General features: G+C 63.7%; 54 protein-coding genes and 1 pseudogene (2 of these 55 running past the window's edge). 23 read left to right on the top strand and 32 right to left on the bottom strand.

The genetic code is table 11. The annotated features are described in order from the left end of the window. Both B5V02_RS06875 and B5V02_RS06870 read left to right on the top strand, forming a co-directional pair. Positions 1 to 184, top strand: partial view of a hypothetical protein gene (locus B5V02_RS06875; protein WP_095091288.1) — the 3' portion only. It extends 122 nt beyond the left edge of the window; the window shows 184 of its 306 coding nt (coding positions 123–306); the start codon falls outside the window, past its left edge; the stop codon is at positions 182 to 184. A gap of 123 nt (positions 185 to 307) precedes the next feature. After that, positions 308 to 671: pseudogene (locus tag B5V02_RS06870) on the top strand (endonuclease domain-containing protein). 132 nt (positions 672 to 803) lie between these two features. Here B5V02_RS06870 and B5V02_RS06865 read toward each other — a convergent pair. Continuing rightward, on the bottom strand, positions 804 to 1,556 hold the full coding sequence (locus tag B5V02_RS06865) for a GntR family transcriptional regulator (protein ID WP_111543392.1): 753 nt from the start codon (positions 1,554 to 1,556) through the stop codon (positions 804 to 806). A 102-nt stretch (positions 1,557 to 1,658) separates the two neighbouring features. On the opposite strand from B5V02_RS06865, the gene B5V02_RS06860 reads away from it, so the two are divergent. Next, positions 1,659 to 2,204, top strand: coding sequence for an autotransporter (locus tag B5V02_RS06860; protein WP_111543391.1), 546 nt, complete (start codon positions 1,659 to 1,661; stop codon positions 2,202 to 2,204). A gap of 22 nt (positions 2,205 to 2,226) precedes the next feature. Here B5V02_RS06860 and B5V02_RS06855 read toward each other — a convergent pair whose 3' ends face one another. The 3 genes from B5V02_RS06855 to B5V02_RS06845 form a co-directional block, all read right to left on the bottom strand. Next, on the bottom strand, positions 2,227 to 3,057 hold the full coding sequence (locus B5V02_RS06855; protein WP_111543390.1) for an aldo/keto reductase: 831 nt from the start codon (positions 3,055 to 3,057) through the stop codon (positions 2,227 to 2,229). Positions 3,058 to 3,167: 110 nt separating this feature from the next. Beyond that, entirely contained in the window at positions 3,168 to 3,800 is a 633-nt protein-coding gene (locus B5V02_RS06850; protein ID WP_111543389.1) for a Vgb family protein, read from the bottom strand. Between the two features lie 46 nt (positions 3,801 to 3,846). Further along, positions 3,847 to 5,067: a helix-turn-helix domain-containing protein gene (locus B5V02_RS06845; protein WP_111543388.1), complete on the bottom strand. Its 1,221-nt coding sequence runs from the start codon at positions 5,065 to 5,067 to the stop codon at positions 3,847 to 3,849. Between the two features lie 454 nt (positions 5,068 to 5,521). Here B5V02_RS06845 and B5V02_RS06835 point away from each other — a divergent pair, with 454 nt between their 5' ends. The 4 genes from B5V02_RS06835 (at position 5,522) to B5V02_RS06820 (ending at position 8,136) form a co-directional block, all read left to right on the top strand. Beyond that, entirely contained in the window at positions 5,522 to 6,268 is a 747-nt protein-coding gene (locus B5V02_RS06835; protein ID WP_111543386.1) for a DUF899 domain-containing protein, read from the top strand. A gap of 113 nt (positions 6,269 to 6,381) precedes the next feature. Further along, complete coding sequence (locus tag B5V02_RS06830; protein WP_111543385.1) at positions 6,382 to 6,657, top strand: hypothetical protein; 276 nt, start codon at positions 6,382 to 6,384, stop codon at positions 6,655 to 6,657. Further along, positions 6,654 to 7,658, top strand: a complete 1,005-nt coding sequence (locus B5V02_RS06825) for a zinc-dependent alcohol dehydrogenase family protein (RefSeq protein WP_111543384.1) — start codon at positions 6,654 to 6,656, stop codon at positions 7,656 to 7,658. The genes B5V02_RS06830 and B5V02_RS06825 overlap by 4 nt, the downstream gene beginning before the upstream one ends. Positions 7,659 to 7,863: 205 nt before the next feature. Then, positions 7,864 to 8,136 carry a hypothetical protein gene (locus B5V02_RS06820; protein ID WP_111543792.1) on the top strand — a complete coding sequence of 91 codons (273 nt, stop codon included), beginning with the start codon at positions 7,864 to 7,866 and terminating at the stop codon, positions 8,134 to 8,136. 74 nt (positions 8,137 to 8,210) lie between these two features. On the opposite strand, the gene B5V02_RS06815 is transcribed toward B5V02_RS06820, so the two are convergent. The 8 genes from B5V02_RS06815 to B5V02_RS06780 all read right to left on the bottom strand — a co-directional run bounded on the left by B5V02_RS06815 (position 8,211) and on the right by B5V02_RS06780 (position 16,394). Then, the gene (locus B5V02_RS06815) at positions 8,211 to 9,068 is read right to left on the bottom strand and encodes a sigma-70 family RNA polymerase sigma factor (RefSeq protein WP_111543383.1); all 858 of its coding nucleotides are present in this window, start codon (positions 9,066 to 9,068) and stop codon (positions 8,211 to 8,213) included. Beyond that, entirely contained in the window at positions 9,068 to 9,541 is a 474-nt protein-coding gene (locus B5V02_RS06810; protein ID WP_111543791.1) for a carboxymuconolactone decarboxylase family protein, read from the bottom strand. The genes B5V02_RS06815 and B5V02_RS06810 overlap by 1 nt, the downstream gene beginning before the upstream one ends. A 141-nt stretch (positions 9,542 to 9,682) precedes the next feature. After that, a complete protein-coding gene (locus tag B5V02_RS06805; RefSeq protein ID WP_245445739.1) occupies positions 9,683 to 10,615 on the bottom strand; it encodes a bestrophin family protein in 933 nt (310 codons plus the stop codon). 327 nt (positions 10,616 to 10,942) lie between these two features. After that, a complete protein-coding gene (locus B5V02_RS06800; RefSeq protein WP_111543381.1) occupies positions 10,943 to 12,100 on the bottom strand; it encodes a substrate-binding domain-containing protein in 1,158 nt (385 codons plus the stop codon). 80 nt (positions 12,101 to 12,180) lie between these two features. Then, a complete protein-coding gene (locus tag B5V02_RS06795; protein WP_111543380.1) occupies positions 12,181 to 13,185 on the bottom strand; it encodes an ABC transporter permease in 1,005 nt (334 codons plus the stop codon). After that, a complete protein-coding gene (locus B5V02_RS06790; protein WP_111543379.1) occupies positions 13,182 to 14,759 on the bottom strand; it encodes a sugar ABC transporter ATP-binding protein in 1,578 nt (525 codons plus the stop codon). Before B5V02_RS06790 ends, B5V02_RS06795 begins: the two co-directional genes overlap by 4 nt. Positions 14,760 to 14,879: 120 nt before the next feature. Next, a complete protein-coding gene (locus B5V02_RS06785) occupies positions 14,880 to 15,623 on the bottom strand; it encodes a DeoR/GlpR family DNA-binding transcription regulator (RefSeq protein WP_111543378.1) in 744 nt (247 codons plus the stop codon). Positions 15,624 to 15,773: 150 nt separating this feature from the next. After that, the gene (locus tag B5V02_RS06780) at positions 15,774 to 16,394 is read right to left on the bottom strand and encodes a TetR/AcrR family transcriptional regulator (protein WP_111543377.1); all 621 of its coding nucleotides are present in this window, start codon (positions 16,392 to 16,394) and stop codon (positions 15,774 to 15,776) included. A 263-nt stretch (positions 16,395 to 16,657) separates the two neighbouring features. Here B5V02_RS06780 and B5V02_RS06775 point away from each other — a divergent pair, with 263 nt between their 5' ends. From B5V02_RS06775 to B5V02_RS06765, 3 genes are read left to right on the top strand one after another with little or no spacing between them, the layout of a single operon-like run. Continuing rightward, entirely contained in the window at positions 16,658 to 17,146 is a 489-nt protein-coding gene (locus B5V02_RS06775; protein ID WP_111543376.1) for a (2Fe-2S)-binding protein, read from the top strand. Then, complete coding sequence (locus B5V02_RS06770; protein WP_111543375.1) at positions 17,143 to 18,126, top strand: FAD binding domain-containing protein; 984 nt, start codon at positions 17,143 to 17,145, stop codon at positions 18,124 to 18,126. The genes B5V02_RS06775 and B5V02_RS06770 overlap by 4 nt, the downstream gene beginning before the upstream one ends. Beyond that, positions 18,123 to 20,432, top strand: a complete 2,310-nt coding sequence (locus tag B5V02_RS06765) for a xanthine dehydrogenase family protein molybdopterin-binding subunit (protein WP_111543374.1) — start codon at positions 18,123 to 18,125, stop codon at positions 20,430 to 20,432. The genes B5V02_RS06770 and B5V02_RS06765 overlap by 4 nt, the downstream gene beginning before the upstream one ends. Positions 20,433 to 20,497: 65 nt before the next feature. Here the strand turns inward: B5V02_RS06765 and B5V02_RS06760 are convergent, their stop codons facing one another. Further along, entirely contained in the window at positions 20,498 to 21,508 is a 1,011-nt protein-coding gene (locus B5V02_RS06760; protein ID WP_111543373.1) for a zinc-dependent alcohol dehydrogenase family protein, read from the bottom strand. Positions 21,509 to 21,605: 97 nt separating this feature from the next. Here B5V02_RS06760 and B5V02_RS06755 point away from each other — a divergent pair, with 97 nt between their 5' ends. Continuing rightward, the gene (locus B5V02_RS06755) at positions 21,606 to 22,535 is read left to right on the top strand and encodes a LysR family transcriptional regulator (RefSeq protein ID WP_111543372.1); all 930 of its coding nucleotides are present in this window, start codon (positions 21,606 to 21,608) and stop codon (positions 22,533 to 22,535) included. A gap of 13 nt (positions 22,536 to 22,548) precedes the next feature. Here B5V02_RS06755 and B5V02_RS06750 read toward each other — a convergent pair whose 3' ends face one another. From B5V02_RS06750 to B5V02_RS06710, 9 genes are all read right to left on the bottom strand, one after another. Further along, positions 22,549 to 23,307 carry a slipin family protein gene (locus tag B5V02_RS06750; protein ID WP_111543371.1) on the bottom strand — a complete coding sequence of 253 codons (759 nt, stop codon included), beginning with the start codon at positions 23,305 to 23,307 and terminating at the stop codon, positions 22,549 to 22,551. After that, positions 23,304 to 24,677, bottom strand: coding sequence for an NfeD family protein (locus tag B5V02_RS06745; RefSeq protein ID WP_111543790.1), 1,374 nt, complete (start codon positions 24,675 to 24,677; stop codon positions 23,304 to 23,306). The genes B5V02_RS06750 and B5V02_RS06745 overlap by 4 nt, the downstream gene beginning before the upstream one ends. A 158-nt stretch (positions 24,678 to 24,835) precedes the next feature. Further along, positions 24,836 to 25,204 (bottom strand): EamA family transporter, encoded by a 369-nt coding sequence (locus B5V02_RS42200; RefSeq protein ID WP_281004907.1) that lies wholly within the window; start codon positions 25,202 to 25,204, stop codon positions 24,836 to 24,838. Beyond that, entirely contained in the window at positions 25,117 to 26,610 is a 1,494-nt protein-coding gene (locus B5V02_RS06735) for an efflux transporter outer membrane subunit (protein ID WP_111543370.1), read from the bottom strand. Before B5V02_RS06735 ends, B5V02_RS42200 begins: the two co-directional genes overlap by 88 nt. 11 nt (positions 26,611 to 26,621) lie before the next feature. Continuing rightward, a complete protein-coding gene (locus tag B5V02_RS06730; RefSeq protein WP_111543369.1) occupies positions 26,622 to 29,777 on the bottom strand; it encodes an efflux RND transporter permease subunit in 3,156 nt (1,051 codons plus the stop codon). A 4-nt stretch (positions 29,778 to 29,781) separates the two neighbouring features. Continuing rightward, positions 29,782 to 31,044 carry an efflux RND transporter periplasmic adaptor subunit gene (locus B5V02_RS06725; RefSeq protein ID WP_111543368.1) on the bottom strand — a complete coding sequence of 421 codons (1,263 nt, stop codon included), beginning with the start codon at positions 31,042 to 31,044 and terminating at the stop codon, positions 29,782 to 29,784. Then, entirely contained in the window at positions 31,028 to 31,303 is a 276-nt protein-coding gene (locus B5V02_RS06720) for an efflux RND transporter permease subunit (protein ID WP_111543367.1), read from the bottom strand. Before B5V02_RS06720 ends, B5V02_RS06725 begins: the two co-directional genes overlap by 17 nt. Positions 31,304 to 31,316: 13 nt before the next feature. Further along, complete coding sequence (locus tag B5V02_RS06715) at positions 31,317 to 31,517, bottom strand: hypothetical protein (protein ID WP_245445735.1); 201 nt, start codon at positions 31,515 to 31,517, stop codon at positions 31,317 to 31,319. Between the two features lie 123 nt (positions 31,518 to 31,640). After that, complete coding sequence (locus B5V02_RS06710) at positions 31,641 to 32,375, bottom strand: hypothetical protein (protein WP_111543788.1); 735 nt, start codon at positions 32,373 to 32,375, stop codon at positions 31,641 to 31,643. Between the two features lie 209 nt (positions 32,376 to 32,584). Between B5V02_RS06710 and B5V02_RS06705 the strand changes: the two genes are divergently transcribed. The 11 genes from B5V02_RS06705 to B5V02_RS06655 all read left to right on the top strand — a co-directional run bounded on the left by B5V02_RS06705 (position 32,585) and on the right by B5V02_RS06655 (position 44,038). After that, a complete protein-coding gene (locus tag B5V02_RS06705) occupies positions 32,585 to 33,313 on the top strand; it encodes a response regulator (RefSeq protein WP_111543366.1) in 729 nt (242 codons plus the stop codon). Beyond that, the gene (locus B5V02_RS06700; RefSeq protein ID WP_111543365.1) at positions 33,310 to 34,551 is read left to right on the top strand and encodes an ATP-binding protein; all 1,242 of its coding nucleotides are present in this window, start codon (positions 33,310 to 33,312) and stop codon (positions 34,549 to 34,551) included. The genes B5V02_RS06705 and B5V02_RS06700 overlap by 4 nt, the downstream gene beginning before the upstream one ends. Before the next feature lie 291 nt (positions 34,552 to 34,842). Beyond that, a complete protein-coding gene (locus tag B5V02_RS06695; protein WP_111543364.1) occupies positions 34,843 to 35,724 on the top strand; it encodes a helix-turn-helix domain-containing protein in 882 nt (293 codons plus the stop codon). 181 nt (positions 35,725 to 35,905) lie between these two features. Further along, positions 35,906 to 36,283, top strand: coding sequence for a nuclear transport factor 2-like protein (locus B5V02_RS06690; RefSeq protein WP_111543363.1), 378 nt, complete (start codon positions 35,906 to 35,908; stop codon positions 36,281 to 36,283). A 95-nt stretch (positions 36,284 to 36,378) separates the two neighbouring features. Next, complete coding sequence (locus tag B5V02_RS06685) at positions 36,379 to 37,026, top strand: hydrolase (protein WP_111543362.1); 648 nt, start codon at positions 36,379 to 36,381, stop codon at positions 37,024 to 37,026. A 45-nt stretch (positions 37,027 to 37,071) separates the two neighbouring features. Further along, positions 37,072 to 37,800, top strand: a complete 729-nt coding sequence (locus B5V02_RS41060; RefSeq protein ID WP_208647044.1) for an ABC transporter substrate-binding protein — start codon at positions 37,072 to 37,074, stop codon at positions 37,798 to 37,800. Beyond that, entirely contained in the window at positions 37,797 to 38,258 is a 462-nt protein-coding gene (locus tag B5V02_RS41055) for a type 1 periplasmic-binding domain-containing protein (RefSeq protein ID WP_208647043.1), read from the top strand. Before B5V02_RS41060 ends, B5V02_RS41055 begins: the two co-directional genes overlap by 4 nt. A gap of 626 nt (positions 38,259 to 38,884) precedes the next feature. Continuing rightward, positions 38,885 to 40,054 (top strand): acyltransferase family protein, encoded by a 1,170-nt coding sequence (locus B5V02_RS06670; RefSeq protein ID WP_111543360.1) that lies wholly within the window; start codon positions 38,885 to 38,887, stop codon positions 40,052 to 40,054. Then, positions 40,051 to 41,157: a glycosyltransferase family 2 protein gene (locus B5V02_RS06665; RefSeq protein WP_111543359.1), complete on the top strand. Its 1,107-nt coding sequence runs from the start codon at positions 40,051 to 40,053 to the stop codon at positions 41,155 to 41,157. The genes B5V02_RS06670 and B5V02_RS06665 overlap by 4 nt, the downstream gene beginning before the upstream one ends. A gap of 4 nt (positions 41,158 to 41,161) precedes the next feature. Next, positions 41,162 to 42,196 carry a glycosyltransferase family 2 protein gene (locus B5V02_RS06660; RefSeq protein WP_111543358.1) on the top strand — a complete coding sequence of 345 codons (1,035 nt, stop codon included), beginning with the start codon at positions 41,162 to 41,164 and terminating at the stop codon, positions 42,194 to 42,196. A 9-nt stretch (positions 42,197 to 42,205) separates the two neighbouring features. After that, positions 42,206 to 44,038: an ABC transporter ATP-binding protein gene (locus B5V02_RS06655; RefSeq protein WP_111543357.1), complete on the top strand. Its 1,833-nt coding sequence runs from the start codon at positions 42,206 to 42,208 to the stop codon at positions 44,036 to 44,038. A 1-nt stretch (position 44,039) separates the two neighbouring features. Here B5V02_RS06655 and B5V02_RS06650 read toward each other — a convergent pair whose 3' ends face one another. The 10 genes from B5V02_RS06650 to B5V02_RS40455 form a co-directional block, all read right to left on the bottom strand. Next, positions 44,040 to 45,506 carry a coiled-coil domain-containing protein gene (locus B5V02_RS06650; RefSeq protein ID WP_111543356.1) on the bottom strand — a complete coding sequence of 489 codons (1,467 nt, stop codon included), beginning with the start codon at positions 45,504 to 45,506 and terminating at the stop codon, positions 44,040 to 44,042. A gap of 334 nt (positions 45,507 to 45,840) precedes the next feature. After that, positions 45,841 to 48,045 (bottom strand): sensor domain-containing diguanylate cyclase, encoded by a 2,205-nt coding sequence (locus B5V02_RS06645; protein ID WP_111543355.1) that lies wholly within the window; start codon positions 48,043 to 48,045, stop codon positions 45,841 to 45,843. A gap of 172 nt (positions 48,046 to 48,217) precedes the next feature. Continuing rightward, the gene (gene minE / locus B5V02_RS06640) at positions 48,218 to 48,490 is read right to left on the bottom strand and encodes a cell division topological specificity factor MinE (RefSeq protein WP_024501686.1); all 273 of its coding nucleotides are present in this window, start codon (positions 48,488 to 48,490) and stop codon (positions 48,218 to 48,220) included. Beyond that, entirely contained in the window at positions 48,487 to 49,302 is an 816-nt protein-coding gene (gene minD / locus B5V02_RS06635; protein ID WP_111543354.1) for a septum site-determining protein MinD, read from the bottom strand. Before minD ends, minE begins: the two co-directional genes overlap by 4 nt. 60 nt (positions 49,303 to 49,362) lie before the next feature. After that, the gene (gene minC, locus B5V02_RS06630) at positions 49,363 to 50,187 is read right to left on the bottom strand and encodes a septum site-determining protein MinC (protein ID WP_111543353.1); all 825 of its coding nucleotides are present in this window, start codon (positions 50,185 to 50,187) and stop codon (positions 49,363 to 49,365) included. A 471-nt stretch (positions 50,188 to 50,658) separates the two neighbouring features. Further along, the gene (locus B5V02_RS06625; protein WP_111543352.1) at positions 50,659 to 51,729 is read right to left on the bottom strand and encodes an adenylate/guanylate cyclase domain-containing protein; all 1,071 of its coding nucleotides are present in this window, start codon (positions 51,727 to 51,729) and stop codon (positions 50,659 to 50,661) included. A gap of 3 nt (positions 51,730 to 51,732) precedes the next feature. Continuing rightward, entirely contained in the window at positions 51,733 to 52,227 is a 495-nt protein-coding gene (locus tag B5V02_RS06620; protein WP_111543351.1) for a Rab family GTPase, read from the bottom strand. 13 nt (positions 52,228 to 52,240) lie between these two features. Beyond that, positions 52,241 to 54,898 (bottom strand): OmpA family protein, encoded by a 2,658-nt coding sequence (locus tag B5V02_RS06615; RefSeq protein ID WP_111543350.1) that lies wholly within the window; start codon positions 54,896 to 54,898, stop codon positions 52,241 to 52,243. 7 nt (positions 54,899 to 54,905) lie between these two features. Beyond that, positions 54,906 to 55,571 carry a DUF3450 domain-containing protein gene (locus B5V02_RS06610; protein WP_111543349.1) on the bottom strand — a complete coding sequence of 222 codons (666 nt, stop codon included), beginning with the start codon at positions 55,569 to 55,571 and terminating at the stop codon, positions 54,906 to 54,908. 343 nt (positions 55,572 to 55,914) lie between these two features. After that, positions 55,915 to 56,082, bottom strand: a complete 168-nt coding sequence (locus B5V02_RS40455; RefSeq protein ID WP_167458383.1) for a hypothetical protein — start codon at positions 56,080 to 56,082, stop codon at positions 55,915 to 55,917. Between the two features lie 666 nt (positions 56,083 to 56,748). On the opposite strand from B5V02_RS40455, the gene B5V02_RS06600 reads away from it, so the two are divergent. Next, a protein-coding gene (locus tag B5V02_RS06600) for a FecR domain-containing protein (RefSeq protein ID WP_111543348.1) crosses the window boundary here: on the top strand, positions 56,749 to 57,072 show its 5' portion. 210 nt of this gene lie beyond the right edge of the window; only the first 324 of its 534 coding nucleotides appear in the window; its start codon is at positions 56,749 to 56,751; its stop codon lies beyond the right edge, outside the window.

The raw sequence follows: 57,072 nt of genomic DNA, 5'->3' as shown, positions 1-57,072 counted from the left end.
CGCCGACCAGTTCGCCAGCGAAGGCTGGCGCGCATCGGATTCCTCGCCAGGGCGCGTCGTCGAATATGCCGAGCCGGAACTGAAATGCTGGATGCCGCTGCCCACAGCCAATCTCAGCCGCGCCTCCATGCCGGCACCCTGGGAAGGCGACGACGCCCAGCAGCTCGACGGCTCGGGGATTTAAGGGCGCTGCCGAAGGTTGGCGAAAGCGTTGAAGCTGCCAATCTCCCCCCACGTGGGGGAGATGTCCGGCAGGACAGAGGGGGGCGCCGTAGAACGCCAGCCTCAATCACAATCGAAAATGGCCATGCCACACACACCGTTGCCTCCGCAAAACCGCGCAAACGCTCGATCAATGCGCAAGGTCATGACCGACGCAGCTCTGGAACGAGCTTCGCGCGCATAGGCTGATGGGCCTAGGCTTTCGCAGGCAATTTCCGATCGCTGGCTACATTATCGATTTTGCGTGCCCGGAAAAGAAGCTCGTCGTGGAAGTCGACGGGTCGCAACACGGCCAAGCAGATTCCGCAGTGGCCGACACAGTCAGGACGAAGCGTCTGGAACAGGATGGTTGGGCCGTGCTGCGGTTCTGGAATGATGATGTCATCCGCGACATCGACAATGTCTGCCAACATATTGTGATCGCGGCAGGTTTGGCCGGCACGCCCTGATATGCCGGCGGGACAGCGCCCCCCTCTGTCCTGCCGGACATCTCCCCCACTTGGGGGGAGATCGACAGCTTCGCCGGTCGGCCCCCTGTCAATCCCCGTGCTGCTGGCGCCTGCGCGATCGGCCTGCGGCCATCAAGCGAAGTCTTGCAGGTTGGCTTCCCTGAGCTTGGCGCCTGCCAGCAGGGCTTCGAGCACCTGCTTCTTGAGATTGAGGCACTGCGAGCGGGCAAGTTTGACGATGCCGGAAACTTCGCTCACCTCGCAGGCATGAACCAGGTCCTTCTGCTGACCGATGATCAGCTGTGTGAAGTCGCGCGATCTGAATCCGAGGTGGAGGACCCTCTCCGACTGGTCGAGTATCTGGCCCAGCAGCTGCGCCAGGCGTGAATTTCCGGACAGTTCCGCCAAGGCAAGACGAAAGGCGCGATCCGCCGCCAGGAATGCAACATGGCTGCGCAATGTCTCCGGCTTCAGCACCTTCCTGGCCGCCTGCCTGACCTCTTCGAGCCCCCGCTCGGTAAGACCCGACGCGGCCACCCTGAACACTTCCGGCTCGATCAGACTGCGGACATCGAAGATCTCGGTGACATCGCGCAACGTCAGTGGCGTGATGACATAGCCGCGGCGCGGCTCGCTCCTGACCAGCCCTTCCTGCATCAGCCGGGTCAGCGCCGCGCGGATCGTCGCCTTTCTGATCAGGTATCGATCGCCTATCTGCTTTTCCGTCAGCGTTTCACCGGGGCGCAGCACGCAGGCGACGATGTCGCTCTTCACCTGCTCGTACGCCTGCTCGCTGCGCAGCAGGTCGGCGGTCGACGGCGCCGCGGCCGTGCCGGTGGACAGCGCCGGTTTCGGCGATGCGGCTGTGAAATCACGAGGAGTCATGCTTGTTCCATTCTGGCGATCCGGTTGACGCCGCCATCGACTTTGAGTAGCATTGAGCATCTCAGGTCGATCATCTGGTCATCTCAAAAGGGATAACTGGCAATGGCTATTCCCGTTGGCTCGCCTCTCTACGCGGTTGTCAATGATATCGTCAACGCCGCAGGAAGTCCCGATCCCCTCGCACGAATAAGGGCGGTTTTGGGCGACCATACGAGCCGTCTTCACGCATTGGGGGTGCTCGTGCATGAAGAAGAAGACGACGAGGTGCTTCTCCATGCAAGCCGGAATTTGACGATCTATCACATCACGCTGTCGCCCGGCCTGCAGTACCCAGCCCACAACCACCTGATGGACGCGTTGATCGGCATCTACAAAGGTGGCGAGACAAACTTCATCTACCCCGATGCCGCCAGCAAGCTCGATGCCCCGCAACGGCAGGACGCCACCGCGCCTACCGTGCTGCACCTGCCCCCGCATACCGTGCATTCGGTAGCCAACACCGGCAGCGCACGGTCGGGCGCGCTGCATGTCTATCTGGGCGATCTGCCGGCGACCCATCGACAACTCTGGGATCTGCAAAGCAATCAAGCCGAGCCTTTTGACAACGATCGCTATCTGGCCGGCGCCCAGCCCATCGAGCAGTCTTGAGGGGCGAGCGCCCCTTCTCCCTTCAGAACAGGAACGACGCCGTGGCGGGGTTTGGGCCGGTGCGGCCGTCGGGCGAATCCATGCCCCGGATCGTCTGCAGGTCCTGCGCATCCAGCTCGAAATCGAAGACATCGAAATTGGCGGCGATGCGATCCTGGCGGATCGACTTTGGAATAACGATCAGCCCTTCCTGAAGGTGCCAGCGGATGATCGTCTGCGCCGCGGACTTGTCATACTTCCTGGCGATGCCCGCGATGGTCGGGTCGCCCAGCAGCCGGCCGCTGCCCAGCGGGCTCCAGCTTTCGATGCGGATGTCGTGGCTGGCATGAAAGTCCCTGATGCCGCGCTGCTGGAGCTGGGGATGCAGCTCGATCTGGTTGACGACGGGCGTCACGCCGGTCTCTGCGATGATCCGCTCCAGATGGTCCTGGTTGAAATTCGAAACGCCGATTGACTTGATGCGGCCGGCCTGCCTGAGCTCGACCAGCGTCTTCCACGCCTCGACATATTTATCCCGGCCGGGCACCGGCCAGTGGATCAGGAACAGGTCGAGCTGATCGATGCCGAGCTTCTCCATCGTCTCGTCGAAGGCGCGCAGCGCCGCATCGCGCTGGTGCGCGCCGTTGCGCAGCTTGGAGGTGATGAACAGCTCGCCTCTCGGCACGCCAGCGCTGCGGATCGCCTCTCCGACCCCTTCCTCGTTCTGGTAGCCTTCAGCGGTGTCGATCAGACGATAGCCGGCCTCGATCCCCCAACCCACCACCTGGGCGGTGATATCCTGGTCGACTTGCCACACGCCAAGGCCGAGTTGGGGAATGGCGGAGCCGTCGTTCAACGCAATCTGTTCAGGCATGGCAGGTCCTTTGCAAAAGATGATCCGGGCGGTCCGCCCGGCGCATGCCCTATCTAGGTTCGACAGGGAGCAACGGCCAGTCGTCAGCGGTCAAATTTGCGGGTGCGAGCTCACCTCGGCCGGCGCACCGCCCGCACCACCCCGGCGGACACGCTGCCGCAGAAGAGGCGGTCGCCGCCATCGGATTCCAGCCCCGAGACGCCCATGCCGGCCGGCATGTCGAGCTTCTCCAGAACCTTGCCGGTTTGCGGGTCGACGCGGCGCAGGTCGCTCTGCTCGCCCTCCCAGGTGGCGTGCCACAGTTCGCCGTCAACCCAGGTCACCCCGGTGACAAAGCGGTTGGATTCGATGGTGCGCAGGATCGTCCCGGTCTCGGGGTCGATCTGGTGAATCCTGCGCTCCCGGTACTGGCCCACCCAGAGCGTCCCTTCGGCCCAGGTGAGCCCGGAGTCGCGCCCGCCGCCGGGCGCCGGAATGGTGGCCAGCACCTTGCCGGTGTCGGGGTCGATCTTCTGGATACGGTCATTGGCGAGCTGGAAGAAATGCCGGCCGTCATAGGCGGTGCCGGCGTGCGCAGCGACATCGATCGAGCGCAGCGCCTGCCCGCTTTCCGGATCGAAGGCGTTCAGTTTCTCACCGGAGGCAAACCAGACATTCTGTCCGTCAAAGCTCACCCCGTGCACGGTGTCGACGCCCGGAAAGGGTCCGTATTCGCGCAGGATTTCGGCCGCTGAATGTTTCATGTCTTTATCCTCACTGAGATGATCGGCACTTTTCGGGGATCATGCTCTAACCGTTCGGCAGCGGTGCCGGGAGTAACAAGGTCGTCGTGAATCCGGCCACCGGCGGTGTCATCCAGCGGCGCGCCCGGCCGTGCCCGAACGACTGCACCTTGCCGGCCTCGCCGAGCTGCTCCAGCGCCCGCTGCACGCTGCGCTGGCCGGTGCCAAGCGCCAGCGCCAGCGCCGAGCTCGCCCAGGATTCACCATCGGCAAGCAAGGCCAGCACCGCCGCGTGCCGCTCCTCGATCGGCCGCGCCAGCACCACCACCTCGCGCGCCTGGCGCGGCGCCAGCGCGAAGCCTTGGCTCGTGGCACTGATGTCGGCAAGCGTGCGCAGTTCGGCGCGCAGCCGGCCGATCTCGACCCGCAATCGCGCGCGATGTGATTCATCGGCGTGCCTGCCGCCAAAAGCCTGCGCGATAAGCGTCATTCGCGACACATCCGCCGGCCATGCTTCGGCGAGTGTACGCGCCAGTGCAAACAGCACCGGGCGCGTTGCCAGCGAGACCATGGTTTGCTGTTGGCGCACGAGATAGCGCAAGGCATCGACGACCAACGCCGGCGACGCCTGCAGCGCCTCGACCTCCTCGAGCCGCAACGGGCGCTGCTGGCCACGCGCGATCAGCCGCGCCGCCGGCGCGTCCAGCGCCAGGAATGCGCTGTCGACCTCGGCCATCAGCCCCGGGATGCCGGCCCGGCGGGCGGCGTGGCGCGCCCACTCCAACGCCGTACGCGCAGCCCTCGTCTTGAGGCGCCGCATCGCGATGCCGGCGACGGCCAGTTCGTGCGCCGCCCTGGAGGCCGGTGGAAGCGGCGCCGGGTCGAGCCCGGCAAGCACGTCTTCTGCCTCGTCGAGGCGACCAATCAGCAGCAGTCGCCGCACCTTGAGGTGGCCGGCATGCGCGGCGTTCAGCCGGTCGCCATGCTTTTCCAGCGTCGCTCGCGCTGCATCCAGCGCCTTGGCCGGCCAGCCGAGGTCACGCGAGACCAGCGCGATCTCCGCCTCGGCGACGACGCATCTGGCGCGCGCCACCGCCTCTTTCGGCCCAAAGGCGCGCGCGGCCCGCCGCAGCAGCGCCTTGGCGCGGTCGAGGTCGCCGAGCTGCGCCATCGCGATGCCGCGCAACGCCAGCGCCGGCGCGTCCTCGCGCAAGGCGACGCGGTCCAGCGCGCCGAGCGGATCGCCCCCGGCCAGCGCCAGTGCCGCTGCCGTGATCAGCGAGTCCATTCAAATCCCGTCACACTTGTAACTCCCACCCCTGCGCTGCTCGCCCTAACTTAAGTCATGACCGCCAACCAGCAAGCCGTATCGGCAACAGGCGGCACACTAGGACACGACAATGACTGGGATGATGACCTAGCCATCAGGACTGGCTGAAAGCGCCGTAGCCGCCGTTAACGCCAATTCCCGCATTCGCTAGCCTGAGCATCTCAGGTATCGATATTAAGAATCTCATAAGGGATAACTGACAATGCCTGACTCCGACGATCTGCCTCTCCACGCGACGAACGACACGGTCGAGCGCGCCGGGCGCCACCCCTGCTGCGGTGGGCCTGTCCATTCAAATCCCGTCACCCTTGTAACTCCCACCGCAGCACTTCATCGCCCTACCCTACCGCACGATCCGCAAGCAACAACACGCCGCCACAGCGCGACGACAGACTGACAAAGGAGACGAGCAATGACCAAGCACACCGCAATGAAGACCCCACCAATCGTTTCGCAGCAGGCGTGGGATGCCGCGCGCGAAGAGCTGCTGGTGAAGGAGAAGGCGACGCTGCGCGCCAAGGACGCTCTGGCCGCCGAGCGCCGGCGCATGCCGTGGATGGAAGTGGACAAGGCCTATGTGTTCGAAGGGCCGAATGGCAAGGCGAGCCTGCTCGATCTGTTCGAAGGCCGACGCCAGCTGATCGTCTACCGCGCCTTCTTCGAACCGGGAGTCCATGGCTGGCCCGATCACGCCTGCCGCGGCTGTTCGCTCGGCGCCGACCAGGTCGGCCACCTCGCCCACCTCAACGCCCGCAACACCACGCTTGCCTACGCCTCGCGCGCACCGCAGGCCGACATTGCGCGGCTGAAGAAGCGGATGGGGTGGGAGATGCCCTGGTACACCATCACCGACAGTTTCGACAAAGATTTTGGCGTCGACGAATGGCACGGCCACAACGTCTTCATCCATGACGGCGACCGGGTGTTCCGCACCTATTTCATCAACAGCCGCGGCGACGAGGCGATGGGCACCGTCTGGAGCTACCTCGACGCAACGCCGCTCGGCCGCCAGGAGATCTGGGAAGACTCGCCCGAAGGCTATCCGCAGACCCCGCTCTACAGCTGGTGGAACTGGCACGATAATTACGACGCCGCGCCCGACCAGAAATGGGCCGAGGTGTCGGCTGCCGGCGAAGCGGCGTTCAGGGACAAGCAATAGAGCATTGGCGAGAGCGCCCGGCGCTACCCATCCAGCTTGAGTTCCTCTCCCCGCCTTTGGCAGGGGCGAGGAACCCAGGACCTGGTGGGCATAACCATCAAGGGAAAAGGACCATGAGCGATATCCATACCGGTGCCAGCGGCGCGATCCCTGCTGAAGAAACAACCGCGACCACCCCAATCGTCGCCGACTGGCTGTGCCTCGCCGCGGCACCCACCTTCGCCCTGATGGCTCTGTTCAGCTGCATTCAGAATGGCGATGCGGCTATCCTGTGCATGGGTGCGAACGCTTCGCTGCTGACCAGCATGCCGGTGATGTATCTCCTGATGAGTGCCTTCCATCTGGCGCCCTGGCTGAGGGTGATGTCCGGCCGGCCGGTCCGGCAATGAGGCTGGTCAGGCTGAAAGCGCCGGGTGGCTTGGACAACCTCGAACTGGTCGAGGAAGACCGTCCCCAGCCAGGACCGGGTGACGTGCTGGTCAGGATCCTGGCCTGCTCGTTGAACCTGCGTGACGATTTCGTGGTGCAGGGCAAGATGCCGTTCGCCGACGGCCGCGTTCCACTGTCCGATGGCGCAGGCGAGGTGATTGCAATCGGCAACGATGTCGATGCGTTCAAGGCCGGAGACAGCGTCGTCAGCACCTTCTACCCCTGGTGGCTGGGCGGTGACATGACGCCCTCCACCAGGCGCGACATACCGGGAGAAAGTCTTGACGGTTTTGCCAGCGAGTATGTGTGCATGCCGGCGCACGCCTTCACCAAAGCACCAGTGGGCTACACGCATACCGAGGCGGCAGCGCTTACATGCACGGGCGTCACCGCCTGGCGCGGCCTGGTGGTGTGCGGCAAGGTGAAACCCGGCGATACGGTGCTGGTCCTCGGCACGGGCAGCGTATCGCTGTTTGCGCTGCAATTCGCCAAAGCCGCCGGCGCCCGGGTCATCGCCACGTCTTCCGACGAGCAGAAGCTGGAAAAGCTGAGAAGCCTCGGCGCCGATGCCGTCATCAACTACAAGGCCGTGCCGGACTGGGGCCGCAACGCCAGGGATTTGACGGACGGACGCGGCGTCGATCACGTGATCGAGGTCGGCGGGCCTGCTACGCTGGCGCAGTCGGTAGCGGCCTGCCGGACGGGCGGCCACATCGCCCTGATCGGCGTCCTGACCGGCTTTGCGGCGGAAGTGTCGATCCCGGCCCTGTTTTCGAACCAGATCCGCATCAGCGGGATTTCGATTGGCAGCAGGGCGGACCAGGAGGACATGATCCGCGCCATAGAGGTCAACCGTCTGAAGCCCGTCATCGACCGCCGTTTTTCGCTTGAGGACATCGCTGCCGCCTTCACGCACTACGAATCCCAAGTGCATTTCGGCAAGGTCTGTCTCGAACTTTGATCGCGCCTGGACGCCAGAGAGCGACCAGGCCACTTTGATGCGCTTTGCCATCGCGAAGACGGCAACCTGGCAGCCCAACGCGTTGATCGTCCATCAGCAACAGCTAATTGACAGTCCCAGAGAAACGGCGCCCACTGGCTGCACAGGTGGATCGCAGTATCAGGCGGGCGATATCGACCGCCGGCGTCACCTTGGGGAGGATGCCATGCCAACCGTCATTGGCCATCACAACATCACGAAAGACAGCAAGCACTGGCTCAGTTCACCCAAGCGCAAGGAGCTTTTCGGCTCTCTTGGGATCACCAACATCCGCACGTTCGTCGATCCGCAGAATCCGAAACGAGTGGCTGTGATGATGGACGTTCCGGACATGGACGCCCTAGCGGCAATGATGCAGAGCCAGAAAGCCGCTGACGCGATGGCCTTCGATGGCGTGGTGCCGGAGTCGCTGGTGATCCTGGTCGAAGCGAAGGGCTAAATCCAGGAAAGTCTGCGTTTCCCTGAAACGATGAACCGCTCTGGCCGGTCCGCATTGCTTGTTTTCCATTCGACCTAATGCAGATGCCTGAGCTTGTCGGGATTGCGCATCACATAGATGGCCGCGATCTTTCCGTCCTCGATGTCGAGTGCGGTCGTCTGCAGTTCGCCATCGGCTTCCAGCGTGATGAAGCCGGGCAATCCGTTGACAAAACCGACACGGACAAGTGTCGAGCCGTTCTTCTGAAGCCAGGCCGCCACACGCTCATATTGCTGCATGACGGCATCGAACCCCAGCACCACTTCCGTCGCTGCCGGACGCTTTCCGCCGCCATCGGCATGGGCGCTGACATCGGCTGTCAGCATCGCGCCAAGCGCCTTCATGTCGCCGCTGCGCGAGGCGGCGAAGAAGGCCTCGGCGAGCTCGAGGCCGCGTTGCTTTTCCACCTTGAAACGCGGCCTCGCCTGGCGGACATGGGTGCGTGCGCGGGCGGCGAGCTGGCGGCAGGCGGCGGGTTCGCGCTGGATGGCGGCCGCGACCTCCTCAAATCCCAGCCCGAACACATCGTGCAGCAGAAACGCCGCCCGCTCGAGCGGAGAGAGACGTTCCAGCACCAGCATCATCGGCAAGGTGACGTCCTCCACTTCGTCCTCTTCCACGATGGGATCGGGAAGCCAGGGGCCGACATAGGTCTCACGCTGGCGGCGCGCGGATTTGAGCTGGTCGAGACAAAGCCGCGTGACGGTGCGGCGCAGGAATGCCACGGGCTCACGCACTTCGCTGCGGTCGGCCCTCATCCAGCGGATGAAGGCCTCCTGCACGATATCCTCGGCGTCCGCCACGGAGCCAAGCATGCGGTAGGCGACGCGCATCAGCGTCGGACGCAGTGGGTCGAAGCCCGCCGCTGCATGCTCGGACCCTGCGCTCGTCATCAGGCTGCCGCCGCCTTGGCCGCGGACCTGATCGCCGCCGGATCGGCCCAGCCACCGAACCCAACCGCAAGGCGGTTGTAGCCGTTGATGACATTGATCATCAAGGTGAGCTTGACCTGCTCCTCCGGCGTGAACTCGGCCTTCAGCGCGTCATAGGCGCTTTCGTGCGTATGGCCTTCGCAAATCCGCGTCAGCGCCTCGGTCCAGCCGAGCGCGGCGCGTTCGCGATCGGTATAGCAAGGCGCCTCGCGCCAGGCCGACAGCAGGTAGATGCGCTGCTCTGTTTCGCCGTCCTCGCGCGCAAACACAGTGTGCATGTTGAGGCAGTTGGCGCAGCCGTTGATCTGGGATGCACGGATCTTCACAAGCTCGGCCAAGCTGGGCTCGAGGCTGGAGGAAATGGCAAAGGACGCGCGCTGCCATTCCTTCATCAGCGAAGGGGCAGCGGTGAAGAGATCGAGTTTTGCAGTCATGAGCGGCTTCCTTCTGTTGGTGCCGACATCATGACGAGGCAGGAGCCGCCGGTGTGACATGCACGCCAAATTTTAATGCACGTCGCCAACCCGCGCGACGGGTCGCGCCAGCCCTTGGTGGCGGGCGGCGGTGACGCTTGCCTAGGTCGCGATATCATTGACCGGCAGCAATGGTTTGGGGAGGTCAACCTCCCCAAGCCCGGTGCGCAGCTCGATCTCGATGTCGCGGCAGATTTGCGAGATCGGAACATCGTTGGCGTTGCCCTCGAAAGGGTTGGCGCTGCTCTCGCCGACCTGGTCGAGAGACATGTATGCCCACCCCAGAAGCGTGCTGAACGGGATCGTGAGCCAGATCGCGATCGGGCCGAGTGCGCCGCCCAGTTTGCCCATGTCGGCAAAGACCGGAACGACCCCGAACGGCAGCAAGGTGCAAAAGATCATGACGAACATGGAACTGACGATGGCGTATTGCCGGGGATATGGATTGTTCTTGATGCGATCGCAGCGCGCCTGCTGATCATGGAAGTCGCGGATCAGCTTCGTGAGTTCGACATAGACCTGCGGAGGGATTTTGGCGTCCTTGAACAACGTATTGACCTGGACCGATTGCATTTCAAGCAGGGTTATCTCCGGATGCGGCGATTTCAGGACGGCCTCGCTATGTTCGCCCAGCAGCGCAGGCAGTTCATTGGCAAGCGAGCCTGAATCCTCCCGGATATGATAGCGCCGCCGGAACTCGACGTTGGCTGCCCGCCCCATGGATTCCCATGGCATCGGCCGCCGCAGCGCAAACCGTAGTGCCGTCAACCAGGCGAGATGGCGGTAGATGAGTTGCCTTGCTGTCGGCACGTCATTGAAGTCCCTGCAGAAATTGGACCACAACCGGCTGCTGGCAGTAATTTGCGCAAAGGCTTGCAGCGCTTCACTGCTGCGAGTGAATACCTGCGAATTCTTGAACCCGGCAACGAGTGATACGGTGGTGCCGAGCACGAGCACCACCGACCATGGCACCGAGAATCCGGTGATGCCCGGAAGACGGTAGGCCGCCACAGCCAGTGCACTCACCACCACCATGTAGATGACACTGCGCCGCGACCAGAGTGTGAAGTCTATCACCTTGTAGGAACGGCCTACATACATCGGATGCCCCCGAAAGCGTGGACGACAAGCAAATCAGACCATCACGCCTAGCATACCGTTTGCTCATCATGAATGGCCGTTCTTGGCATGAAGCCGACTGTTTCGGGACCGATTTCCCAGTCGCTCTAACCTCGTCTCGGCATCGCCGAACCTCAACCCCTCCAGCGACACGAACCAGCGCGAGCGGTCGGCTGTGTCGGGCTCCGCAAAACCAGCCTGGGGCGCAGGATCTCCCCTGCGCCCCAGGCGATTTCGCCTACCTCAATTGCACTTCGGCTTCGCACCGTTGCAGGCGTCGACCAGTTCGGCCGGCGGATCCTTGTGGAAGACGGTCTTGAAGGATTCCAGCACGTTGGACTGCACCACCGGCAGGGACTGCACGCCGACCCAGGCCGGCGGCGTCTGGCCGATCAGCGCCTTCATCATCGCCAGCGCTTCGGCGACGCCCTGATCATAGGGGCGCTGCGAACCGGTTGCCTTAAGCGGGCCGCCCTTGGCGATCTCGATCGCCGACTGCAGGCCGAGGTCGACCGTGGTGATCGGAATGTCGATACCTTGCGCGCGCATCGACGACAGCGTGTCGAGCGCCGGCTGGTCCCACACCGCAAACAAGCCCTTCACATCGGGATTGCCGGTCAGGAAGTCGCCGGCGATCTGCGACACCTTCGAGGGGTCGGTGAAGTCGACCTGCTTCATGACGATGTCGGGCCGGTTCTTCTTCATCCACTCGCCGACGCCCTTGGTGCGCTCATTGGTGCTGAAATAGTCGACGCCGAAATTCACCAGGCCGATCGTGCCGCCCTTCGGCATGCAGGAAGACAGGATCTGCGCCGCGATCTGGCCGTTGCCCTGGCTGTCGGCCGAGATCATCGAGGCAAAATCCTTCGGGTGCTCGAGGCCGACCGGAATGCTGTCCATAAACACCAGCTTGATGCCGGCCTCCGACACCTTCTTGTAGGTCGGCGCCGTCGCGGTGAAATCGACGGGGATGGAAATGATGCCGTCAGGATGCTGCTGGATGGTGTTCTCGATATCGGCGATCTGCTTGTCGACCTGATATTCGGCCGACGCCACGCCAGTGACAGTCACGCCATACTTGGCCAGCGTTTCGCTGATGCCTTGCACCTGCAGTTGCGACCAATCGAGGTTCACCGTCTGCATGGAAATGCCGACCTTGAACTTGCCGGCTTTGACCTTGGCGGCTTCGTCGTCGCTCAATTTCAGCTCGTCGGGCGAGGCTGCCTTTTCACCATGCGGGCCCTGGCCGACAATGCCCTTGGGGCCGAGCGTGGCCATGTCGACGCCGGCAACACAGGTCTCCGGCGTTTGCGCTGGGCTTATGGACGTCGACAGGGCGAACGCGCTGGCGGCGATGCTCAATGCTAGGAAAAGCGAGTGGATTCGTGCCGAGTGCTTCATGACTTTCCTCCGTTGATCGTTGACGTTTGTGTTGCCGTTTGGAGCCGGCAATTTTCTGCTGATATCCGCGGATGCGCGCCTTACCTCCTCGTGAAGGCGACCGCGGCGACGATGATTGCTCCCTTGATGACGAGTTGCAGTGACGAGCTGACGCCGAGCAGCACCAGCCCATTGTTGAGCGTGCCGATGATCAGGCTGCCGAGCAGCGTACCCAGCACGAAGCCGCGACCGCCGAACAGGCTGCAGCCGCCGAGGATCACCGAGGCGATGACATCGAGTTCCATGCCTTGCACCACGTCGGGCCGCGCCGCGTGCGAACGCGCCGACAGGATCAGCGATGCCAGCCCCGCGAGCGTCCCCGTCAGCACGAAGGCCAGCGTGGTGACCTGCTTGATATGGACGCCGGAATAGAGTGCCGCAGTCGGGTTGCCGCCCGCGGCATAGACCCGCCGCCCATAGACGCTGTAGTGCAGCAGCAGGATACCGGCGATGGTGACGCCAAGCGTCCACAAGATCGGCGCCGGGACGCCCAGCACCGAGCCTTCGCCGAAGATCGCGAAATAGTATTCGTTGGTGATGATGACCGGCTTGGTGTTGGTGACCATCAGCGCAAGGCCGCGCGCGCCGCTCAACGTGCCCAGCGTCACCAGGAAGGACGGGATTTCGAGGCGGGTGGTCAGCACGCCGTTGATCAGCCCGATCAGCGCCCCGGTGCCCAATCCCGCCACAGCGCCGACGACCCAGTTGTTGGCGACGAAAGCCATGGCCAGCGACGCGCTCATGCCCGAAAGCGCTAGCGTCGAGGCGACGGACAGGTCGATCTGCCTGGAGATGATGACGAACGTCATGCCGACGGCGATGATAGAGACCAGCGTCGTCTGACGGCCGATGTTGAGAAAATTGTCGATCGACAGGAACCAGGGCGACGCCAGGCTGAAGACGATCAGCATGACGGCGAAGGCGACGTAAAGCATGTAGGGACGCTCGCCCTGAAGCAGATGCTGCAACGCCGAACGACCGCCTGGCTGGTTGACGGCAGCCCCCCTTGCCATCGGTGGATTTGCCGGGCTTTGGGTGTCGGTCATGCCGCGTGCTCTTCCGATGGCTGCGAAAGTTGAATGAGGTGATGGAGATCCTCGGCGCTGCCGAATTCCTGTCTCGCAATCGTCTTGGTGATCCGGCCATCGACGACGATCGAGATGCGGTCGCAGAGCTGAAGCAGTTCGGAAAGATCCGAAGACACCAGCAGCACACCGCTTCCAGCCGCGGCTGCGGCACGAATGACACCGTAAATCTCCTCGCGCGCCCCGACATCAACACCAACCGTCGGTTCGTCGAGCAACAGCACGCGCGGCCGCGGCTCGTTCCATTTGCCGAACACGACCTTCTGCTGGTTGCCGCCGGACAGGTTCTTCACTGTGGTCGATGCGCCTGGCGCCTTGACGGCCAGCCGGTGCATCGCGGCGTTGGCGTGCTCGCTCGCCGAGCGGTGCTGCAACCACCCGAAGCGCGAGAAATACGGCAGCCGCGGCAGGGTCAGATTGCGCTCGATCGAATGTTCAAGAACCAGACCCTGGACGTGCCGGTCCTCCGGCACCAGCGCGATGCCTTGCCGTATCGCCGCGGCCGGATCGGTTCGGTTCAGCGAAACGCCGTCCAGGCTGGCGTCGCCCGACTGGACGGGCCGCAGGCCGAAGATCGTCTGCAGGATTTCGGTGCGTCCGCTACCGATCAGGCCGGCAAGGCCGTGGATTTCGCCGCTGCGCAACTCGAGATTGGTCCGGTCCAGCCTGTCATTGCTGACGCCCCTCAATTCGAGCACGGGCTTTTCAAGCGAACCAGGCGGAGCCGACGACGGCATGCTTTGTCCCGCTGCCGTGCTGTCCGCCTTCAGAACGGCGTGATCCGGCCCGACGATGGCGCCGACCAACTGCCTCATATTGGTCTGCGACGTGACAAATGTTCCGGCGTTCTGCCCGTCGCGAAACACGGTCACCCGGTTCGAAATCCTGAAGACCTCATTGAGGCGATGCGTGACGTAGATCACCCCGACACCCCGCGCGGCGACCGCACGGATCGCCTCGAATAGGATCTTCTCTTCATCGTCGGTCAGCGCCGAGGTCGGCTCGTCGAGGATGAGGAGGCGAACGTCGCCCATCAGCGCCTTGGCGATCTCGGTCATCTGACGATAGGCAAAGGGCAGCGACCCGACCAGAGCGCGGGCATCGAGCGGGATGTTCTGTGACTTGAGGAAGGCTTCTGCCTGCGCTACCAACTGGCGTTTTTTCAGGAAGCCGAAGCGGGTCTTCGGCTCTCGCCCCAGCATCAGATTGTCGGCAACCGAGAGCGATTCGACCAGGCTCAGATCCTGGTAGACCACCGCCACGCCGGCATCACGCGACTGGGCGGGCGAAGTGAACGAGGCAGGCCTGCCGTCGATCTCGATCGAGCCGCCATCATGCACATGCACGCCGCTCAGGATCTTGATGAGCGTCGATTTGCCGGCCCCGTTTTCACCAAGCAGGGCGTGCACTTCACCGGATAGGATTTCGAGACTGACACCGCGCAGCGCATTGACGCCGCCGAACCGCTTCCTGACGCCCTCGACGCGCAGCAAGGGGGCCTCGGACGATGGCGAAATCGAACCCTGTTCGATCATGACGCCTGCATTTCCTTCCCTTGACGCGTCCCCTACCCCGGAATGTCGAGATTGTCTTCTTGAGACTTCTCTTACTTTTTTTGTGACTTTTCCATCAGGTTGGCGAAATGTCAAACGGAGTCAGGCCGGCAGTTGGAATGATTCCGGTCCAACCTCGCCATGTTCGGTGATGACGGCGTCGAAACCGTCCATGGCTGAGAAGAAGGCGCGCTTGAGCTTGCCGATCTTGCTGCTGTCGACGACGAGGTAGTTTTCGCGCGCCAGGCCCATCACCTTCTGTTTCACCACCGCCTCGTGAAAATGCTCGCAGGTGGCGCCACGTTTGGCATCGACGCCGGCAGCCGACAGAAAGGCAGCATTGATGCCAACGCTCTTCAAAATATCGAAATCATGCGTGCCCGAGAAAGACGCCGAAGCGGGATGATAGACACCCCCCAGCATGATGATCGTTACATTGGCCTTGCGGGTCAGGCGCTCCGCGACATTCATGGCGTAACATATTGCCGTTATTCGATAATCGTCAGGAATGAGGTCGATCAGATGGATCAGTGTCGTGCCGCAATCGATGAAGATCGTCTCGTCGGGCCGAATCTTCCGCACCGCGTGCAGGCAGGCTTCGCGCTTCGCCGCCGCATGGCTGTCGGCCGCGGTCGCCAGTTCGTAAGGAGCGTCGGTATCGATCTCGGCCGCCGCCAATATGTGTCCGCCGAGAAAGGCGATCTGCCCCTGATTGGTGGCGATATCACGCCGCACCGTCATCTCCGACACGCCGAGAAGCGTTGCCGCTTCGCTCAGGTGGATAACCCGCCGTTCCGACAGCAGATGGATCAGCCGGGCTGTCCTTTGCGCTTTGCGAGCAGTCATGCATTGGGCCTATCGGTCGCCTGAAATGTGAGGAATTTAACAACCGCTCTCATTCGGTTGCAAGCGCAGTGTGCGAATCCGCCCTGCCATGACCGACGGACATGCCTGTTTACAAGGCTCTCGCCTGCCTTGGACCGATAGCGGAGACCGTCAGGCCCTAGCGGATTTCGCCGCCCCGAACCGCAACCCGTCCATCAGCAGCGACACCAGCCGCCGCGAGCGGTCGCGCCATTCCGGGGTGTCGGGCGCCGAATAGATGCCGAACAGCGCGTGCAGCACGTCGGAAGCGTCGACATCGCCGCGGATGGTGCCCTCGGCCACCGCCGCTTCGACCAGCTGCCGCAAGGCCTGAGACACCCGGCCCGACGTGTCGGAAAACAACGTCGAATTGGTGGTGAGCAGGATGCGCAGGCTGGTTGCCAGGCCGCGCTTGGTGGCGATGTAGTCGACGAAGCGCTGCATCCACTGTTCGAGCGCGACATCGGACGGGTGCTTTTGGGCAAGCTCGCCGGCAGCCGCGCACAGCGCTTCCACCTCGCGGCGGTAGACCACCTCGACCAGATGCTCGCGCGTCGGGAAATGCCGGTAGAGCGTGCCGATGCCGACGCCGGCGCGGCGCGCGATCTCTTCCAGCGAGGCGTCGATGCCGCGCTCAGCAAAGACGGCGGCCGCCACCTCGACCAGCCGGTCGCGGTTGCGCTGCGCATCGGCGCGCAGCGGCTTGGCCTCTTCGGCCTTCTCTTCAACGATGGCGAACGGCTCGGCGGCCAATTTTTTTCTCCACGATGTGTCAGGGGCTTGAACCCGGCCGGGCCAGCCCCCACGTAATAAACGGAGGCGCCTCCGTTTTAGTGGAGCACCTTTATCATATAATAGGGGGAACCGGTATGTCACGTGCTGAGAGCTTGCAAGCCGACGAGAGCATGATCTCCCCCTTGGGGGAAGATCAGCTGTCACCAACGCCTGACCTTGCCCTCGCCTGCCCCAACACCAGATCATTCCCATCCGCGTCAAGCAACTGGAGGCAGACGCCCATGACCAGCCAGACCAAAACAACAATTCCCGTCCATCTCGACATCAACGGCCATCGCCACACCCTTCAACTCGAGCCGCGCGTCACGCTGCTCGACGCCTTGCGCGACCGGCTCGGCCTGACCGGCACCAAGAAGGGGTGCGATCACGGCCAGTGCGGCGCCTGCACCGTGCATGTCGACGGTGAGCGCGTGCTCGCCTGCCTGACTCTGGCCGCCCAGGTCGAGGGCCGCACCGTCACCACCATAGAGGGGCTTGCACGGGAGGGCGAACTGCATCCCGTGCAGGCTGCCTTCCTCGAGCAGGATGCCTTCCAGTGCGGCTATTGCACGCCCGGCCAGATCATGTCGGCGGTCGCCTGCATCCGCGAGGGCCATGCCGGCTCCGACGAAGAAATCCGCGAATACATGGCAGGCAATCTCTGCCGCTGCGGCGCCTATCCGCACATCGTCGCCGCTGTCCGCCAGGCAGCCCTGGAGGTCCAGTCATGAGAGATTTTTCCTATCTGCGTGCCGGCTCGGTCGAGGCGGCGCGCCAGGCAGCCGCCCTGCCCGGCGCCATGCTCTTGGCCGGCGGCACTACGCTCATCGATCTCGCCAAATGCGGTGTCGCCGAGCCCGACAGCCTGGTCGACATCACCCATCTCAAGGGGCTGGACAAGGTCGAAGTGAGCGAGCGCGGCGCCACCATCGGCGCACTGGCCAAAATGGGCCATGTCGCCGACCACGCCGACATCAAGAGCCGCTTCCCTGCTGTCTCCGAAGCGCTGTGGCAGGCGGCTTCGGCGCAGATCCGCAACATGGCGACCATCGGCGGCAATCTGATGCAGCGCACGCGCTGCCCCTATTTCCGCGATCCTTCGAATTTCCCTGCCTGCAACAAGCGTGAACCAGGCAGCGGCTGTTCGGCACTCGGAGGCGTCACCCGCGGACACGCCGTGCTCGGCACCAGCGAAGCCTGCATCGCCATGTATCCGGGTGACCTCGCTGCGGCCTTGGTCGCCTTCGACGCGATCGTCCATCTCGGCGAGCGCCGGGTTCCGGTCGACGACTTTTTCCTGGTGCCCGGCACCACGCCCGAAAGGGAACACGCGATCGAACCGGGCGAGATGATCACCGCGATAGAGATCCCCCACTCCGCCGCCGCCCGGCGTTCCACGTACCTGAAGATCCGCGACCGGCAATCCTATGAATTCGCCGCGGCAAGTGCTGCTGTCGGCATCGAGTTCGAAGCTGACGGGCGCACCATCCGGGATTTGCGCGTGGCGCTGGGCGGCGTCGCGACCAAACCGTGGCGAGCGCGGGCCGTGGAAGAGGCATTGAAAGGCAAGGTGCTGGGGCCGGACGCCGTCCGGGCCGCCAGCCTGCTCGCCGTCGAAGGTGCCGTCGACCATGGCGCCAACCACTACAAGATCGAACTGGCGCCGCGCGTCGTCGCCCGCGCCATCCTTAAAATGGGAGAAACGGCATGACCGTTCACAACATCAGAGTTGGCGAATCGAAGCGGGGTGACGCGTCCGATGGCGGCGCCGACGCTGTTGGCGGCCGGCTGTCGCGCGTCGACGGCCCGGCCAAGATCACCGGTGCCGCTAAATACGCCGTCGAGCAGCAGCTCGACGGGCTAGCCTACGCCGTGCTGGTCGAAAGCACGATTGCATCGGGCAAGGTGCGCTCTATCGACACCTCGGTGGCTGAAGCAGCACCCGGCGTGCTCAAGGTGTTGACGCCGGACATCATCATCAGCCTCAGGACCGCGTCCGACTGGTTCGGCACGCCGCCGCCCGATGCGCCCTATTGCCCGCTGGCGCGCGACGTCACCTTTTCGGGCCAGCATGTCGCCGCCGTGGTCGCGGAAACCTTCGAGCAGGCGGTTGCGGCCGCAGCGCTCGTCGAGGTCAGCTATTACGAGACCCCGGCCATCGTCGACCTCAGCGACGCCAAGGCCGGCGACGGCATTCCGATCGACGCCATGACCAAGGAATGGGGCGACGCGCAAGCGGCTTTCGCCTCGGCCCCGGTCCGGATCTGCGCCGCCTACAACACGCCGCGCGAATACCAGGCGCCGATGGAGCCGCATGGCCTGATCGCCCACTGGGAGGGCGACAAGCTCACCGTGTGGGAGCCGAGCCAGTGGCTGGACGGCATGGCGCGCACCTATGCCGAATGGTTCGACGTGCCGTTCGAGAATGTGCGGCTGGTTTCGCCCTATATTGGCGGCGGCTTCGGCTCCAAGGCACTGGCGCTCAGCCATGGCGCGGTGGCGGCAAGTGCCGCCAAAATGCTCGGCCGGCCGGTGAGGCTGGTGATGACGCGGCCACAGACCTTCACCGGCTATGGCGGGCGCGCCGCGACACGGCAGACGGTGACGATCGGCGCCGACCGGCAAGGAAAAATCCAGTCGATCGTGCATCGCGGCATCAATGAAACGTCGATCGACGGCATGTGGGTCGAGCCGCTGGGATCGGTCACCTCGATCATGTACGCGACACCGAATTTCTCCTCAAAGCAGAATGTCGTGCGGGTGAATTCGGTGGTGCCGGGCGCTATGCGCGCGCCGGGTGAAAACCCCTCGGCCTTCGGCATCGAAAGCGCCATCGACGAGCTCGCTTACGAGGTCGGCATCGATCCGCTGGAGATCCGGCTCCGGAACTATGCCGAACAGGATCCGGAGGCGAAAAAAGCCTGGTCGACCAGGCAGTTGCGCGAGGCTTTTGCTGCGGGCGCGGAACGCTTCGGCTGGGCAAAACGGACGCCCGAGCCGCGTTCGATGCGCGACGGCAACCAGCTGATCGGCTGGGGTGTCGCCGCCGGCACCTACCCGGTGCGGCGCGCCTATGGCGAGGCGATCGTGCGCATCCTCGCCGACGGCTCGGTCGAGGTCGAAAGCTCCTCGATCGACATGGGCCAGGGCACCTATACGATCCTGGCGCAGACCGCCGCCGAGACGGTCGGCGTGCCGGCCGACAATGTCGTGGTGAAGCTGGGCGACTCCCGCTTCCCCCGCGCCGGCGTCGCAGGCGGGTCGCGGCTGGCCGGCGTCATGACCGGCGCCGTCTACAAGGCGGCGACCTCGGCGCTCGATCAGCTGGTCGGGCTGGCGATCAGCGATCCGCGCTCGCCGTTCCACGCGCTGCAGGCCAACACGCTGGTGGTCGCCAATGGCCGTATTTCATCGCCGCGCGGCGACGGTCCGGATCTCTCGATCGCCGAACTGCTCAGCAGCGTCGGCCGCGACCACATCGAGGCCACCGGCGACACCATGCCGGCCAATTCGACGGCGCAGGATCGCTACAAGAACTACACCACCATCGCCATGGCCGTGCCGCACACCGAGGGCGACTATTCCCGCCACAGCTGGTGCGCGCATTTCATCGAGGTGCGCGTCGACGAGGATTTCGGCACGGTGCGCGTGTCGCGTGTTGTGTCGGCGCTGGATTCGGGCCGGCTCTACAACCCCAAACTCGCCGAAAGCCAATGGAAGGGCGGCATCATCATGGGCATCGGCCAGGCGCTGCTCGAGGAAGGCATCGTCGACCGCCGCCACGGCCGCATCGTCAACAACAACCTCGCCGACTATCTGGTGCCGACCAACGCCGACATTCCCGATATCGAGGTGATCTCGGTCGGCATTCCCGACCTGCACTCCTCGGTGCTCGGCGGCAAGGGCGTTGGCGAGCTCGCCATTGTCGGCGTCGCACCCGCAATCGCCAACGCGGTCTTCCACGCCACGGGAAAACGGGTGCGCGACCTGCCGATCACGCTGGAGAAGCTGATTTAGGAAGGCGACGGCGGGGGGAGATCGTCGTCACCCTCGCCTCGCCAATCTCCAGCGTCAGCCCTTCCCTACCACTCCAACCCGAACGCCAGCTTGCCGAAGTGCAGGCCGCCGGCGGCCATGTGGGCGTAGGCTTCGGCCGCTTCGTTCGGCGAAAACACCTTGTCGACGACCGGCTCGATCCTGGCTGCACCGATGGCGCGGGCGGCGTCGCGAAGGTCGGACACCGATCCGGTGTTGTTGCCGACCACCTTCAGCGCCTTGATGATGATCGGCAGCAGATTGACCGTGGCCTCGGCGCCGGTGACGAAGCCGATGGTGAACAGTGTGCCGCCGGGCGCGGTGGCGTTGATGGCGCGGGCGAAGGTGGCGGTACCGCCGGTCTCGACGACGAGGTCGGCGCCGAGGCCGCCGGTCAGCTCCAGCACCTTGCCGTCCCAGTCGGGCGTCGCGCGGTAGTTGATGAGATGATCGGCGCCGAGTGCCTTAGCCCGCTCCAGCTTCTCGTCCGACGACGAGGTGATGATGACGGTGGCGCCGGCGGCTTTCGCAAGCTGCAGGGTGAAGATCGAGACGCCGCCGGTGCCGAGCAGCACGACGACCGAGCCCGGCCCGACATCGGCGGCGCGGATGGCGTTCCAGGCGGTGGTGCCGGCGATCGGCAGCGTCGACGCCGCCTCGAAGGAGAGATGCGCCGGGACCGGCACGACCGAATTGGCCGGCAACGCGACATATTCGGCCAGCGACCCCGGCAGCGAGATGCCGCGCATCTGCGTCATCTCGTAAGGCCGCGGCCGGCCACCGATCCAGCGCGGCTTGGCATGGGCGACGACGCGATCGCCGACGGCGAATCTCGCAACGCCCTCGCCCAGCGCGACGATCTCGCCGGCGCCATCGGCGACGGGGATGAGCGGAAAGCTCGGTCCGGGATAATTGCCGCTCGCCACCGCGACATCGACGAAATTGAGGCTCGCCGCACGCTGGCGGATCAGCACCTCGCCGCGCTGCGGTTCGGGGGTGGCAATGGTGGCGGCGCGGAAGGCGTCCAGCCTGGGTTGGCTCAGTTCGATGGCTTTCATGGTTTCACTCCGGTGGGACGATTGATGGGTTGAGTGAACCTATCTGCTGCGTTATCTCTGGATAATCCTTGCCTTTTGCATTTGAGTACTGCGAACTATGCAGCAATCCCACGAACCAGTGACCCTTGCCGAAATGGCCGCTTTCGCGGCTATCGCCGAGGCGCGCTCCTTCACCAGGGCGGCGGCGCGTGTCGGGCGCGACGCGACCATCCTGTCGCGGCGCCTGCAATCGCTGGAGGAGCGGCTGGGGGTAAGGCTGCTCTCCCGCACGACGCGCAGCGTGTCGCTGACCGAAGCGGGTGCCGAATTCCTGGTGCGCGTGCGCGCCATCCTCGCCTCCGTCGACGAGGCCGAGGCCGCCGCGTCGGCACATGCCGGCGGCGGCCCGCGCGGCCTGCTCAGGCTGGCGCTGCCCGGCACGTTCGGGCGCATGTGGATCGGGCCGCTGCTGCCTCAATTCCTTGCCGAGTTTCCCGATGTCCGCATCGAGGCCGAATTCTCCAACCGCTTCGCCGATCTGGTCGCCGAGAATTTCGACGTCGCCGTGCGGCTCGGCGCGCTGGAGGATTCGCGCCTGGTGGCGCGCAAGGTGGCGACGCGGCGGCGGCTGCTCTGCGCCGCTCCCTCCTATCTCGCCCGAAGGGGCAGGCCGGAGACACCGCAGGCGCTGCTCGAACATTCCTGCCTGGGCTTCACCGGCTTCCAGACCTTTCCGGCCTGGGAGATGACCGACCGCGAGGGCCGGCGCTTGCGCGTCGAGGTTTCCGGGCCGTTGGTCACCGACGATGCGGAGGTGCTGGTCGAGGCCGCCGTGCAAGGCGTCGGCCTGATGATGAGCACTGACTGGCTGGTCGGCCGCGAACTCGCCGACGGACGGCTGGTGCCGATCCTGGAGGACTGGACGCTGGCCGACGAAGGGGCGGTCTATGTCGTCACGCCCTCAGCCAAGGGACAAGCCGCCAAGACCCGCGCCTTCGCCGACTGGATCGGCAAGCGCTTCGCGCCGGAGCCGCCCTGGCGGCGGTGAGGCCGCTCCTCCCCTACTTCCCCTGCTGCTTCATGAACTGACTGAGCAGATCCACCGGCAGCGGGAACACCACCGTGGATGAGCGCTCGCCGGCGATGTCGTGCAGAGCCTCGAAATAGCGTAGCTGCATGGCCTGCGGCTCGGCCGCCAGCATGCGGCCCGCCTCGACCAGTTTCGCCGCCGCCTGCTGTTCGCCCTCGGCATTGATCACCTTGGCGCGCCGCAGCCGCTCGGCTTCGGCCTGCTTGGCGATGGCGCGGATCATGCTCTCGTTCAAGTCGACATGCTTGATCTCGACATTGGAGACCTTGATGCCCCAGGCATCGGTCCGCTGGTCGAGGATCTCCTGGATATCGCTGTTGAGCTTGTCGCGCTCGGCCAGCATCTCGTCGAGCTCGTGCTTGCCGAGCACCGAGCGCAGCGTGGTCTGCGCCAGCTGGTTGGTGGCGGCCATGAAGTCCTCGACCTGGATGATCGCCCGCTCGGCGTCGACGATGCGGAAATAGAGCACCGCGTTGACCTTCACCGAGACGTTGTCGCGCGAAATCACGTCCTGCGGCGGCACGTCCTGCACCACCACCCGCAGATCGACCTTCACCATCTGCTGGATGAAGGGGACGAGGATGATGAGACCGGGACCTTTGACCCCGGTGAAGCGGCCGAGCGTGAAGACCACACCGCGCTGATATTCCCTGAGGATGCGAATGGCTGCGGACAGGAACATGACCACGACCAGCGCAAGCAACAGGTAGGCCACGTAACCGATGCTCATTGTTTTGCTCCATTCTTTCCGGCGTCGCGCCGCCGCACGGTCAGTACGAGGTCGCTGACATCGGTCACCTCGACGCTGTCGCCGGGTGCGATGGGTTCGTCGGCCTTCGCCCGCCAGCGCTCGCCCTGGGCCAGCACGTGGCCCTCGCCGCCCTGCCAGTCGAGGATCTCGGCCGGCAATCCGCGCATGGCCTCACCGCCGACACGCGGCGGGTTGCTACGCGCCGCCCAGAGATAGGTGCCGGTCAGCAACGCCAGCCCAAGCGTCAGCGCGGCGGCGGGACCAATGACGGCCCATGACATGGCAAAGCCCGGCCCCTCGACCCTCAGCAGCATGGCGGCGCCGAACAGAAAGGCGGCCACGCCGCTGAGCCCAAGCACCACGGTGGGGTTGAAGGCCTCGACGACGAGGAATGCAACGCCGAGCAGCATCAGGGCGAGGCCGGTATAATTGATCGGCAAGAGATTGAGTGCATAGAGGCCGAGCACGAGGCAGATCGTGCCGATCACGCCGGGCGCCACCGCACCGGGGCTGGTGAACTCGAAGACGATGCCGTAGACGCCGACCAGCATCAGGATGATGGCGATGTTCGGATCGGTGATGACGGCAAGAAGCCGGATGAACCAGCCGGGTTCCAGCGTCTCGACCGGCAGCCCTTTGGTCGCCAGAACCACTTTCCTGCTGGCCACATCGACGGTTCGCCCATCGGCCAGCTGCAACAGCTCGGTGGTGTCGTGGGCGACGAAGTCGATCACATGTTCCTGCAGCGCCGCGTTGGCCGAAAGGCTCGCCGCTTCGCGCACGGCTTTCTCGCCCCAGTCGCCATTGCGCCCGCGCAGTTCCGCCAGCGAGCGGATCAAGGCAACCGCGTCATTGGTCACCTTGGCCATCATCGCGTCGCCTGCCGGCCGCCCGGTGGCGTCCTTCTGGTCGCCCTTGTCCTTGTCGCCGCCCGGAAGCGACGGCAGCCCGCCCATCTCGACCGGCGTCGCCGCACCCAGATTGGTGCCGGGCGCCATCGCCGCGACGTGGGTGGCATAGAGGATGTAGGTGCCTGCGCTGGCGGCATGGCCACCGGCCGGCGCGACATAGCCGATGACGGGCACCGGTGAAGCGAGGATATCGGCGATCATCTCGCGCATGGAAGTGACCAGCCCGCCGGGTGTATCGATCTGAAGGATGAGAACTTCGGCGCCCCGCGTGGCGGCTGCATCAAGCGCTTCCTCGAGCTGCCTGGTGCTCGCCGGCCCGATGGCGCCGTCAATCGCGACGCTCAACGCAACCTTCTCGCTCCCGGCCGCAGAGAAGGGAGAAAAGACAGCTGCGGCGACGAAGGCCGCGGCAAGAATGGCCACCCGCGCGAAGGTCACGCTCAAAGCTCCATGGATTCAATATGGGTTGTATTTTGACGAAGTCCATGAGGGGAGCTCACGTCGGCGATTGGCGAACGCGGCTGGGCGCGCAATCTCCCTTGTGGTAGGGGAGATGGCCGGCAGGCCAGAGGGGGCAACTGTGGTCTCTGGAAAATCTATTCCGGCGACGGCACTGGCGGCCGCGATGTCAGCGCTGCGCCGAAGGCGGCGGCAATCACGGCGGCGATGCCGGCCAGTTGCGGCGCGGTCAGGCTTTCGTCCAGGAACAGGAAGCCGGCCAGTGCGCCCAGCCCTGGCTCCAGGCAGGTCAGCGTGCCGTAGATACGGGCCGGCATCCTGGTCAGCGCCACCATCTCCAGCCAGAACGGCAGCGCGCTGGAGAACAGCCCGACCAGCAGCGCGCTGATGGGGCACAGCGCCGGAAACCGCGAACCGGTTACTGCGCCGCCAGTTTCGATGCCAGCCGCGGGCCGGTCTTGACGTCGACGATCTCCGGCTTCGCGCTGTCGACCGTGCCGTCCCAACCGCCGCCGAGTGCCTTGTTGAGGGCGATGTAGTTGGTCGCCAGCAGGACGCGGCTTTGCAGCAGCGTATCCTCCGCCGAATAGAGCGACCGCTGGGCGTCGAGCACATCGAGCAGGCTTGTCTCGCCGGCCTTGTAGAGCGTGCCTTCGAGGCGTGCCGCCTCGCCATAGGATTTCGCCGAAGCGGCAAGCTTGCCGATCCTGATGCGCTCCTGCGACAACAGCACGAGCGCATTCTCTACGTCCTCGAGCGCCGTCAGCACCGACGATCGGTAGGCGATGAAATATTGATCGCGCTGCGCCTTGGCGACCTCGACGGCCGCCTGCAGCTGGCCGGCATTGAACACCGGCACACTGAGCGTCGGCCCGAACGACCAGCCGATCGAGGAGTTCTTGCCGAGATCGCCGAGCTTCAGGGCTGCCGTGCTGATGTCTCCCGTCAGGCTGACCGAGGGATAGCGCGCCGCCTCGGCCTGGCCGATCTTGGCGGTGTATTGCGCGTATTGCCGTTCCGCCATGCGCACGTCGGGGCGCGAGAGCAGGATGTCGGCGGGAATGCCGGTCGGCATCGGCAGGCGCGGCGTCGGGATCGACGCGCCGCGCTTCAGCCGCTCGCTGAGTGCGGCCGGCGGGCGGCCGGTCAGCACCGAGAGACGATGCACGGCCTCGGCAAAGCTTGCTTCCAGCGTTGGAACCGCGGCTTCGGTGCTGCTCGCCTGCCCCATCGCCTTGGCGACATCGGCGGCGGTTGCCGTACCCGCCTGGGCCATGGTGCGGGTGAGTTCGGCGGTCTGCCTCTGCGATGCGGCCGAGCGCCTGGCGAGCGCAATGCGGGCCTGGTAGCCGCGCGCCTGGGCATAGTAGGATGCGACGTCGCCGACCAGGGTCAGAAGGGTCGAGCGCAGCTCCTCCTGCGAGGCGTCCAGCCCATAGCGTGCGGCCTCGACGCCCCTGTGGTTGGCGCCGAACAGGTCGAGTTCCCAGCTGGCGTCGAAGCCGGCCTGGTATTCGCTGTAGATGCCGCTGGAGCCTGATGTGGTTACGGACGACTTGTTGCGGGTGAGCGAGCCGGAGCCGTCGACCGACGGCAGCAATGTGCCGACGCTCTGGCGATAGCTGGCGCGCGCCTCGCGGATCTTGGCCTTGGCGGTGGCGACGTCGAGATTGCCGGCAACCGCTTCGTCGACGAGCGTGTTCAATATGGGATCACGCAGCCGCTGCCACCATCTCGACAATTGCGCCGGTTGGGCGGACTTGGTCGGCTTCTGGCCGCTCCAGTTCGCCGGCATCGGCAGGATAGGCATCTGATAATCCGGACCGACGACGCATCCCGCGAGCAGGACGGCGGAGAGAATAGGCACGATGAGCCGCCTCGCGGCCACCGAGCCACGTTCGAAACCTGTCATGTGAAAAACCCTTATTGCTGGTTGGCTGTTGCCGGCGTCTCGCCCGTATCCTGCCCAGTATCCTGCTTGGCCGCCTTGCCCTTGAAGATGCGGCGCACCGTGACGAACAGCAGCGGCACCAGGAACACGCCGATCACGGTTGCCGCGATCATGCCGCCCATGACGCCGATGCCGACGGAGTTCTGCGCGCCCGAGCCCGCGCCGCTGGCGATCGCCAGTGGCGTGACGCCGAGGATGAAGGCCAGAGACGTCATCAGGATCGGCCGCAGCCTTTGTCGCGCCGCCTCCAGCGTTGCTTCGACGAGCCCCATGCCTGCCGTCTGCCGCTCGATGGCGAACTCGACGATGAGAATGGCGTTCTTGGCCGCGAGACCGATCGTGGTCAGCAGCCCGACCTTGAAATAGACGTCGTTGGTCTGGCCGAACAGGCTGGCCGCCAAAAGCGCGCCGAAGATGCCGATCGGCACCGCGAGCATGACCGCGAACGGGATCGACCAGCTCTCATAAAGCGCTGCGAGGCACAGGAACACGACCAGCGCCGAGATCGCGTAGAGCGACAGCGCCTGGTTGCCGGACAGCCGCTCCTGGTGCGACAGCCCGGTCCATTCGTGGGAATAGCCGGCGGGCAACTGCGCCACCAGCCTGTCGATCTCGTCCATCGCAGCGCCCGAGCTGACGCCCGCTGCCGCCGCGCCCTGGATCTCGACCGCCGCCGACCCATTGTAGCGCTCAAGCCTGGGCGAGCCGAATGTCCAGTGGCTGGAGGCGAAGGCCGAGAACGGCACCATGGCGCCGCTCGCATTGCGGACCTGCCATTTGTCCAGGTCTTCCGGCTGCATGCGGAAGTTCGCGTCCGCCTGCAGATAGACCGGTTTGACCCGGCCGCGATCGATGAAATCGTTGACGTAGTCGCTGCCCCAGGCGGTCGAAAGCGTGTCGTTGATGTCGGCGAGGCTGACGCCGAGCGCGCTGGCCTTTTCCTGGTCGATGTCGATCGAGAATTGCGGCTGGTCCTCCTGGCCGTTAGGCCTTGTGTTGGCGAGCACCTTGCTCTGCCCGGCCAAGGCCAGAAGCTGGTTTCGCGTCTGGATCAGCGCGTCATGGCCGGCGCCATTGACGTCCTGCAGGTAGAAATCGAAGCCGTTGGTGTTGCCGAAGCCCTGGATGGCGGGAGGGGCAAGCGCGAAGACCTGCGCATCCCTGATCTTGGAGAAGGCACCCATGGCGCGGCCGGCGACCGCTTGCGCTGCCAAAGCCGGCGATTTGCGCGTGTTGAAATCCTTCAGCGGCACGAAAGCAATACCGACATTCTGCCCGGCGCCGCCGAAGCCGAAGCCGGAGGCGGTGAAGACCCCTTCGACCGCGTCCTTCTCTTGCTTGAGATAGTGGTCGGTCACCTCTGCCAGCACCCGCTCGGTGCGGTCTTGCGTCGCGCCGACCGGCAACTGCACGCTGGTGATCAGAATGCCCTGATCCTCTTCCGGCAGGAACGAGCTCGGCAGCCGGGCAAACATCCAGCCCATGGCAACGACGATGGCCAGGAAGATGACGAGGAAGCGCCAGGACCGGTTGATGATGCCGTGCGAGCCATCGCGGTAGGCAGTCGTGCCGCGGTCAAAGACACGATTGAACCAGCCGAACGGGCCTGTCTGCGTCGCATGGTCCTTGGGCGGCCGCAGGATGGTGGCGCAAAGCGCCGGCGTCAGCACCAGCGCGACCAGCACGGACAGCGCCATCGCCGAGACGATGGTCACCGAGAACTGCCGGTAGATGATACCGGTCGAACCGCCAAAGAAAGCCATCGGCACGAACACCGCCGAAAGCACGGTGGCGATGCCGATCAGCGCGCCGGTGATTTCGTTCATCGACTTGCGCGTCGCCTCTTTCGGCGACAGCTTTTCCTCCTGCATCACGCGCTCGACATTCTCGACGACGACAATGGCGTCGTCGACGAGCAGGCCGATGGCGAGCACCATGGCGAACATGGTCAGCGTGTTGACCGAATAACCGAACAGCGACAGCACGCCGAAGGTGCCGAGCAGCACCACCGGCACGGCGATGGTCGGGATGATGGTGGCGCGCAGGTTCTGCAGGAAGATGAACATCACCAGGAACACCAGCACGATCGCCTCGGCAAGGGTCTTGACCACCTCCTCGATCGACAGCCGCACGAAGGGCGAGGTGTCGTAGGGATAGACGACCTCGACGCCTTGCGGGAAGGTCGAGCTCAGCCGGTTGATCGTCGTGCGCACGGCCTCGGCGGTGTTGATGGCGTTGGCGCCGGTCGCCAGATTGACGGCGACGCCGGCCGCCGGCTTGCCGTTGTAGTTGGCTTGCGTCGTATAGCTTTCAGCGCCGAGCTCGACGGTGGCGACGTCGTTGAGGCGAACCAGCGAGCCGTCGGTCGTACTCTTCAGGATGATGTTGCGGAACTGTTCGGCGGTTTGCAGCCGGCTCTTGGCCGTCACCGTGGCATTGAGCTGCTGGCCCTTGCGTTGCGGCATGCCACCCAGCTGGCCGGCCGAAACCTGCGTGTTCTGCGCCTGGATCGCGGCGGCCACGTCGCTCGGCATCAGGGCATATTTGGCGAGCTTGTCCGGATCGAGCCAGATGCGCATGGCATAGCTGGAGCCGAACAACTGTGTCGAGCCGACACCTTCGACGCGCTTCAGAGTGTCGTTGATGGTGCTGTCGACATAGTCGGCAAGATCGGTCGAGTTCATCTTGCCGTCGCTCGAGACGAAGCCGATGACCATCAGGAAGCCGGTCGAGGATTTGGAGACGGTGATGCCGTTGCTCTGCACCACCTGCGGCAGCTGCGACTGCACCAGCTGCAACTTGTTCTGCGTCTGCACCTGCGCGGTGTCGGGATCGGCAGCCGTGGTGAAGGTCAGCGTGATCGAGGCCGAACCGGTCGATGTCGAGGTCGCCGTCATGTAGTCGAGATTGTCGATGCCGGTCATGCCTTGCTCGATGACCTTGGTCACCGAATTCTCGACTGTCTGCGCATCGGCGCCCGGATAGGTTGCGCTGATGTTGACCGTGGTCGGCGCGATCTGCGGGTATTGCGAGATCGGCAGGGTGGTGAGCGCCAATAGGCCACCCAGCATGATCACGATGGCGATCACCCAGGCGAAGATCGGCCGGTTGATGAAGAATGCGGACATCGGCTCAGTTCCCGGTCGACTGGTTGCTGGCCGTCTTGGACATGGCAGGTGCCGCCGATGTGCTCTGACCGCGGTCCTTGATCTCGCCGGTCGTCTCGTCGATCGTCACTTCGACACCCGTGGCATCGCTGCCGGGGCGCACGAGCTGCATGCCCTCGACAATGACGCGGTCGCCGTCGCCGACGCCGGAATCCACCAGCCAGTTGTTGCCGACGCTGTTGCGCACGGCGAGCACTCGCGTCTCGACCTTCCCCTGCGCATTGATGACCATGGTCGTTGCCTCGCCCTTGGTGTTGCGGCTGACGCCGCGCTGCGGCACCAGGAAACTGTTCTGGGCGACGCCCTCCTCGACCAGCGCCCGCACATACATGCCGGGCAGAAGCAGGCGGTCGGGATTGGGGAACTCGGCCCTCAGCGCAAAGGTGCCGGTGGTCTGGTCGACATTGGCGCCGGCGAATTCCAGCTTGCCGGTCTGCGCATAGATGGTGCCGTTCTCGAGCTTCAGCCTGACGCTGACATTGGGGCCGCTGAACTTCAACCGACCTTCATTGATGGCCTGCCGCAGGTTGAGCAAATTGGTGCTCGATTGCGTGACATCGACATTGATCGGATCGAGCGCGCGGATGGTGGTGAGCAAGGTGTCCTGATTGGCGGTGACCAGCGCGCCTGGCGTCAGCGAGGACTTGTCGATACGGCCGGCGATCGGCGCGGTGATCTTGGTGTAGTCGAGGTTGATGCGCGCGGTCTCGACACTGGCCTTGGCGGATGCCACATCCGCGTTGGCCTGTGCCAGCGTGGCGGCGGCATCGTCATAATCTTGTTTGGAAACAACGTTCTGCTTCAGCAGGCCGGCATAGCGATCGAACTTGGCCTGCGCGGTCGGCACTGCCGCTTCGGCCTTTTGCTGGGCTGCTTTCGCACTGTCGTAGGCTGCCTGGTAGCTTGCCGGATCGATGAGGTAAAGCGGCTGCCCGACCACCACCTCGCTGCCTTCCTTGAACAGCCGTGCCTGGATGATGCCGTTCACCTGCGGACGCACATCCGCGGTCAGCGAGGCTGTCGTGCGCCCCGGCAGTTCGGCGGTGATCGCCACCGATTGCGGATGCAGAGTGACGACGCCGACTTCCGGCTTGCCGGCCGCGCCCATGCCGGCAGGGGCCCTGTTCTCCTGCGAGCAGGCGGCCAGAAAAAGCGCGCCGCACAACATTGCGGCCCAAGGCGCGAGACGGAGAGCCGACAGGGAAGACTGGCTAGACGGGATAGGCATGGCCTGGATGATCTTTCGCTGGAGTTGCGGTCGCCGCCTGGGCATCGGATCGGTCCACCAGGAGCTGGCCCGGATTGCGGGCGGCATCGAGCAGTGCTTCGAAGCGGCTCATGTCGCGCTCCTTCCGTGCGGCCGGAGTGTACCCGACAAGCAAGATCGAGTTCCTGACCGCGATGCCCACCGGCGTCAGTATGCCGATCAGAGGCGATAAGCCAAGCGCCCTGCCGGTCACGAACATGAAACCGCGCGCCGCGGCCATGGACGTGAGCACCTCACGCGATCTTGCGGTCATGATGTCCGTGGTTGTTGGGTCGCTCCGAAAGCGGAAGCGACAGGCGCCAGGCGACGAAGCTCAGGCGGATTGCGCCCTTCAGCGTGTCGATCGGCAGGGCCGACGGCAAGGCGGTACGATTGACGCGCGGCGCATGGCCGAGCGAGAATCTCGGGCTGGCGGACGCGAGCAGCCGCAGCATTGTCAGAGCTTCCCACATCGCTTCCATTCCATGATTTGAACGATCGGATGGCGGCCGCCATCCGGCGAAAAACCGGCCGGCCCGAGAACGGGTTGGGTATCGGGCCGGCCGGCGCGCAGCCGGTCAGAGTTGCTCGCCGTTCCCGGGCTGGGGCGGGAGCTGCCTGCCATCGTCGGGCAGGCCTCGGGGGCCGGCTGCATCCTCCGGCGGGCCGCCCCAGGGACCGGGGGGTGGTCCGTGGGGGCGATCCGCCGAAGCGAGGATTTCGAGCTGTTCGGACGTCAGCTTGGCGCGAAGTGCCGCGATCGCGTCCTTAAGCTTGCCGGCCGAGACCGCCCGTTTGGTCACCTCGTCCGCCAGTTTCTCCTGGAAGGCGAAGGGATCGGGCGTGCCGCCCTCGGGGCCCTTGGCTTCAGGCCCGCCCGGACCTTCATGGCCACCGAGCCCACCAGGACCTTCAGGGCCACCACGTCCGCCCGGACCATGATCGGGCCGTGGCGGTGCCAGCACGGCCTGCAGTGCGCTGGTATAATCGCGCCAGGCATCGACCTGTTCGCTCCGGATGCCGACGCGGGTCTCGAGCGCCGCAAGCCGAGCCGCCAGCATGAATTCCGGCGGCGGTCCCATGCGGTGGGGGCCAAAGCCTTCCGGCCCAAAAGCTTGGGGGCCGTGGCGCATCGGCCCATGCGGACCGGGCCAAGGCATCGGGCCATGATCTCGACCTTGCTCCGGTCCATCCTGCAGGGCCATGACCGGTGGCGCTTCGCCGGGCGCCGCGCCCGGATCGGGCTGCGCCGCCAGCGCGGGATGGATGGCCGCGGCGGAAAACAGGCCGAGCGCGAAAAGTCTGCTTCGCATGATGTTGTTCCTTTCTCTCATGCTTCGGACGGCCATGAGGATAGGAAGCGTGTTTGTCCGCTTCGCGTCGGCGTGTTGCCGAAGGTTTCCGCAAAAGGGCAATTTGTTTCCGAATGTTTCCCGCGCCCTGCCGGAAACATTCGGTTGCAATTTTCCATGCCGCTTGGGCGCGGCTCTCCCTATAATCGCGGCCAAGCAAGGGCACGGTCATGCAGTCACAACCCCATATCCTCGTCGTCGACGACGATCGCGAGATCAGGACGCTTCTCCAGCGCTATCTCGACGGCCAGGGCTTTCGCGTCTCGGTGGCGGCGGACCGGCGCGAATGCGAGCAGAAGCTCGCCACCGGCCAGTTCGACCTGACCGTGCTCGACGTCATGCTGCCGGACGGATCGGGGCTCGATATCTGCCGCAGCCTGCGTGACCGCAAGCCGCATATTCCCGTCATCCTGCTGACGGCGCTGAAGGAGGATGTCGACCGCATCATCGGCCTGGAGCTCGGCGCCGACGACTATCTCGGCAAGCCGTTCAATCCGCGCGAGCTCACTGCCCGCATCCGCGCCGTGCTCAGGCGCTCGGTGCCCGAGGAAGCGCCTGCGCCGCCCCGCGCGCGCATCTACCGCTTCGCCAGTTACAGGCTGGAACCGGACACCCGCAAGGTGACGGACGCGCAAGGCATGGCCGTCGATCTCACCGGCGCCGAGTTCGACCTGCTGCAGGTGTTTCTCGACCGTCCCGGCCGGTTGCTGTCACGCGACCAACTTCTCGACCTGACGCAAGGCCGCGAGCGCGACCCGCTCGAACGCTCGGTCGATGTTCTGGTGAGCCGGCTGCGCCGCAAATTCGCTGAGACTGGCGACGGGCCGCTGTTCAAGACCGTCCGCAACGGCGGCTATCAGCTCACCGCGCGCGTCGAGACGGTGGAGGGCCACGCGTGAACTCGCTGCGCCGGCGCCTCATCCTGTTGCTGGTCGCCTCGATCGTCGGCGTGGTCGGCCTGGCGACGGCCGCCGTCATCAGCGTCCGGGGCGGTGGACCGCCGCCGGAATTGACCGTGCCCTGGGTTGCCCAGCAGATGGAACTCGTGGTGCGGCTGCTGCCCGGCCCGATTCCGGATGTTCTGCGGGTTAAACTGAGCGACCATGCGGCAGGCGGCAAGGTGGACCGACCGGAAACGGCGATGCTCAACGACATCCTGCGCCGCCGCGGCCTCGACGTTCTGGCCGTCGTCAGCGACAAGGCGGATGAACCTGGCCAGCTTGCATCGGTGCGCCTGCCCGACAATCGCTGGGCGATCATGGAGGTTCCCCACATCACGCCGCCAAGGCGCGAGTGGCTGGTGCTGGCCGGCTGGATCTCGCTGATCGTGGCCGGCGCCACGGCCGTCTCGGTCTATTTCACCGCCGTGCTGATCCGGCCGCTCGAGATGCTTGAGGCCGCCGTCTCCAAGATTGGATCGGATGGAATGCTGGCGGCGGTGCCGGAAGTCGGTTCGGCCGAGGTCAAGGCGACGGCGCATGCGCTGAACCAGCTCTCGTCGCGGCTGAAGACCGCCATGGAAAGCCGCATGCGCCTGGTCGCCGCCGCCGGCCACGACCTGCGCACGCCGATGACGCGCATGCGGCTGCGCGCCGAGTTCCTCGATGACGAGCGCGACAAATGGCTTCACGACCTCGACGAACTCGACCGCATCGCCGACAGCGCCATCCGCCTGGTGCGCGAAGAGGTGAACCAGGATGCCGCCGAGCCGCTGGATCTGCGCAAGATGGTGGGGGATATCGAAGCCGAGATGGTCTCGCTCGGCCATGCCGTATCGATCGGGCATCTGGATGCCGTTTCGGTGCAAGCCGGCGCGCTCGGCCTGCGCCGGGCCTTGCGCAACCTGATCGTCAACGCCGCCACCCATGGCAAAGCATGCCGCATCGACCTTGCCGTGGCCGGCAGCCGTGCCGTGCTCACCATTTCCGATCATGGGCCAGGCATTCCGCCGGAGCTCCTGAACAAGGCGTTCGAGCCCTTCTTCCGCGTCGATCCCGGCCGCCTGCAATCCATTCCGGGCGCCGGGCTGGGCCTGGCCATCGCCAAGGAAATCATCGAGCGCTACGGCGGCACCGTGACGCTGGAAAACCGCAAGGGCGGCGGACTGGAACAGACGGTGGTTTTTGAGGCGGTGTGACGGACCGGGTGCCGGTACAGACCCCAGTTCTGAGGAGCGCCGCGCGGCACCCCCACCCCGCTGCTTCGCAGCGACCTCCCCACAAGGAGGAGGGTGAAGAAGCACCCGCCAGTTTGGCGCACCGCCCGCGCGCACCGTGGCAAGGCTGGCGGCGGGTGAGGACGAGGCCTGGTGAGCACTCAGACCAGGCCCGTGGAACCAGGTGACGCTGTGTTCGCCGCAACGGCGCTATGGTTTCGGCTCGATCGCTTACATAAGGGTGGTCTTCTCGACATCAGGAGGATTTGATCCGTGCTCGCCCGCGTCGACGCCGTCGCACCTCTACCCGAAAATGTGCTCAGCCTGTCGACAGCGCGGCGGGTCTGGAATGGCGTCTCGCTCGACGTCAATGAATGGCGTGGCTCCGGCAGGGTGGCCCACCAGTTTCCCCATCAGACGGAGACCCGCCTGATTGCCCTGCTGGAAGAGGTCGGCAGCCCCTGTGAGCCACGGCTGCGCGAGAACCGGCCTTGCCCCGCCAGCTACAGGCCCAGGCACATGGACTTCGCCCCTGCCGGCATGGAGATGTGGGGCTATAGCGCCGACGTGCGCTTCGTCAGGGATGCCACGCTGATGTTCGATTTCGCTGCCATGGACGAAAGACTGGCTACCCGGTTCGATCGCGAAGCGGTCTCGACGCCGCGGCTGCGTTTTGCCGATGACCGCATCTGGACCCTGGTCAAGCTGCTCGCCGAGGTGGTGAACGACTCCGATCCGTCGGCGCAGCTCTACGGCGATGGGCTGACCGTGGCGATCATGGCGCGGCTGTTCGCCGATCCGCCGCAGCCCGGCACGGACGGCAAGGGCCTGGCGCCCTGGCAGCTTCGGCGTGTCGTCGACCATCTCGATGCGCATCTGCCCGAGCGTGTCGACCTCGCGCGGCTGGCGGCACTGGCCGGCCTGTCGCAATCGCACTTCAGCCGGGCGTTCAAGGCCTCGACCGGCATGGCGCCGTATCGCTGGCAACTCGACGCCCGCATCCGGCGCGCGCAGGCACTGCTCATCGACAGCCGTGCCACGCTTGACCAGGTGGCCGAGGCCACCGGCTTTGCCGATGCCGTGCATTTTGGACGCACGTTCCGCAAGCTCATCGGCGCGACCCCGGCGACGTGGCGGCGCGACCGCACGAGCTGATCGCAAGGTGACAGCGGCTGATCGCAACGCGACGACGGATTCAGGCTGGAAATAGCAGAATCGAACAGTGCGTTGCGCCTTGTGACGGAGCAATAGTCCCCCCGACCGGACAGGCGAGAGACATCGGATTGAGCACTTGCGACACCCGCCTCCCCGGAACTCCTGATCCGGAAGGTGGAAGATGACCGCAGAACAGATCGACTATGATGCCCTCATGCAGGCCAACCTCGCCCGCGTGTTCGGCGAGCGCGATGCCGTTCGCCGGATAAGCGCCATCGCAAAAATCTATGCCGACGACGCGGTGCTATATGAACCGCATGCCGCGGCAACGGGCCATGTCGCTATCAATCAGGCGGTGGATGCGCTGCTGTCGAGCCTGCCGGCAGGCTTCGTCTTCACGGCCATCGGCCCCGCCGTCGGTCACCACGGCATCGGGCGGCTGCGCTGGCAGTCCGGCCCGCCCAACGGTCCCGTCGCCGTGACCGGCACTGATGTCGCGCATTTCCAGGGCGACCTCATCCATTCCCTTTACGTTTTTCTCGATCCCGCCGGCGCCTAGTGCATGTCGCCCAAAAGTGCGCAGCGGTTTTGGGACGACGACATGCATAAAAACAAAAACTTAAAGCAGCAGCCCGCATATCCAAGGAGTTTCCCATGCCCAAAACCGGCCTCGAAGCCCTGCTTCGCCCCGAAGACAGCATTCTGGTGCTGATCGACCATCAGCCCTACCAGTTCACCAATCTCAACAGCCACGAGCCGACGATGATCGTCAACAATGTCGTCGGCCTCGCCAAGACGGCCAAGGTCTTCAATGTCCCGACGATCCTGACCACCGTGCTCGAAGAGCGCGGCGGCTACATCATCAAGGGGCTGCAGGATGTCTTTCCGGAGCAGAAACCGATCGACCGCACCTTCATCAACACCTGGCAAGACCCCAAAGTCACCGACATCGTGAAGAAGAGCGGGCGCAAGCAGCTCGTGCTGGCCGCGCTCTACACCGAGATTTGCCTGGCCATGCCGGCGATCCAGGCGCTGGCCGAAGGCTATGACGTGTTCATCGTCACGGATGCTTCAGGCGGCGTCTCGCTGGAGGCGCATGACATGGCCGTGCGCCGCATGGTCGCCGCAGGCGCGGTGCCGATCACCTGGATGGCGGTACTCGGCGAATGGCAGCGCGACTGGGCGCGCGAAGACAAGGCCGCCGGCGTCGCCGGCGTCGTTGCCGAACATGGCGGTGCCAGTGGCGTCGCCTTCGCCTGGGAAATGCAGCTGCTTGCCACCCGCGCCAAAGCCGGCGCCTGAACAGGCCCGCACTTGAAGAGGTCCTCACTTCGAGAGAGGCAAGCCATGTCCGCCGCGCCCATCCGCATCGGCTACTGCCTGTCGCTGACCGGCCCGCTCGCGGGCAACAGCCGGTCGGCGCGGCTCGCGCATGACATCTGGCGGGAAGACACCAACAGACGGGGCGGCTTGCTCGGCCGCCCTGTCGAACTTGTCTGCCACGATGACCATGGTGACGCCTCGCTCGTCCCCGGTCTCTACAAGCGGCTGATGGACGACGACAAGGTCGACCTGGTCATCGGCGGCTACGGCACCAACACGGTTTTGCCGGCAATGCCGCTGATCATCGAACGGCAGCGCTTCTTCGTCGGCCTGATGGGCCTCGGCGTCAACAACGCGCTCACGTATCCCAACTATTTCGCCATGATCCCGACCGGGCCGGATCCGAACGCGGCACTGACCGAAGGGTTCTTCGCGCTCGCCGCGCAGCAGAAGCCTCGGCCCGCGACCGTGGCGCTCGTGTCCGCCGACGCCGAATTCTCCAGGAATCCCATTCTCGGCGCCAAGGCCAATACCGACAAATACGACTTCAGCATCGTTCATGAGGCCACTTATCCGCTGACGACAACCGACTTCAAGCCGGTCCTTGATGCCGTCGCCAAGAGTGGCTGCGACCTCTTGTTTCTGTGTTCATACCTTCAGGATTCGATCGACTTGGTGCGCGCCATCCATGCGCACCGGTTCCGCCCGAAGATGGTTGGCGCCGGCATGATCGGGCCGCAGAACACGGCGTGAAAACGGCGCTCGACCCGCTGCTCAATGGCTTCGTCAACTACGAATATTGGGTCCCCGTCCCCAGGATGATGTTCCCCGGCGTTCAGGAGTTTCTGAACAGCTACCAGGCGCGAGCCGGCGATGCCGGCGTCGACCTTTTGGGGCACTACATGGCGCCGCTCGCCTTTGCGCAGATGCAGGTGGTTGCCCAGGCGATCGAGGCGACCGGCGGCTTCGACGACGCTAGCCTCTCGGCATACGCGCGAGGAGCGATCTTCGACACCGTCATGGGCGCCGTCAGCTTCGGGGTGAACGGCGAATGGGCGCGGCCACGCGTCCTGCAGGTTCAGTTCCAGGGCATCTCCGGCCATGAGGCTGGCCAGTTCCGCAACGGATCGAGGCAGATCGTGGTGTCGCCACCAGACTTCGCCTCCGGCGAGCTGATCTTTCCCTATGCGCAAGCCCGCTCTGCCGGGTGAAGGCTTTGCTTGCGGCTTCCCGTTGGGCGGATGCCTGCTTCGGGAGAAGCGAGCCGTGCGGCAACCCACGAAAAAGCCGGCGACCATGCTGCATCGCGCAAAACCCAATGATTCCAATTCATTCCATGCGTAACCGGGGCCGAATCCGTATAGTCAAAATATAGATTTTCGAGTTTCGCGCACGATTTAAGAAAGATCTGAGATTTTCTTATTCTCCAAGCCGGGGTTTTTTCCATCAACCGGAGCGAGCAGATCCATACAGCTCAACGACAGGGTTGAAATGCTGGGGGAAATCGCCCAAAAGGGTGAAATCCGGGCGGTTTTGTCAACCTTTAGCGCTTGCTCACACAAGTATTTCGGCCTGGTAGATTTTTTGTGTTGCGCTGCACAATGCGGTAGCCGAACCATCTCCTGGGGGACTCGTTTTGCGACTGGACATACGCCGTGAAGGATTCCGCCAGGTTGACCGACTTGAGCTGTTCGTCCGTCGATTTGGAGCCCTGCCTGAGCGGACTCGCAAAGCGCGGGTTTGATGGTGCCGGCGCCATGGCGGGCCGCCTTGGCCTGCCGTTCGAAACAGCTGGCTGGCGGCTTCATCGCGGACATCACGCCGGCGGACGGCGCTGATGGGAAACACCCGCGACGTCCAACTGGATGCACTGAGGGCCATCGCCGTGACGATGGTGATGTACTCCCATTTCTTCGCGGCGGGAGGATCTTCGTTCTGGGGCCATATCGGCGTGCGGCTGTTCTTCGTGCTAAGCGGCTTCCTGATCACGCGCGTGCTGCTGGAAGCGCGTGCGGCCGCCGAGTTTGAAACCGGCGCCGCGCTGCGATCCTTCTACATCAGGCGGGCGCTGCGGATATTTCCTCCCTATTTTGCCGTCCTGGGTTTCGTCTGGCTGTTTGACCTGGAACAGTCCAGGGGATCGCTGGTCTGGCATGCGCTCTATCTGTCGAATTTCTGGTATGCGCTGCGCAATGACTGGACGCCCTGGGTGCTGTGCCATTTCTGGAGCCTGAGCATCGAGGAGCAGTTCTATGTCGCCTGGCCACTGATCGTCCTGCTGGTACCGCGCCGGCGCTTTGAGCCGATCTGCATCGGCGTCATCCTGCTGTCGCTGGCCTATCGCTTCTACTGGCCGGTCACCGCCACCCCGGCGCTGGCACGCGACCTGCTGCCGCCGGCATCCATGGATGCGCTGGCATCGGGTGCGCTGCTTGCCTGCTGGCGGTCCAGGGGCGCTGCCCTGCCGCAATGGATGCGGCTAGGCTGGCCTGCCTTCGCGGCCGCATTCCTGATGATCGAGTGGTTTGTCCCGGCGCCTTCCGATCCAATGCTGGAATGGGCCCGCTGGCTGCTGCTGCAAGTCCTGCCGCTGGTGCCGCTGATGGCCATCGTCGCCGCCTGTTCGAGCGGCCTTCGCGGCCCCCTCGGCAAGCTTGCCGAACTGCCGCCACTGCTTGCTTTCGGCCGCATCAGCTACGGTGTCTATCTCTATCATCCGATATTGCTGTCGCTCGCCGTCAAGTCGCAGCCCTGGATTCCGCTCAATGTCTCGGAGCAAGGGCCAGGGCGGTTCCTGGTTGCGAGCGCCGCGACGATTGTCGTGGCTTCGATTTCCTGGGTGGTTTTCGAAAGGCCGCTGAACCGCCTGAAGCGCCACTTCCCCTATGTCGCGCGCACCCATGCCGCGCGCGCCGGCCACGCCGGCTGGTTCGCGAGGCTGCCCGGCGGATCGCCCGATCGCCCCGCGCCATCGCTCGACCTCCCGCGAACGGATGCAAGACGATGACCGCCGCGCCGCTCGTCTCGGTCCTGCTGCCGGTCTACAATGCCGGGCCCTATCTCGCCGCCGCGCTGGGAAGCATCCTGCGGCAGGACTACTGCCGCCTGGAGATCATCGCGATCAATGACGGATCGACCGACAATTCGCTCGAAATCCTCGAGCGACACCGGCAAGCCGACAGCCGCATCTCGATCATCTCGCGCGAAAACCGCGGCCTTGTCGCGACGCTCAACGAAGGGCTGCGAAAAGCCCAGGGCGAGCTGGTCGCGCGGATGGACGCGGACGACGTCGCCTACCCCTGGCGATTGTCGCGCCAGGTGGCGCTGTTCGACCGGCGGCCCGAACTCGGCTTCTGCGGCGCCGGCGTCGACATGTTGATCCGCGGCCGCATCGCCAGGGGAAGACCCGATCCGGTGTTCCAGTTCGGCCGCATTCCAATTTTGGCGAAGTTCTTCACGATCTTCATGCACCCGACGGTCGTCTACAACCGGAAGGTCATCGAAGACGACGCTCTCCACTACGACAAGGCCTACAGGCACGCCGAGGATTTCGACCTTTTCAGGCGGCTGGCCGACCGCTACCCGGCAGCCATGATGCCTGAAAACCTGGTCGTCTACCGAGTCCATGAGGGAAGCGTGACCAGCCGGCACATCAAGGAAATGCGCAGCACGCATTTGCGGATCGTGGCCGAGAACCTCGAGCGCGAGGGCCTCGCGGAAACCACGCGGGACCTGCGCGACATCGGCGATACGGCCAGCCTCGACACGGTTGCCCGTGCGGCCAATTTCATCGTCGCGCTGGAGGAGCGGATTGGCTCGCTGCCAGCCGAGACGCGGCCGAGCTTCGAGGCCGGCGCGCTGAACCTGTTCTATTTCCTTTACCAGCTCGTCGCCGACGAAAAGCAGCCCCCACTGACGCATGAATTGCTGACGCGGGCCGCGAAGTGGAACGCCATCCGGCGCCGCGAGAAATATGCGCTGCGGCCCGGCGCCTGGGCCCCCTGGCTCAGCCGCGCCTCGCTGTCGGCCGGCAGACAAGCGGATGCCCTGGCATACTTCTTCAAATCCGCACCCGCCGCGGCGGTCCTGGCGCCTTATCAGTTGAGCTAGAGGGATGATCGTCAAAGCCCACCAACCTCTGCAGCGCGATCGTTCGACGGCGCTTGGCGCCGTCCCGGCCGGTCCGCGACCGGAACGATCGGCGCCGGAAGTCAGCTTCATCATCTGTACGCGCAACCGCGCCGCGGTGCTCGAGGCCTGCATCAAGTCGGTGCAGGCCGCGTGCCGCGCCCATGCCGGCTTCGCGGCCGAACTCGTGGTCGTCGACAACGGCTCGAACGACGGCACGGCGGAACGCCTGGCCCGCATCGCCGCTATGTCGGACATTCCACTCACGCCCGTTTGCGAGCCACGCCCCGGATTGGCGGCTGCCCGTAACGCCGGGTTGAGGCGCGCGCGGGGCCGTGTGCTGGTCTTCGTCGATGACGATTGCGCGGTCCATTGCGACTACCTGCGCGATCTGGAGCGACACTATGCGTCTGGGGAACACTGGCTCATCCGGGGAGGCCGTGTCGAGCTTGGCGATCCCAGGGATCTGCCTTTCACGATCAAGCGCTCGCGGGTGCGCGAGCGGCTGACGCCGGATGTCCATCCCGGCGGTTTCGTGCTGGGCTGCAACATGACGATGCACCGCGATGTCGCGGCCCGTATCGGCTATTTCGACGAACGCTTCGGCGCCGGCGGGCCAATGCGGTCAGCAGAGGATACCGATTACCTCGTACGCGCGGTGCTGCTCGGCATCGCGGTCGAGTATGTGCCGGACATGACGATATTCCATCATCATGGCCGGCGGGATCGCAAATCCATCGAAAAGCTCCACCGCGACTACAGCCTGGGCAATGGCGGGCTCTGCCTGAAACATATTCGCCATGCGCCCTGGCTGCTTCGTCATTTCTACTGGGCCGCGAGAGGCGCTTTCCGGGAATTGGCGGGCGGGCCTGCGTTCGATCGTGAACTCAACCTGTCGCACTGGCCGATCGTCGGCATGAATTTGCTCGGCGCGGCCAGATTCGCGGTTCTCCTGCTGGCGAGACGGCCGCAAGATGCGCCGGTGCGGCAAGATCAACAGGCAAATGCCGAGGCAAGGTGAACCGCTGTAATGCCATTGCTACCGCCAAGCCTGCCGATGCTGTTCCGGGCGTTCGGAAAGAAGCAACTGCGCCTGCTTCCGGCAGTGGTGGTTCTCGGCCTGGCCAGCGCCGTCCTCGAAGGGTTCGGCATCGGCCTGATCATCCCGTTGCTGGGCATTATCATGGGACACGGGGATGCAGCGGGAATGGCGGGTTTCTCCGCCGTGCTCCAGCATGTCGGAGCGAGCCTGAGCGAGCGCGACCGGCTTATCGTCATTTCGATCGCCATCCTCGGCTCGATCCTCCTGAAGAACGTCTTCGCCTTCGCCAACACGCTGCTGACGACCTTCATCTATGGCAAGGCAAGTCATTCGATCCGCAGCGCATTGTCGGAGCGGCTGTTGCGGGTCGGCTACCCATTCTTCCTGCGGCAGAGTCCGGGACGGCTGCTCAACATCATCTCCAACGAATCCTGGCGGGCATCGGATGCGATCCAGATCGTGCTGTCGGCCATCGTCAGCGCATCGGCCGCAATCATCCTGCTGGCTTTTCTGCTCCTGCTTTCGTGGCGCATGACGCTGTTGGTCACGCTGGGACTGGCCGGCGTCCAGATCGCGCACGCCATCCTCTCGGCCAATCTGAAAGGCCCCAGCCGCAGCGTCGCCTCGCGCAACAGCCACCTCGCATCACAGATGCTCCACCTTGTGCATGCCGGACGCCTGATCCGCATATTCGGACAGGAGAGCCGCGAGAAGGCGATATTCGATACGGCGTCCGATGCGGTCCGCCGCGCCTCCTTCGTCCTGCTTGTCCGCCAGGGAGCGTTGCCGCCGCTGACGGAGGTTCTCCACGCCGTGCTGTTTCTGGCGGTCGTGATCGGCGCCTGGCTGGCGCAGGTGAGTTTCCCGCTGATCATCGCGTTTGTCATACTGCTCTACAGGCTGCAGCCGCATATGCGGGCTCTGCAAGGGTCGTGGAGCCAGTTGCAAGGCCTGAGCGGATCGCTCGAAGAGGTGACATGGATGCTGGATCCGTCCGGCAAGCCTCAACCGCCGCAAGGCGACGGACCGTTCCACGGCTTGCGCCAAGGCATCAAGTTCGATGACGTGACGTTCACCTATTCCGGCACGGACCAGCGTGAGGTGGTGCTGCATTCGGCGACTTTCGAGATCCGCAGCGGCCGCTCGACGGCACTGATCGGCCGCTCGGGCGCCGGCAAGACGACGATCGTCAATCTTCTGTGCCGCTTCGTGGAACCGGACACCGGCAGGATTCTCGTCGATGGATCACCGCTCGATGGGATCGACGCCAGCCAATGGCGGCGGCACATCGCACTGGCCAGCCAGGAGCTGGAACTGGTCGATGGCACCATTTTTGAAAACATAACCTACGGGCAGGACGCCGCCACGGCCGACGACGCCGAGCGTGCGGCAAGACTGGCCGAAGCGCATGAATTCATCGAACGGCTTCCGCTCGGTTACGACACGGTCGTTGGCTACCGGGGCATCAACCTCTCGGCGGGACAGAGGCAGCGGATCGCACTGGCCAGGGCCCTGGTGCGCGATCCCGATCTCCTGATCCTGGACGAAGCCACCAATGCCGTGGACGGGCTGTCGGAGGCAGCCATCGTCGAGACCCTGAAGTCGAGAGCCGGCCGCCGCACGACCATCGTCATCAGTCACCATCACAGCACCATCTCGTTCTGCGACGACGTGGTGATCCTGAGCGGCGGCCGGGTGAAAAAGCAGGCACCTTTCGGCGCCCTGGCATCGCTCAGCATGGACGAGCTTTACCAGCACGAGCCGTCCGTCACCCCAGGCGGCGCGGGAGCGAAGCGACGTCGCGGCGAGCCTGCGAAGTGAGCTACGGCGTCGCGCGGAGGTTCCTGCGGACGCGCCGCCTGCCCGCTGCACGTGCTTTCTCCGCCACCACGCCGGTGATCTCGACCACGCTGCCCTCACGCGGTCTGCCGCTGGTGGCTTTGTGGAGCCGCTCGTAGGGCAGCAATTCCTTGATCCGGGCATTGAGCGACACGATTTCGGCCCTGAGATCCTCGCATTCCTGCCTTTGGACATCGAGCTGTATCTGTTCCGACGCCTGTTGCAGCATAAGCTGTGAAAGATTGGCGTTCACTTTCGAAAGGCTCATCTTGTCGCTTTCGTTCTCATCGGTGAGCGCGGACAATCTTTCATCGGCGATTTTCTTTTCGGCCAGGGTGTCGTTCAATTCAGTCTTGAGCCTGGCGATCTCGCCGACGGCCTCGCTGTTCTCGTTCGAGGCCGACTCCAGCCGCGATTGCAGCTCCTGGATCTCGGAACGCAACCCGCGCATTTCCGTCTGGCTGCGAGCCAGTTCGGCTTCCCTGTCGCCTTCCACCATGCCGGCTGCTTCGGTCATTTGCGACAGCTTCGCCTGTGCCGCCTCAAGCGACTTCTGGAGCCGCATCTCCTCTTTCTCGCTCTTGGCGAGCGCGGCCAGCAGTTCCGCAAGTCGCGCTGCTTCGCTGGCATGGATCGTCGAGAGCTCGTCGAGCCTGTGGCGCGCCTGGGATTCCCGCTTCAGCGCCTTGTCGAGCTCGATCGACAGGTTGACATGTTTTTCCCGCAGCATCTTGCTCTCGCGCAAGCGCCTGTTGGCCTCAACCGTTCTGGCGGTCAGCCGCTTGGCGATGTCGCCGAAATCCGCGTCGCGTTTTGCGCTCGCATTGGCTGCCTCCGCGAGTTCCAGCCTTGTCGCGGCAAGCGCTGCGCGAAGCGCGTCCTTGTCCTGAACCAGGCTTGTCTCGCGCTGTTGCAGCACTTCGCAAGTGCTTTCACGCTCGCGCAGCTTTCTCCCTGCGTCGTGCAGCTTTTCCGACAGCGTTCTTTGTTCGGCGATGAGGCCGGCATTTGCCAGCTCCAGCTCATTGGCGCGAAGAATGTCGCCGTGGAGGATGTTGAGGTATTCGCGCGTCAGGTGGTGTGAGGTCGCGATCTCCGACAGCTTGCCGTTGATCTCCTCCAGATAGTCCCTGGCATCATGGAACAGCCCTTCAAAGGCACTCAGCGCAGCCAGTCGGGTCTGGGTATGGGACGACAGTCGTGGCCCGGATTCGGGACTGTCCGTATTGCCGGCACTGTCGGCATTCTCCGGACTATCCGCATTTGCCGCATTGGCCTCAGGTGGCGGCTCGTCAGGACCGGCCGCGGAATCCGGGACATCGTCGCTCTTTGGCGGCGCCTCGTCCTCGGCGTCGAGACTTGCATCCAGCGCGTCCGCCAGATCGATCTCCAGGTCTTGAATTGCTTTATCTACGTCTTCAGCACGCTTGATCAGGCCCTTGAAGTTCATGGCCGAACTCCCCTTACGCCATACCCCAACTCTGTACTTAACAAATGGCTAATGTATCCTTACATCCGCTAATTGCGTAGGGGAAGCCCCCCATTGGCGGGAGGCAAGTTCGGGACATTTGGGGTTTGGATGCCGTGGACAACCAATGCCGCGGCCGTGGAAAACTTGTTCCTCGCCCCACGGGTGTGGGCAAGACCCGTGGGGCGCCCCGGCAAAAGCCCGCGGCGCAGCGCGAGACCTTCAGGGGGTGCCGCCGAGAAACTCACCTCATCCCGGCTTGCAGACGGCATGGTGATTGTCGCAGGCGAGACTGAGGGCTACCTCAAAAGGCGTCTCAGCTGCTTTTCGGGGCTGGTACCAACTGGATCGGGGGGCGCTCGCCGGGCGTGTTGCCCAGCGCGACGGCGACCCGGTCGCGCCCGTTGCCCTTGGCATCGTAGAGCGCGTGATCCGCGGCATTGGTCAACTCGGTCCAGCCCACGCCATGCTCGGGATAGGCGGCGACCCCGAACGAGGCTGTGACGGTGCCCAGCGTTCGGCCGCGATGCGTCAAATGAAGCTTCCTGATTGCCTGGCGCAGCGTTTCTGCCCGCTCGGCACCTTCCTGGACCGAGCTTCCCGGCATGACAAGGGCAAACTCCTCACCGCCGTAGCGCGACACGACATCGCTATCCCTGGCATGCTCGATCAACGTGGCGGCGACCTGCTTCAGGACAAGGTCGCCGGCTTCGTGGCCGAACGTATCGTTGAACTGTTTGAAATGATCGACATCGAGCATGATGACCACCAGCGGCTGGCCCGAGCGCTCCATCCGGCGCAGTTCGCGGCTGCTCGTCTCCTCGAGATATCGCCGGTTGAACAGACCGGTGTTCGGATCGCGGATCGACTGTTGCCGCAGCGTCTCGCGCAGGCGCAGATTTGCCAGCGCCAGCGCCAGCGTGTCGACAACGCCGCGCAGGATCTGCTGTCTTTCAGCCAGCCATTGCGGCTTCTCGGCCGCATTCGGCTCGCACAAATGAAGGATGCCCAGCGTTTCGCCTTGCGCCGCCAGAGGCATGCAGACATAGCCCTTCTTGCCGTTCTCGGTGATATGCGCGCAGCGCGGCGTGAGCATGCCGGGGCCGGTGACATGTTCCTGGCCGCGTCTGAGCGCCCAGCAGTCTTCCGGCGCAAATTGCGTGGCGCTCGAGCGGACGTCGCCCCAATGCGCCATCTCCTCGACCAAATTGCGCGACGCGCTGGTCAAGTGAACGGTTCCGCTCAAGCCGCCGAGGAACTCGGCCATGGCGGTGCCGACCACCGAGAACGCTTCCGGAAAGGTGACGCAGGCCTGGAGCAGTTCGCCAAGCTTGACCAGACGGGTCGTGGTTTCGGACTTCTCGTGCAGTTCGCGGTTGAGGAGCGCCAGTTGATCGGCACGCTCGTTGACAACCCCTTCGGCGCGGCGCAGCTCGCTGATGTCGCTGAGCGTCAGCACGAGGCCGCCGTCGGACCGGCTAAGCGGACTGCAACTGGCGATGACAGGCACATGCGAGCCATCCGATTTGGTCAGGCGCACTTCGCTCTGGTGCTGGCGGCCCGTGGTCAGGGCCTGCTCGACGGGAGACGTTCCCGCAGCGAACTCGGCTCCCCTCGGATCCCGCATTGTGATGACCGAGCCCCAGTCCTGCCCGACGATCTTGTCGGCGCGCCGCCCGATCATCGCCGCCGCCGCGGGATTGACGCTTGCAATCTTGCCATCGCTGTTCAGCACGGCGATGCCTTCGGCCGCCGTCTGGACGATATCCTCGATGTGGGCGCGCGCGGATGCAAGCTCGTCCGCCATGGTGTTAAAGCCCTGCGCCAACTGCCCGAACTCATCCTTGCGGCTGTGGCCGATGCGCGTCATGACGTCGCCTTTTGCCAGCGATTCCATGCCTCTCATCATGTCCGACAGGCCGGCGCCGAAGCGGCGGAGCAGCCCCCAGGCGAATGCCGCCGCAACCAGTACGGCGGCTGCCGCGCCGAGGCCAACCAGCCAAAGCATGCTGTTGGTGCGTTGTTCGGCGGCGCGCAGCAAAGGATCGTATTCCAGCAGCACGGCGCCGACGATCGTATCCTTGGGATGTTCGATCGCAACGGCCAGTATGTCATTGGCTTCATGCGCATCGCTGAACTTGCGCGGGATCCCATCCGCCAAAGTCTGGCCGACTTCGTTGCCGGGGTCGTGATCGAACTTCTCGCCGGTCTTGTGTTCTTCGTCGGCGGCATGGGCCAGCAGGATCTTGTTGGGGTCGACGACCAGGAAATCCCTGAGCGAGCGATGGTGCTGCAGCTCCAGAAATTCGCGCAGCGCATCAGGCCGCTCGAACAGCGAAGGTGAGCCATCGGATGATTTGAAGACGATCGTGTCGGCCAATTCCCGGGCGACGTTGGTCGCTTCGGTCAAACCCAGCGACTTGGTCGCGGCCATCTGTGTAAAGATCGCGAGGCCGCCAACCAGCCCGATCAAGGCCGCGGCGCTCGTCATGCTGAGGATGATCAGGCTCTTGATGCGCACGTCATGGCCCCGCCGAAAAAGACGGCATTTTACACGTCAAATCGAGCCAGCAGCTCATTCCCGGCTTGTATTACCAAATGCTTATCAACGTCCTAACAATGCCAGCCGGCGCGGGTGGCGCCGCCCCCCACGCCGCTGCTGCGCAGCGACCTTCAGGGGCGGGTAAAAAAAATCAGCCCGCCATCGCCAGCGGCACGGCGCTCTTGTTGGGGATCTGGATGTCGATTTCCAGCGTCGACATGGTCTCGCCGCGGTCCATCGAGACCTGCAGATAGTCCTGGTCGATCTGCACGTGTTTGGCGATGACGGCCATGATCTCCTCGCGCAGGATGGAGACGAGGTCGGGCTGGCTGCGGTTGCGGCGCTCATAGGCGAGCAGCACCTGCAGCCGCTCGCGCGCCACCGGCGCGCTGGAGCGCCGCTTGAAGATGTCGAGCAGGTTCATGCCGCCCTCCTTCCCAAAAGACGATCGAGAAAACCCTTGCGTTCGAACGGCACGACGACGGGCAAGTCCTCGCCCTCGAGCCGCCTGGCGGCGTCGATATAGGCCTTGGCTGCGGCATTCAGCGGCTCCGACAGCGTCACCGGCGAACCGAGGTTGGAGGCCCTCAGCACATCCTGGCTCTCGGGAATGATGCCGAGCAGCGGCGTCGACAGGATTTCCAGCACATCGTCGATGGAGAGCATTTCGCCGCGTGCGGCGCGCGCCGCGTCATAGCGCGTGACCAGCACGTGCTTGGCGATCTGCTCGCCCTGCTCTGCCCTCAAGGTGCGGGCGTCGAGCAGGCCGATGATGCGATCGGAATCGCGCACCGAGCTCACTTCCGGATTGGTGACGATGACCGCCTCGTCGGCAAAGCGCATGGCGAGCTGCGCGCCGCGCTCGATGCCGGCCGGGCTGTCGCAGAACACGTAGTCGAACACCGAGCGCAGCTTGTCGATGACTTCGCCGACGCCGTCTTCGGTCAGCGCATCCTTGTCCCGCGTCTGCGAGGCCGGCAGCAGGAACAGCGTCTCCACCCGCTTGTCGCGGATCAGCGCCTGCGAGAGCTTCGCCGAACCCTGGATGACGTTGACGAGGTCGAACACCACGCGGCGCTCGGCGCCCATGATCAGGTCGAGGTTGCGCAGGCCGACGTCGAAGTCGACAAGCGCCACCTTCTTGCCGGTCTTGGCGACCGCGGCACCCAGGGCTGCCGTCGAGGTCGTCTTGCCGACGCCCCCCTTGCCCGAGGTGACCACCACTACCTTGCCCATGAAAATGCCTCCGTTGTTGTTGCTTTGTTGTTCTTGGTCGAGCGGCCCATATCGGCCCGCTCAGCTGAGCGGCACGACGCGCAGCGCGCCACCGTCGAGAAATGCCTGCACTGGCTTGCCGCGCGAATCCATCTCCTCGGCGGTCACGTACCAGCCGTCGACCGCCAGCAGCTCGGCCTCGTTGCGGCGGCAGAAGATGCGCGCGCCTTTGTTGCCGAGCGCGCCCGCCGAAGCGCGCCCGCGCAGCGTGCCGTAGACATGGATCGACCCCGCCGCGATGATCTCCGAACCGGAAGCGACCGAGCCGAGCACGATGACATCGCCATGCGGATGCACGATCGCCTGGCCGGAGCGGATCGGCGACTTGATCATCAGCGTGCCCGAAGCTTCCTGCCCAACCTGCGGCTCGCTCTCGCCTGCTTTGCTTGCGCCAACCTTGTCAGCCTGCGCGCGCCCCACATCGGCGCGTCCAGCGCCTGCACGTTCCGCGTCGGCACGAACCTCTGGCGCGGTGGCCTCGGCCTTCTCGTCCGCCCTCGCCTTGCGGCCGGGCAGCAGGCCATCGGTCGTCGCCTCCTTGGCGCCGGTCAGCACCGGCGGCAATTCGGCGCCAAGCGAGGCCCCTTCAAGCTCGATGGCATAGATGCGGATGCCGCGCGTGGCGAGTTCCGCCACCAGCGCCGCGATCTCGCTCGCCCCGGGCTTCATCGTGTTCAGATCGAGCAGCACCGGGCGGCCGGCAAAATAGCCCGGCGAGTTGCCGATCCAGTGATCGAGCCCCTCCAGCCAGGCCGCCAATGGACCTTCAGGAGTCAATGTGAACGCGACGAACGAGCGGGCGCGAAAGCGAATGGATTTGGCCTCGAGGGGAGCGGCAAAAGTCACTGGCGGCGAATCCTTACTGATAGGTAAACGCTAGCGAGTGAATGGTTAACGAAAGGTTAATAAGGGGGTGCAACTTGGCCGGCAGCGCGAGAAATGGAAGGTCGACTAGGGTCAGTATCGAACGCTGACCAGCTACATGCCGAACGTCTTGATATGGGCCGCAAGCAGTAGGTCCGCTTGCGGTGCAGGCAAGAACGATAGCAGACGTTAAATCTCAGGATCCGATGTCCTGAGTTGACCCAGGACAGACCTTTGGCGGTCGCTCGGTGGTCACTGCTTCGCGCACCTCTGCGGACATTCGAAACCATGATGTTTGACTAAAGCGCGTCGCGTCGAAACGGATTCATGCGACGCGCTTTAAGCCTTTGTTTCTATGCACGTCGTTGTCTCAAAACCAGGGGGCCACTTTTGAGCGACATGCATTAGCTTGAGATGCAATGCGCTCCAGGGTCGGCACTGCCAAGCGGCAAATCAGGCCGGGAGCCGCCACATTCGGACACGACCTGCACCACGCAATTCCGTTTCCCCGAGTGGGTCGCAAGCAAACTTTGGTCCAAGCAGTTGGTAAGTTGCATCCGAAATACGGATTTCATCGGGCTCCGCGGACGTTTGAATACGTGAGGCGAGATTAACGGTCTCACCCCACAGGTCATAAGCGAACCGCCTCTTGCCTATGACGCCCGCGACGATTGGCCCCGAGTGAATTCCAATTCTCAGTCTTATCGGTTCTCCTGCGAAGCGTTCGCGCTTGACCGCCTTCCGCAGTTCAACCGCATAATGCGCGAGGGCCTTTGCATGATCGGATCGCGCGGTGGGCAGGCCAGCGACCACCATCACACAATCGCCGATTGTCTTGATCTTTTCGCAGCCGTATCGTTCAGAGAGCCGATCCGCCGCCTTGAAGAAATAATTTAAAATAGCGAGCGTCGTCACGGCTCCGACGCTGCGCGCTCTTTCCGTAAAACCGACGATGTCGGCAAAAAGCACACTCACCTCTGCGTGGTTGTCGGCAATTTTTTTGTGCGCTTTCAACCGCTCCGCGATCGACGCCGGAAGAATGTTGAGGAGCAGGGATTCGGCGCGCTGGTATTCACGCGACAATCCCTCTTGGCTCTTCCTCAACGCCTCGTTCGTCGATTGTAATTTCTCGTTGAGTTGACGCTCCCTCTCTTGCAGGAGCGTCATTTCATAAGCCTTCTGTTGAAGCCGCTGCTTGTTGTCGCGTTCGGCAGTGGCGTCAAGAAAGAGCAGCCACACGCAGTCGTCGTCAGCAAAAAGATGAAGGTCCGCGACGCGCCCGCTGGGCAGTTCGACCATGGCCATATGATATGGAAGCTCCGGGCAAGGCAGCAAACCCTCCATGAATTCAAGCTGATCGGTAACAGGCTTACCGATGCGCAGGGATGAGAGCCCGTAATGTTTAACGTTACCGCCCTTCGCCGCTATGCAAAGCTGGGCGTCAATTTTCACATATGCGATAGAGTGCTCGTTGTAGAAGAAATTGTAAATCCAGCTTCCGACTTCTTTTGGCAATCTATGCATGGTCTATTTGGTGACCATCGAAGCAAGTTGACGAAACGCATCATCGACATGTTCACCGGAAAGCGCACTTGTTAGATAGATTTGCCATCCAAGTTGCCTCAGGTTGTCAATCTCACTATCCGATATTTCCCACCGATCGGCCAGATCGGATTTGTTGAACAGCAATACAAACGGCATAGCGCCGAATTCGGCCTCGACCCGCTCGCGCAGCGTGAGCGCCGCGGCAAGAGTAGCGGCGCGGGTTCCATCGACGACAAGCACGAGCCCGGTCGCACCTCGCACATGGCTGACGCGGAATGAGCCGATATCGTCTTCGCCGGCCAAATCCCACAAAATCAGATCCACGGTTTTGCCCGGGAGTGCGACACTCTTCTTGTCGATTTTCACTCCCACCGTGGTCAAGTAGGTTTCTGAAAAGATGCTTTGCACAAACCTGCGAACCAGACTCGTCTTTCCGACAGAGAACCCGCCCAACATGCAGATCTTTTTTTGCAACATCCTGGGCCCCGCCCTAGTCCAGGTTTACCGTAACCGAAACCCGGCGATTGGTGGAGCTACCAGTTTGACTATTTTCAGGCACCACCGGCTCAAAGGTGCCCGCGCCCCGAACCAGCAGCAGTTCCGGAGCGACGCCGCGCCTGTTGAGAAGCGCACGAACTGCCTCGGCGCGGGCGGCGCTGATCGACACGTTGGCCGTCTCACGGCCCGTGCCGTCCGAATGGCCGGTCAACATGAACCGCGCTGTTACGCCTGACTTGCGGGCACTTTGGGCGAATTCCTTTAATTGATCCGCCAATCTGTCGAGAACCGGCGTCTGCTCTGGTCCCGGCACAGCTTTGCCGGAATAGAAGAAAATATCGGTCGCCTGGATGGCCTCTCTCAAGTGATTGAGTTCTGCAAGGTTCAACTCACGCAGCTGTGAGACATCCAGAACCACTCCGTCCGCCGAAAGTTGTTCGGCGGCGGCCCGCGCCCGGTTGATCCAGCCGACAGGAGCCTCACCCACGACAACGATGCGACCCTGGACGATCGAAAGCAGAACCGATTTCGGCGGGGTCAGCGACGCCGTCAGCCGCTTCAACACGAACTCCGGCTCAAGGCTCTGATAGAATTGCCACTGTGCATGAACGCGGGCAGGATCAACCTCCGTTCCGGACAGCAGAGCTTGCGGGTCGGCGGCAAGCGGGTCTCTCAGACCGGAAATGTAGAAATGTCCGCCCCTCGCCGTTTGTTGGGCGACGATGATTCCCGATTGGGCCTCAAGTCGCGACACATAATATTGCCAGTGCTCCGCCGCGCGTGCTTCGGGGCTCACGTCACGAACCTTGGAGATGTCGAATTCCGGTCCGCCTGCCGAAAGCTGTCGGGCCGCTGCGCGCGCCCGATCTATCCAGGTGTCGGGAGCCTCACCCTCGGCAACGATGCGATCATTGACGATCGAAAGTCGTACTGTATCCGGCGGATACAGCGAGGCCATCAGTCGCTTCAGCACGAACGCCGGCTCCAGGCTCTGATAGAATTGCCACTGCGAATGAACGCGGGCGGGATCGATCTGCGTTCCGGACAACAGCGACTGCGGGTCGGCGCCAAGCGGGTCTCTCAGGCCGGCAATATAGAATTGGCCATCGCGTATCTTTTGTTCGGCAACGATGATGCCCGGCTGGGCCCCCAGTCGCGACACATAGGCCTGCCAGCGCTCCGCCTCGCGTTCTTCGGGGCTTACATCACGGACCCTGGAGATATCGAATACCGGGCCGCCTGCCGAAAGCTGCTGGGCGGCGGCCTGCGCCCGCTTGATCCACGTGGCAGGAGCCTCACCCTCGGCAACGATGCGATCATTGACGATCGAAAGTCGTACCGAATCCGGCGGAGCCAGCGACGCCGTCAGCCGCTTCAACACGAACTCCGGCTCAAGGCTCTGATAGAATTGCCACTGCGAATGAACGCGGGCGGGATCGACCTGCGTTCCGGACAACAGCGACTGCGGGTCGGCGGCAAGCGGGTCTCTCAGGCCGGCAATATAGAATTGACCGTAGCGTATCTTTTGTTCGGACACGATGATGCCCGGCTGGGTCCCCAGTCGCGACACATAGGCCTGCCAGCGCTGCCCGGATTGCCAGGAAAGAAAGAACCAACCGCCTGCCAGACTCAAAAACAGCACGGCCACAGCCACCACCAGCCATGGAAATCCCTGGTTTGATTCCTCCTGCTTCAGCTCGACGCATGTCTGCAACTGCGCCTCTACGCCGGCCAACTGCGAACCGTCGCCGTCAAACTCCCCTAAAGCCTCTGAGGATTCCTCATGGATACGAAGCAATACATCGCGAACTATTTCATGTAATTCCTCTGGCGGATTTCCCCGGATCACCGAAACCAAGGTCGCAAACTGGCCAACTTCCGACCAGAGACGAAGGTCGCCAAAACGGATAGTGTCCAGACTGCTCTGTTCTTTTTCGTTAAATGAATCTTTCACGAAATCTTGAATTGCACTAAGCATCGAAGAAATGAGTTGAGGATCCTCGCTCGTTGCATTATCGGCAGTTACATGCGCGATCAAAAGCCCGGAATTTCGGCTAATGAGAAAGACATGTTCTACACGATAGACAAGAGAGTGCTTCAGAACAACTTCCGAGAAGCTAGCACCAGTTCTCCAAGATTCAAATCTCCACTTGAGCCCATGCCAGGTAAATATATGTCTTAAAGTTTCATTCAGCGACTGAAAGGTCTGGTCGATCTTTTCCCCGATCGACTTGCGAATTGCCGGCAGAAACACCGGGTACAATATATCCGTCAGCGTGCGCGGGCTCTTCTGGATCGACCGTTGCACAGCCCTCTCGACAGCTGGCGCAAGGGCCTCGCCGAGTTGCGCATGAGACGCCCGTGCGGCTGCACTGGGGAGAACGCCCCCCACTGCAGTCGCAAGCTGCTCCGGTTCGCCCAGCAGATGCGTAACTCGTGAAAGCTCCGAAATTTCGCGGCCGACCAGCAACTGGCGCAGCGTTTCCATGCGACGATCGGCGGTTGGAACTCCGTCGAAACGCGCATGATGGTCCGGATCGACGTTCCGGGCAATTTCGACCAAAAGCCTAGCCAGAGCCGCGCGATCGATCTCGGTATCGTTCGAGGCGGCTCTTTGAGGAAGGCTGATTGGGTCGACGGTCGACGTCAAGTTCCGATCAACTCACTTTCCAGCCACGTTCCGAGTTGCTCTTGCTCCCGCCGGAATCCTGATTTATGCATTTTGCAACCTCGACAAACAGGCCAGCCAAAAGATTTCTGTCGGTCTTGACGTTGCTGAGATCGGAAAACATCTTCTCCATTAGCATCTGAATGCTCTCATTCTTTTGCTTGATTTCCTCACGCAGCAAATGATCGCTTCGATTTATCCGGTCCGCAACGTCGCGCTCAAGCTCGCTCAATTGATCCGACAACGCGCGCACCTGCTTTTCAAGTGCCTGATTTTGCTCGCGAAGATTCCGGTCAATCTCCTTGTCGGCATCGGCTCGTGCATCTTTTTCGCTCCGCAATTGCGCCGCGAGCGATTCGACCTGCTTCTTTGCATTTGACTCGTACGTTTCAAGATTGCGCTTGGCCTCGGATTCGACATCCTTGAAGCGCTGCAAGAACCGTTCTTCAAGCTTGGAAAAACGGCGGTCATAGTCCTGCATCTGGTTGCCGAACAGCAGATCACGTATCTTGTCGACACCTACAGCCTCACCGGAGATCCCGGCCTCGCGAGCCTGGGCCGCCATGAAGTTCAGCCCGTTTCCCTCTGCATTGCCTATCGGATTTCCCTCCGCCTTACCTGCTGAAGAAGCGTTACTCGAAGATTCCTTAGCCATCCTTATGCCCCTCTATTTGACGCCTGCCACAGTGCAGAATTCATAAACAGGCAAACATGTCAGCAAAATACCCGGCCCGCAAGCCGGAATCTTCTTGACTTAAGCCGATTCGCGGGGCAGCCGAGCGCGAGTCGCCGACGTAGCAATGGACGTTTGGGGCGATGCCATCCTAAAAGCGGGCGGCCGCGTCTAATCGGCAAGCGCGCGGTCGTCCAGGCAGCCACGATCCGCAATCTCTGCGCTCCCGGCGTTCAACCTCAAGGCGATCAACCGAACGGCGGCAGGGCGCAACATCGCGCTCAAGGAGGGCGATCCGATCAAGCTCGATAAGAAGCGTCACCAGTTACACGGCAACACTGCGCAGCGCAGCTGGAGCGGCCTCAGGATCCAAGTCGGTAGACGGGCTGTTGCGTTTGCCAATTTGGGCCATACCGACCTTGAAGTCGAGGCGATTGAACTCGCCGAACTGGCCCGGCAGCAGCCAGGCGACGAAAGTCATGCCGGCGAGCATGGTGGAGCCGAAAGGTGCGGGCGCAACTCGTGCGGCTACAATGTGCGAACGCCTGCTTACGGGATCGAATAAGTCTGTGTCCAACGGCTGCCATGCGGCGCGAAGTAGCCATTTGTAGCACAGAGAATGAAGGTCTCCGCTGAATGTACAACGGTCTTTCAGGGTGGTTGCCGTAGCCTAACGTGTATCGCCACTGCGACCGCCAGACTAAGGTAATTGCGAACAACTCAACCCCCTCAATGCCGCTAGAAATACTGCACCTCGCGCTCGTGCTTCCCTGCCGCTTCCGGTTCTCAAACGTCCCAAGCTTCCGCCGCTTGCCGGTCTTTTCGTCCTTCTTGCGCGAATAGAGGCGGTATTTTCCGTCTTTGAGTTTCCGCATCATCTGTCGCTCCCGCCGCTTGCCCTTCTACGCTGGGGCGCTCCGTCATTGTCGCTCCCTCCAGCCCCCGCCCCGTGTCATTGGCGGTAAACGTCGCCGCCTGATCGACATTCGCATCGCGGCTGCCGCCTTGCTAGGTGTCGGAACAGGTTTGTCGTGCTAGGATTGCCGGTCGGCATCCTGCTGCCTCTGCGCAACGCGGCTGCAAGTGCCGGTTGGCACGCACAGGCTGACGGCAGCAGATTTTCTTGACCGCAAATTTTCTGCAGGAGCAAGGGGCGGTGATGAGCGCAAGAGACCGATTTTTCCGCAGCCTGATGATGGCTGGCCTGTTTGCCGGTGTCTTCTGGGTGGATGCCGCCCTGGCGCAGGGCGCGGGGTGTGCGTTGGCGCCGGTGGCCGGTACGTCCCGACAGATTGTGAGATGTCAGGAAGGCCTGACCATCATTGTCGAAGGCGGCGCTCGTTTCACGCTGGTGGACCGCGATCGAAACGGCAAGGTCGATGCGGTCAGGTTGCGGCGCAAGGCGCTGCTGCTCGATGCTCCGGCCGGCTCGGTTCCGGGTGGCTTCGCGGTTGTCACCCCGCAGGCGATCGCCGCGGCGCGC

Source organism: Mesorhizobium kowhaii (assembly GCF_003253745.1).
GTDB classification, from domain to species: domain Bacteria; phylum Pseudomonadota; class Alphaproteobacteria; order Rhizobiales; family Rhizobiaceae; genus Mesorhizobium; species Mesorhizobium kowhaii.
This window is presented reverse-complemented; position numbering and strand designations above follow the sequence as displayed.

Coding starts and splice junctions, on each gene's coding strand:
- B5V02_RS06865 (WP_111543392.1), bottom strand. CDS start 1,556: ATGACTCCTCGTGATTTCACAGCCGCATCGCCGAAACCGGCGCTGTCC.
- B5V02_RS06860 (WP_111543391.1), top strand. CDS start 1,659: ATGGCTATTCCCGTTGGCTCGCCTCTCTACGCGGTTGTCAATGATATC.
- B5V02_RS06855 (WP_111543390.1), bottom strand. CDS start 3,057: ATGCCTGAACAGATTGCGTTGAACGACGGCTCCGCCATTCCCCAACTC.
- B5V02_RS06850 (WP_111543389.1), bottom strand. CDS start 3,800: ATGAAACATTCAGCGGCCGAAATCCTGCGCGAATACGGACCCTTTCCG.
- B5V02_RS06845 (WP_111543388.1), bottom strand. CDS start 5,067: ATGGACTCGCTGATCACGGCAGCGGCACTGGCGCTGGCCGGGGGCGAT.
- B5V02_RS06835 (WP_111543386.1), top strand. CDS start 5,522: ATGACCAAGCACACCGCAATGAAGACCCCACCAATCGTTTCGCAGCAG.
- B5V02_RS06830 (WP_111543385.1), top strand. CDS start 6,382: ATGAGCGATATCCATACCGGTGCCAGCGGCGCGATCCCTGCTGAAGAA.
- B5V02_RS06825 (WP_111543384.1), top strand. CDS start 6,654: ATGAGGCTGGTCAGGCTGAAAGCGCCGGGTGGCTTGGACAACCTCGAA.
- B5V02_RS06820 (WP_111543792.1), top strand. CDS start 7,864: ATGCCAACCGTCATTGGCCATCACAACATCACGAAAGACAGCAAGCAC.
- B5V02_RS06815 (WP_111543383.1), bottom strand. CDS start 9,068: ATGACGAGCGCAGGGTCCGAGCATGCAGCGGCGGGCTTCGACCCACTG.
- B5V02_RS06810 (WP_111543791.1), bottom strand. CDS start 9,541: ATGACTGCAAAACTCGATCTCTTCACCGCTGCCCCTTCGCTGATGAAG.
- B5V02_RS06805 (WP_245445739.1), bottom strand. CDS start 10,615: ATGGTGGTGGTGAGTGCACTGGCTGTGGCGGCCTACCGTCTTCCGGGC.
- B5V02_RS06800 (WP_111543381.1), bottom strand. CDS start 12,100: ATGAAGCACTCGGCACGAATCCACTCGCTTTTCCTAGCATTGAGCATC.
- B5V02_RS06795 (WP_111543380.1), bottom strand. CDS start 13,185: ATGACCGACACCCAAAGCCCGGCAAATCCACCGATGGCAAGGGGGGCT.
- B5V02_RS06790 (WP_111543379.1), bottom strand. CDS start 14,759: ATGATCGAACAGGGTTCGATTTCGCCATCGTCCGAGGCCCCCTTGCTG.
- B5V02_RS06785 (WP_111543378.1), bottom strand. CDS start 15,623: ATGACTGCTCGCAAAGCGCAAAGGACAGCCCGGCTGATCCATCTGCTG.
- B5V02_RS06775 (WP_111543376.1), top strand. CDS start 16,658: ATGACCAGCCAGACCAAAACAACAATTCCCGTCCATCTCGACATCAAC.
- B5V02_RS06770 (WP_111543375.1), top strand. CDS start 17,143: ATGAGAGATTTTTCCTATCTGCGTGCCGGCTCGGTCGAGGCGGCGCGC.
- B5V02_RS06765 (WP_111543374.1), top strand. CDS start 18,123: ATGACCGTTCACAACATCAGAGTTGGCGAATCGAAGCGGGGTGACGCG.
- B5V02_RS06760 (WP_111543373.1), bottom strand. CDS start 21,508: ATGAAAGCCATCGAACTGAGCCAACCCAGGCTGGACGCCTTCCGCGCC.
- B5V02_RS06755 (WP_111543372.1), top strand. CDS start 21,606: ATGCAGCAATCCCACGAACCAGTGACCCTTGCCGAAATGGCCGCTTTC.
- B5V02_RS06750 (WP_111543371.1), bottom strand. CDS start 23,307: ATGAGCATCGGTTACGTGGCCTACCTGTTGCTTGCGCTGGTCGTGGTC.
- B5V02_RS06735 (WP_111543370.1), bottom strand. CDS start 26,610: ATGACAGGTTTCGAACGTGGCTCGGTGGCCGCGAGGCGGCTCATCGTG.
- B5V02_RS06730 (WP_111543369.1), bottom strand. CDS start 29,777: ATGTCCGCATTCTTCATCAACCGGCCGATCTTCGCCTGGGTGATCGCC.
- B5V02_RS06725 (WP_111543368.1), bottom strand. CDS start 31,044: ATGCCTATCCCGTCTAGCCAGTCTTCCCTGTCGGCTCTCCGTCTCGCG.
- B5V02_RS06720 (WP_111543367.1), bottom strand. CDS start 31,303: ATGGCCGCGGCGCGCGGTTTCATGTTCGTGACCGGCAGGGCGCTTGGC.
- B5V02_RS06715 (WP_245445735.1), bottom strand. CDS start 31,517: ATGCTGCGGCTGCTCGCGTCCGCCAGCCCGAGATTCTCGCTCGGCCAT.
- B5V02_RS06710 (WP_111543788.1), bottom strand. CDS start 32,375: ATGCGAAGCAGACTTTTCGCGCTCGGCCTGTTTTCCGCCGCGGCCATC.
- B5V02_RS06705 (WP_111543366.1), top strand. CDS start 32,585: ATGCAGTCACAACCCCATATCCTCGTCGTCGACGACGATCGCGAGATC.
- B5V02_RS06690 (WP_111543363.1), top strand. CDS start 35,906: ATGACCGCAGAACAGATCGACTATGATGCCCTCATGCAGGCCAACCTC.
- B5V02_RS06685 (WP_111543362.1), top strand. CDS start 36,379: ATGCCCAAAACCGGCCTCGAAGCCCTGCTTCGCCCCGAAGACAGCATT.
- B5V02_RS41060 (WP_208647044.1), top strand. CDS start 37,072: ATGTCCGCCGCGCCCATCCGCATCGGCTACTGCCTGTCGCTGACCGGC.
- B5V02_RS06670 (WP_111543360.1), top strand. CDS start 38,885: ATGGGAAACACCCGCGACGTCCAACTGGATGCACTGAGGGCCATCGCC.
- B5V02_RS06665 (WP_111543359.1), top strand. CDS start 40,051: ATGACCGCCGCGCCGCTCGTCTCGGTCCTGCTGCCGGTCTACAATGCC.
- B5V02_RS06660 (WP_111543358.1), top strand. CDS start 41,162: ATGATCGTCAAAGCCCACCAACCTCTGCAGCGCGATCGTTCGACGGCG.
- B5V02_RS06655 (WP_111543357.1), top strand. CDS start 42,206: ATGCCATTGCTACCGCCAAGCCTGCCGATGCTGTTCCGGGCGTTCGGA.
- B5V02_RS06650 (WP_111543356.1), bottom strand. CDS start 45,506: ATGAACTTCAAGGGCCTGATCAAGCGTGCTGAAGACGTAGATAAAGCA.
- minE (WP_024501686.1), bottom strand. CDS start 48,490: ATGAACCTGCTCGACATCTTCAAGCGGCGCTCCAGCGCGCCGGTGGCG.
- minD (WP_111543354.1), bottom strand. CDS start 49,302: ATGGGCAAGGTAGTGGTGGTCACCTCGGGCAAGGGGGGCGTCGGCAAG.
- B5V02_RS06625 (WP_111543352.1), bottom strand. CDS start 51,729: ATGCATAGATTGCCAAAAGAAGTCGGAAGCTGGATTTACAATTTCTTC.
- B5V02_RS06620 (WP_111543351.1), bottom strand. CDS start 52,227: ATGTTGCAAAAAAAGATCTGCATGTTGGGCGGGTTCTCTGTCGGAAAG.
- B5V02_RS06610 (WP_111543349.1), bottom strand. CDS start 55,571: ATGGCTAAGGAATCTTCGAGTAACGCTTCTTCAGCAGGTAAGGCGGAG.
- B5V02_RS40455 (WP_167458383.1), bottom strand. CDS start 56,082: ATGCTCGCCGGCATGACTTTCGTCGCCTGGCTGCTGCCGGGCCAGTTC.